Origin of the sequence: Chlorobium ferrooxidans DSM 13031, from assembly GCF_000168715.1 — a bacterium.
Classification (GTDB): Bacteria; Bacteroidota; Chlorobiia; order Chlorobiales; family Chlorobiaceae; genus Chlorobium; species Chlorobium ferrooxidans.
Map to the genome: position 1 here is coordinate 1 of NZ_AASE01000017.1, position 56,982 is coordinate 56,982.

The window sequence follows — 56,982 nt, forward strand, 5'->3', positions numbered from 1 at the left end:
GCCGGATTCCACCCCCGCCGATTGAGAAACCCTGCGGGCAGGATGTTCATCCGATAGAGCTTCCGAAAATCGGGAGCCTGACGGATATCGGCAATATCGACCTCAAAACCGCTATCGGGCGCCGCGAAAGCTGCCGCACCTACAGCGATCTCCCCCTCTCCCTTGAGGAGCTCTCCTTCCTGCTCTGGGCTACCCAGGGAATAAAGCTCAAACTCGATGCAGGCCACGCCCTGAGGACGGTACCCTCAGCAGGATGCCGCCACGCTTTTGAAACCCTGCTCTGCATTTTGAACGTAACCGGTCTTGAAAAAGGGATCTACCGCTACCTGCCCGTTGAACACCAGCTCATCCTGGAAGAGCAGGTTGAACACCTGGAAGAGCGGGTAACGAGAGCCGCGCTCGGCCAGCCATTCCCCGGAGATGCCGCCGTCACCTTCATCTGGACAGTAATCCCCTATCGCATGGAGTGGCGATATGGTCTGGCCGCCCATAAAGTGATCGCCCTTGACGCCGGTCACGTCTGCCAGAACCTCTATCTGGCCTGCGAGGCAATAAACGCAGGAACCTGCGCCATTGCAGCCTATGACCAGGAGGTGATGGACCGGCTGCTGAATATTGACGGAGAGGAGGAGTTCACCATCTACCTTGCTCCGGTTGGAAAGAAACGGTAACTCAAGGTATTGCTGCGAACACTTCAAGCTCCCTTTTCAGGGGTGAACCTTCGCAGAAGGTGCACTCCATGCGCCTCCATGCCGGAAGCACATCATGCTCGATCCACTGCCAGCGGAGGCGGGAATCGGTGACACTTTTCATGCCGGTCAGGGTTTCGAAATAACCCGAATATGTTGAAAATGAGGCTCTGACTCCTCCGGAAAAATCAAGCTCGCTGCCGAAGGAGATTAAAATCCTCCCCTGCTGGCTGATAGCATCAAAAATCGCTGCAATGTCGAGATCTGTTCATGGGGCAACAAAAGCACATTGCCCTCCCAGATGAGCGCGCGGGCACGCTCTTCCTCAACTCCACGCTTGAGCAGTTGCTCTCCCTCATCAATCAGCCTGAAGCCCTCAAAGAGAAACTCCTGCTCCCTCGGTCCGCAGCATTTTTCCACTGCACCAAACCCGCTTTCGAGAAAAAGCGCATGGGCCCATCCGATATCGGTAAAGATATTGTTGTTACCGAGCCGCAGCTGATCAAGGTCGGCAAGAAAAAACTGCTGAGCGGCAGCCGAATGCATAAAGGATGGAATAAAAAGCAGGTTGTTCAAGCTGTTCTGCAACAGTTTACCCGCATCAAATGAGGAAAGGCCTCCTTCTTGCTCATCGGTGCTCTCTCTGTGCTCCGGAGCATGAAGCAGCTCGCAAACCCCAAGCGCCACACCGACCTGCCGCGAGGCAAAGGCCGCCATGCCGCTCCACTTGAAGAGCTCTGGCTTCTCAAGATACCAGCGGGCATAGTGCGCGGTGATGGCCCGGTTGCGATCCGCAATCCTGTCGAGCGGCGGCAGCCGGCGTTCAAGCAGTTCAATCCACTCCTCTTTTGATCGGGCCATAGCATTGCAGTCTGGTTCAATGAAGTATATGTTCTCTGCATTCTAAACAGAGAACCGGGCCGAATAATTTACCTCGCGGTAAAATCCGCAAAAAAATGAGTCCCGATAATTACGTGCTGCGCTATACCTCGTCATGAACGATTTGAGTGCGAGACCGACGGAGCGCAAAAACCGGAGTGTACTCAGAGTACATGAGGATTTTGAGCACCGGACCAACGAAGCAATCAGAGTGCGCAACCGATTTATCGATGAACTATACGACCGCTCCGAATATCCTTCCGACCCCCGCCGTCAACCCCATGGCAAGCGCACCCCAAAAGGCAACACGGAGTGCTCCTTTCAGAAGCGATGCCCCGCCTGCCCAGGCTGCCATTCCACCAAGAAAGAGCAGGGAAACAAGCGCGGTTGCGGAGGTAACTTCGGCAATCCAGGGTGAAGGGGCAAGCAGAGCTGCGCCTATCGGGATAACCGCACCGGCAACAAATGAGAGCGCGGAGGAGAGTGCCGCCTGGATCGGCCGTGCCCGCAGGGTATCGGTAATGCCGAGCTCATCACGTGCATGTGCTCCGAGAGCATCCTTCTGCATCAGGCTCACCGCTACGCGCAGTGCGAGCGGCTCTTCAAGTCCGCGACTCACATAGATAGCGGTCAGCTCCTCCAGTTCATGCTCCGGATCCTCCGCCAGCTCGCGCTTTTCGCGCGCAATATCGGCCTCCTCGGTGTCGGCCTGGGACTGCACCGATACATACTCCCCCGCTGCCATTGACATGGCTCCGGCGACAAGACCCGCTACCCCTGTCAGCAAAATACTCTGTTCGGAGGAACCTGCAGCAGCTACGCCTATCAAGAGACTTGCTGTCGAGATGGTGCCGTCATTTGCCCCAAGCACTGCAGCGCGAAGCCAGCCGATTCGATCCGAGCGGTGTGACTCCCTGTGAATAAATGACATAGTCAAGATCTCCTGTTATTCCTGTTTACGGCAATAGTGCAAAAATTCGGGCAGGTGAGCCGGTGCCATCCTTTATCAGCATCGGTATAACATAGAGCATTGCCCCCTTTTCGGGCAGTCTGTCAAGAGCGGCAATATTTTCAATCGCGAGTTTATCGGCCTCAAAACAGATCCGGTGCACCTTAAACTCCTTTGAGTCGCCGGGATCAATGCTCGGGGTATCGAGCCCTATCCCCTTGATATTACGCGCTTTGACAAGAAACGTAGCGACCTCGGGCGAAAAGCCCGGAAAGTTCAGTTCCGAAAGAGCCGCCGCTCCTGTTTTCAGGGTTCCAAGCACCAGTTTCCGGTCGGGATAGTATTTCGTATCAATGCCGGTGTACATGAGCACCCATGCATGCTCCGGCAGGCGGCCATGTTTGGCCTCCCATTGCAAAACATCGTTTACCGTCAGCCGGTAAGCTCTGTTCTTCATACATGCGGCAACAACATCAATTTTAACCGCCGGTCCGATCCATTCGTCAAGCGCAATACGGTCAATGGTCCGGCCTTTTTCCGCAAAATGTATGGGGGCATCAACATGGGTGCCGCCGTGCTCGGCAGCTCCATAGTTATTGGAGGCATACCACCACCCGCCCGGAGTAACCTTCCACTCCAGTTTGGTCAGGCTAAAGGGTTCGGCGGTCGGCCAGTAGATGGTGTTTTCGTCAAACGGATAGGTCATGTCAAGCAGTTTTTCACCCGAAGGCGCAGCCGCATGAGGTGACGCGGCAGAGGGAGTTCCCCCAAGCAGCATGAGTGAAAAAAGAACCGGTAGTGTATACTTCCTGAAAGCGCTGAAATTGATTATAGTCATCATCTCCTCCCTGTTTAGCCGTTCAGCCGGAAACTGCACTGTACGTGCAAGTTACAAAAATGAGATCGGAGAATCTCATGCCGAGCACTTCTCAACAGACCTCCCCGCAATGCTCCGCTCACCGGTCATCAACCGTACACTTGCAATTTTACTTTGCATCTCTCTGCATTCATGCTATTATTCAACAAACATACGCAGCCAAAACTAACCACTGCCCATAATGAACCGACCATTGCGAACCCTTGCCCTCATGTTCGGGCTTCTTGCCACCCTGCTCCCTCTCTCCGTTTACGGTGCACCGGCACTGGATCGCGCAAACACCATCTACCTTGACCTTCCCGCCGGCCGGGTTGTCATCCGATTGCTTCCCGATCTCGCCCCCCGCCATGTAGCGCGCATCAAGGAGCTGACCCGTAAAGGGTTTTATGACGCTCTCTCCTTCCACCGCGTTATTCCCGGATTTATGGCCCAGACCGGTGACCCGCAGGGCGACGGGTCAGGCGGTTCCGGACAGCAGCTTAAAGCGGAATTTTCTCGACAGCAGCATATCCGTGGCACCGTCTCGATGGCCCGCGCTTCTGATCCGAACAGCGGCGACAGCCAGTTTTTCATCTGCTTTGCACCGGCACCCTTCCTCGACGGGCAGTACACAATCTGGGGGCAGGTTGTATCAGGAATGGAGTTTGTCGACAAGGTCAGGGCCGGTTCACAATTCAATAATGGCATGGTCTCCAATCCCACCAGAATCGTGCGGATGAGGGTCGCCCCGGATGTTAAACCGTGAGTTTGAGTAATGGGAAAGGAACTTGCGGGATGAAGCCGTGAGAGCAATCGAAAAGCTTGTGACCCGGAGGGATGGGTGTGCTCTCTTTCTTTGTGGCCTTACTCTACGGCGATATAATCAGTTGTTTTTGACGGGTCCTCAATTACCGGCAGTCCGAAAAACAGCTCCACTCCGCCAACACGCTTTGGCGCAGTCACCTTCTTGCTGAAATCGTCCCGTATCCGCTTCATCAGTTCAGGATGAACCGTTACGGATACGGGATTTTTGATGGCACGGAATCCATAAAACATTGCGGCTATAATCTTTTCACGAAAAAAATCTCCACCCACCTCATACGTTGTTTCCATTTTCCCTTCAATGTTGGTTACAAAAACTTTTCTTCATTCACGACTGAATGAGCCGGTCAGCTCACCCTTATGTAAAGTATTTCCTGAACTCCTCGTCCGGTTCACGATCTGAATAGATATAGAGGGAGATGCCGTTGGGGTCCTTGACAACAAAACCCCGATCACCCCAGGGATGGTCTTCGAGCGGAACAACCACATGCAGCCCTGCCTGTGTCAGACGCAAGTGCTCCTCATCAACGTCATCCACCATAAAGTTGTAGATAAGTCCCGCACCACTGCTCAGCTCGTGCTCCGGCTTCACGGGCGCCATGAACTGCAGGGTTGAAACCGGTGAACCGAACTCAAGGATTACATACCAGCCACAATCAAAGGTAACTCTTGCCCCGAAATATCGGAGATAAAAATCCCGCGTCTCCTCTACGCGGCTGGTGGTAAAGGCCGCTGACACTCTATTAGCTCTCATTTTTTCTCCCCGGCTGCACTCCATATCTGCCTTGCGGCATACCCCTCAAGTTTGAGCCCCATGGAGAGCATCTCTATACGGTCGGGTATCACCTCAATCATCTTGCCGAACCAGTGTTCAGCCCACGCCTGGGGACGACCAAAAAGTTTGAACGCCTCACTGAAACCGGCATCCTCCCTGCTGATCAGCCTTGCATGGCCGCTTATCTGCAGGCCGGTGATATCCTCTATCTCATCGGAGAACTCCGCTTTCGGGTCGAAGATACCAACGCTGACGTCCGGGTTTTGCATGATGTTGCCGAGCTTGAGGCCCGGTTCGCCGGCCATGTAGAGGGTGAACCCCTTCGAGCGGAAAAGAATAGGTGTTGAACGCGGCTCATTGTCACGGCTGGTCGAAAGCACGCAGAGACGCCGGGAGGCGAGAAAGTTCAGGATACGCGCTTCAAGCTCTCCCTGCGCAAGCAGTCTTTCGACTTTTTTCGTAAAGATTTCGGGAACCTGTTCACTCATCTCCGCTCCTCGGTTGTGAAGGTTGAAAATACCTCTCCTCTATCATAAAGATCAGCAAATTCCGCGATTATACGCAAGGCTTTTTAGCTCCGCTCCCGGATGAGGAGCTCTGATATTTGAACATACGCCCTGCACCCCGTACATTGGTTATACATGACTCTTTGCAATAGGGCACGCTATGAACGTTAATCAAGGAGAAGATCCATGAGTAAGAACGCTAACACGGAGTTACTTGAATCCGCCAGAAAGAAGTTTGCGAGATTCAGGGAGCTCAGCAATGAGTTCGGAGAGGAGATGGCATGGGAAACGATGCTCGAAGGGTTCCCCGAGCTGCAGAAGGAGCGCATGGGCCCGCTGCTTGCACTGCCGACCCTCATCGAAGGCTTCCGGAAATCCATCCCCATCTTCAATGCAATCGGCATGGATATGGTGGCCGTGGACATCTCAAACCGGGGTATCGATGCCGCCCTTGAAATCCAGAAGGTCTGCCCCTATCTGGAAGCAGGCAATGAGTTCGGGTTTGATATACCCTGCCATGTGATCTGCGAGCTTGATATGGAGGCGACCCGCAGGGCTTTCCCGGAAATGGAGGGAGAAATTCTGAGCCGGCAGGCATACGGCAGCCCGGTCTGCATCTTCAAGTACGAACGTCCGGCAAAAAAGAGTGCAGAAGCAGGCTGACCTTCAATCCGGCAACCAACCACCTCAAGTTCTCCTCCTGGTGGGGGGAAAATCGTCGGGAATCACTATAAATCGTCAAGAGCGATTTGAGTGAGCGGGCGAATGATGCGCAGAAACCGGAATGTACACTGAGTACTTGAGGATTTCGAGCACCGCTCAACGAAGCAATCAGATTGCGTAATAGATTTATTGGGATGCCCTTATTTCAATCATGAACAGCATGGGAGAACTCTTTTCCTTATCCGACCTCCGCACACTCTCATACGGCACCACCATTGCCTGCGGAGTGCTCTTCTGGATCATCGAAGGGCTCAAGCCCTTCTTCTCCACTGTGCAGAAGCGAGGCCTCCATGCCAGGCTCAACCTTTCAATAGCCGCCCTGAATCTCTTGATCCTGCTCCCTTCGGGTATCCTCATGGCCTTCATGCTGGAGTGGTCGAATAGCCTCTGGCCGGGAATCGGGATGCTGAACCTCCCGCCCGCTCCCGAAGCGATCCTGATCATCCTGCTTATCGACCTCTGGATGTACCTCTGGCATCGTCTTAACCATGAAACAAGAGTGCTCTGGCGCTTCCACTCCGTACACCACAGCGATGCCACCCTCGATGTTACGTCAAGCTGGCGCTTCCACTGGATGGAGATCCTCTTCTCGGAGCTGCTGCGCCTCCCCCTCTTCATGCTGATGGGGGCGGGTATCGAACACCTGCTGCTCTACTCGCTCTTCATGACACCGGTCATTGAGTTCCACCACAGCAACCTCTCCATTCCGCCCGCACTGGATCGAGTCGCCCGGTTCATCATCCCCTCCCCCATGATGCACCGCCTGCATCATTCGAAGCTCATGAGCGAACACAACACCAACTACGGCAGCATGCTCTCCTTCTGGGACCGACTCTTCGGGACCTTTCTCTTTAAAGAGAATCTCGACGATCTTCAGATCGGACTCGACGGTGAAAGCGACTCCCGGAATCAGCAGCTCTTCGCCCTGCTCCAAAGGCCGTTCCGTTCGTAGCAAGGCTACCTGCGGCGTTCAACCATCATACCCCAAATCGGATCGTAGCGGTGGATATCGTCCGTCACGCCTTCTGCATTGACGACCGGACGGCCCTCGTTATACCAGCGAAAGATGCCGCCGCTGAGGTTGCGCCAGCTGCCGGCCCCCGCCTTGGCGCAAGCACTCTCCACCCGTTCGAGCAGATCCGAACTGCGCTGGCCGACCGAACAGTAAACGATAAGGTCGCGCCCTTTTAGAAGTGAACCGTAACGTGCGGTAAAGTCATCCTGAGAGGTATCCGGATTGATAGGGAGAGCGCCCGCAATATGACTCACTTCATACTCCTCTGCGGTGCGGGTGTCAAACAGTAACGGCGGATCCGCTCCGGCAAGCATAGCCGCAAGTTCATAGCTCTTCAGGTGTTCCACCCGGTGTGTCCGCTCGATCAGGGTGATGGCTCTGTCGAGCAGCCAGTCAGGCGCGAACATCCCCGCCCTCCTCTCCTGTTTTCACAGCAGCCAGGTTGGTAAGATACCGGTGCGTATAGAGTTTATCAACCCTTGAGAGTTCACACAGCTGGTCAAAGAAAACTGTCGGCATGCCGTATTGCCGGCGAATCCGCTCGATCATGGAGAGCCACAATTGTGCGGTCATCTCGGCATCTGCCAGTGCGCGGTGAAACACGCCGGTCTGCCTGATGCCCGCGTGCGAAACGAGCGTCTGCAGTCTGTGGTTCGGAGAGTCCTGATAAATCCTTCTTGAGACAAGCAGAGAGCAGCAGCAGGAGCCTTCATAGGCACGTTTCGCCCGCTTGAGCTCGAAATCAAGAAAACGGCGGTCGAATGCGGCATTATGTGCAACGATATTCCGTCCGGCTATGAACTCTGAAAACTCGGCCATCACCTCTTCACAACAGGGCTGGCCTTTGAGCATCTCATTGGTGATACCGGTATAGCCTTCGATAAACTGGCTTATCCGGAAACCGGGATTCATCAGCTTCTGAAAACGCCCGACAATCTCCCCCTCCTCAAGCAGCACCGCACCGATCTCGATAGCCCGGTCACCATACTCCGGTGACAATCCTGTCGTCTCGAAATCGAGCACCACAACACTCTCCGCCAGTTTTCGCTGCATTGCACATTTTTTATTTTTAAGGGACGTAAGTGACGGAGGTAACAAATCAAAAGAACAACGAAATTTGGCCCAAAACCCGGCAAGTCAGCGTCGCATCATCTGGCTCACGCCTGCCCTTGAAATCCCCAGCATTCGGGCTACATCTGCATGCGACAATCCGAATTCGATAACCAGGTTCATCGAAAGCTCCCTTCGCAAAGCAGAATACGCTCTGCTTCGACTCCCTCCCTGCAGGGCATCGATCGACAGTCCCCTTTCTTTACACTGCTGTTCGATCAACTCATGAGCATCTGCCTGCCTCATCCTCATCGGCATCATCTCCTTTTGTTCATCACCTACCTCTCCGAGCACCTCTTCTACGAACGCTCCACTGCCAAGTATCCGCTCGTCGCTGAACCGACGCTCTCCCCGTTTTCTCATCGACAGCACTTCAGACCAACCGCCTGCTGAACGCACCAATCCGCCCCCCGTCAACTCTGACTGTCGACCAAGCTGGATTTGTTCCCGAACAAACTCAAGATAGAGCTTCCGCGCTCTCCCTGCTGCACTGCCAAACTGTTGTAAAACATATTCCGTATCCTGCCAGGGATATTTGGCCAATCCCATAAGCGACTTATGGCCGCTCCACGGATACCGATCAAGCTCTTCCAGAGAATGGACCAATCCGGCTCGCAAGGGGTTCAGATGAATATAACTCACCAGCTTGACGAAATAGGGCTCTTCTTCGCAGAGTATCGACTTGTAGCGATTCTGGAACAGATGGCCCGATCGATTATGCCTCTTGTTGAACGATACCGAATACCCCGTCAGCACCTTTCGCATGAAGGTCGGTAATCCCGACGATCCGCTTCTGAGCAACAGATGCGCATGATTGGTCATCAGCGACCAGGCATATATCACTGTTCCTGTTTTTTCTGCTGCTTTGCCAATCCGGTATAATAGATCCTGTCGGTCTTGTTCATCAAATACAATAGCCGTCCGCTCAATTCCGCGAACCATCACATGATGCAACGATCCCGGCGCATCCAGTCTCGCTCCTCTTGGCATGGGTAACTCTCCTTTACGGGTTCACTCAAAACGACTGCCAATGACTGCTCCTTTCCACGAAGATAGGAAATGATTTATTAATTACCTCTGTCACTTACGTCCCCTAATCCATGAACGGAGAGATGTTTTTGGCTGTTTGTTTAATGGTGCGAGATATTCGGGGTTGTTTGGTTCCGATTTAAATAACGTAGCGGGTGTTCATGTTGAAAAAACTGTTTATCAACAAGGTGTGGACGGTGTCTGCGCTTTTCGCCATCTCGGTGGCTCTTTATGGTATTGACTTCAGCATTTTCGGCAACCTGAGGGAGATATCTGCCAGCTTTCTCGGCAATCTTGCCTTCCTGCCAATTTACATCATTGTCGTCACGCTCCTCTTCGAAAAGGTGCTCAGGGAGAGGGAGCGCCAGTCAGTCATGAGAAAACTGAACATGGTTATCGGCGTCTTTTTCAGTGAATTCGGCAACTTCCTGCTCAAAGAGTTGTCGGTACACGCGGCCGGAAGCGAGGAACTGAAAAACCGCCTGCGTATGACAGGCTCATGGAAAAAACAGGATTTTGACGCGGCACTCGACTATCTGCGCCAAAACAACCAGAGGATCAGCATCGATAGTGACGCTCTCACCTCGCTGAAGCAGTTCATGTCCGGAAAACGGAGCTTCCTGCTGAGTCTGCTGGAAAACCAGAATCTGTTTGAGCATGAAAATTTTACTGACCTTCTCTGGGCAGTGTTTCATCTCACCGAAGAGCTCAAGGCCCGGGAGTCGTTCGATCGTATGCCTCCGAGCGACAAAGAGCACCTCAATGGCGATGTAAAGCGGGTTTTCGGTCATCTGATCCGGGAATGGATCCTCTATATGCAGCATCTCAAGGAGGATTACCCCTATCTATTCTCTCTGGCGGTTCGTCTCAATCCCATGATCGACTCGCCGGATCCGGTGGTATATCAGGAGTGAGCACCGCACGTCGTTGATTTCGCCGGACAGATTCATCTTCAAGAGGAAAAGAGAAGAGAATGGCGGGAAAACCAATACTTGAAATGCTTTGTGCTGAACCCGGCAAGATCATGGCCCGAATAAAAAACCGGAACAGCCTTCAATCGGTGATTTTTCCTGTTTTTCAGGAGAGGCCGTTACGGTAATCAGTACTGATTTTTGAAGGGCTTGCAACGCTTGCTGCGTTATGGGGCTGACGGAGCGGCGGCAGGCTCCTCCTTGATTACGTTCGGCAGGCCCGCTGCACCGGTATAGAATACAGCAAGCGTGACCGGTTCAGGGCCGGAGTTGGTGCCGTTGTGAAAGGTATTGACCACTTCGACAAGCGCATCTCCCTTGTTGAAGGTAAAGGTTCTGCCGTCTTTTAACGCAACCGTAAGCCTCCCTTCGAGCACATAGGCGTAAACCGGCACCGGGTGTTTGTGCCATCCGGTTGAACCTCCTGGAGGGATGCGTACCGTGAGAGCGGTAACCTCGGGGTTTTTGCTTTTAAGGTATCTGATCTTCTCGCCGCTGGTTGTCGTTTTGGTGGCGGTGAGAAGCTTTTTCACCTCCACATTCTGGTATTCCGCCGCATGCAGCGCCCCGACATGCATGAAGAAAAGCACAACCGACATCATCAGGTATCTCTGCATTCTCACTCTCCCCTGTTCAGTTCATGTTCCGCTGCACATCACCCGAATAACCCGCAGTGCAGTGGCAGATATTTGGTAAAAAATAAAATAAATATACAATCATCAGGTATGAGCAGCAATAAAATCAGTAAAACGATAATCCTGAATGCATGGAAAGATGTTGGGGAGTGAAAGAATTTCCGGATTATCTATATTGCACGATTACAATCTATTGAAGGAAGTTATGGAACGACTGGGCGCGGGCAAAAAGCCGGAGTGGCTGAAAATCAGGATGGCTTCAGGGGCATCGTTTGCCTCGACACGTCAGCTGCTGAACCGCCACAGCCTCAACACGGTCTGCCGGTCGGCACTCTGCCCGAACCTGCAGGAGTGCTGGTCGAGAGGCACCGCAACCTTTCTGCTCCTTGGCAATATCTGTACACGCGCCTGCCGCTTCTGCGCGGTCGGCACGGCCGCAGAACCGCCATCCCCCGACCCTCTTGAACCGGAGAATATCGCCATGGCGGTTGAATCCATGCGCCTCAAACACGTTGTACTCACCAGTGTTACCCGTGATGACCTCCCTGACGGAGGGGCCGGGCACTGGGTAGCAACCATAAGGGCAATACGCGCAGTCAAACCTTCGCTCACCATAGAGTGCCTTATCCCCGATTTTGAGGGGAATGAGTATTCGCTTGACCTGGTTATGGCTGAGGCTCCGGAGGTGCTGAACCACAACATTGAAACCGTCCCTTCGCTCTACTGCAAAGTGCGACCGCAGGCAAGTTACAGCCGCTCACTGGAGCTCTTGCAGCGGGCAAAAGAGGAGTTCGGCCTCACAACCAAGTCAGGGCTGATGGTCGGTATGGGTGAAAGTGCCGATGAGTTGGCAACCGCTCTCGGGGACCTTGTCAGCCACGGGTGCGATATGGTCACCATCGGCCAGTATCTTCAGCCCTCTCAGGCCCATCTGCCGGTCGAGCGCTATGTTACTCCCGTGGAGTTTGAAGCCTACAGGGTGGTCGCTGAAAAGGCAGGGTTCCGCCATGTACAGTCCGGCCCCTTTGTGCGCAGCTCCTATCATGCCGAAGCATTCAGCAATACCATCGAAGCTCTCCCCCAACCCTTAACCTCTACTGAGTAATGGAACTATCGGTACCGATAATGATCTATGCCTACTGGGCCTTTGCGCTTCTGGTCGGATTTCTGTTTTTCAAAAAGGATATCCTTGCCTTCAACCGCGAGTTCGACACCCGGAGGATAGCGCTGCTCGGGGCCGTCACTCCTGATCATAGCCATTAATGCCTGGGTCTACTCCCACTCCACTACCGACGGGGGGCGCGCGATTGATCCCCTGACTGTGCTGGTGTTCAGCATCGGTAACGGCATTGCCGAGACCTTCATGTTTTATGCTGTCTTTCAGCTCGGTGCCGTGCTTACAGGAAAGGTTACACAAAACCCGTGGGCCATATTCCTTGTCGGTTTCTTCTGCTTTATGGCCTACAGCGGCCTGATTCACGGCCTCTTCTGGATCAATATCCTCCCTGAGCATGTGGTACAGACGAGCCCCTACAAGCCCTTTTTCATGCCGGTTCAGCTCCTTATCGCCTCAAGCTGGGCACTCGCCTTTTTCTGGTACCGCGACATCAGAACCGTCATCTTCCTGCACGCTCTGGTAGATTTGACAATGGTCCTGAATGTGAGGTTTTCGCTCTTTAACTGAAATGAAAACATAGGCTTATGTTTTCATTTCATCCCGAACCAACGCAGTTGTGTGAGGGATCTCAACCTGAAACGCTGAAAATCTCTCTCTTCGTTCGACATGACACGCACAAGAGAGTAGACAGAAGTTGACGAAATGGTAAGAATTGGAGAACTTGAAATTTAAACTGCTCACGACAATTCAAAGAGGTATCTGAACAGGGGAACCATCAGGAGATGCCTCTCGTTGTTCGCCATGACACTCTTTGAAGAGATTTTGGATTCTGAATTCCGTTTTTTGGATTGAAATTGCAGGCGCGATCACAACCGAGCGGGTTTCTCCGGTTGAGGAAGGGTGAAGGGTGCCAATCCTCTTCGTCGTTGCACTCCCTGAAGTCGTCTTAGTCCTTTTCTTTTAGACAAAAAACCATACAAACTACCTGAACATGAGTGCATTCAAGGGCAGTGTACTGGTAGCCGGAGCTACCGGAAGAACCGGGGAGTGGGTAGTGAAGCGCCTTCAGGCTCACGGCATCGCGTTTCGGCTCTTTGTGCGCTCTGGCGAAAAAGCAATAAGGCTTTTCGGGCCTGAAATCATTGACCGGCTGACCATCGGCTCGGTGGAGCATCCCGCTGAAATCAGGGCTGCGGTTCGCAATGCGTCCGCAGTTATCTCCGCTATCGGAGGAAATGTAACCGATCCGGCTGCACCCCCACCCTCGGCAATCGACCGCGACGGCATCATCAACCTTGCAACCATAGCTAAAGAGGAGGATGTAAGGCACTTTATTCTTGTCAGCTCTCTCAGTGTTACCAAGCCTGATCATCCCCTGAACAAATATGGTCAGGTTCTCTCCATGAAACTCGAAGCTGAAAACGAGGTACGCAGACTCTACTCCGAACCGGGCTTTACCTATACCATTCTCAGGCCCGGAGGGCTGCTTGACGGAGCACCGCTTCAGCATAATCTACTGTTTGATACCGGCGACAACATCACCACCGGAGTTATCCAGAGAAGCGATGTTGCAGAGGTTGCCGTCCTCTCTCTCTTCACCCCTGAAGCCCATAATCTGACCTTTGAACTCATCGAGAAAGAGGAAGTTTCGCTTGCCTCACTCGCACCATTTTTCAAGCAGATTCACTCCTGAACACACGAAGCCGAACCGGATATCCTCGTACAGGGAGCTCCCCCAACGAGCAAAAGTTACCAGGTTCAAATGCTCTATAATCTGACAGTAACCGGATTCATATCAGCTCATAAAATATTATCAAACAATAACAGTTGGCGCAATAACCACACAATACATCTACATTAAAAACAAATAAATATACCTATGCACGACGTATTTATTCAGATTATTCTTTTTTTAAACACAGCTCATCTTTAACGGTTTTTATAATTAAACCACCAATAGATATCAATTTTATCAGATCACACAACTACTTACAATCATTATCAATCAAAATCACCAACACAATATCGTAACATCACATAAAAAACTATAAACCCGTTATGATCACACAAAACAAGAGCCAACACGCAATAGACAAACTTTATATAAACATGTTTATGTTGTTTCATTACAATTGTTTATATATACTTTGGACATAAATTTTATCATGCGTGAGACAGTTCATTTTTACAACTCATAACGCCGACTATATACATTGAAAATAAGAACAGTAATACACACTAGCAGTATTATAAACATTAGCGATAGCCTCTTTAGCGGCCAATCTTTTTTATGGGATTCCGTTGATTCCATGCCGGATTACTTTTACTCATTAGTCGATTCTACACCGATATTGTTAAAACAGTTAACGGTTTGCTCTTTTGAGGTTATTTCTGAATCTGAAAAAATTAACGGGCGTTCAATATCCGAATATATACGCGATTACCTGACGCTTGATATCGACATAAACCGGCTTTTTCCTTCCGGTTTTTCAGAGCACTATCCCGAGCTTTGGAAATTGCTCTCCGGATATTTTTCACTCCGGATTTTGCGACAGGATTTTTTTGAGACGCTGATCACCTTCATGTGTGCCCAGGGCATCGGCATGCATCTGATCAGAAAACAGGTCACCATGCTTTGCCATACTTTTGGAGAGAAACGAAGCATCCTTTTCAACGGAAAATCGATTACCCTCTACAGCTTCCCCACTCCCCTATCTCTTGCCGAGGCTGATATCGTTATGCTCAGCCGCTGCACCAACAACAACCGGATCAGGGCGACAAATATCTCCCGTGCCGCCCGGTCGTTTATGGACGGTGCCCTTGATCCCGAACTTCTCCGCAACCCGCACCTTCCCCTTCCGGAACTCCGCAGCATGCTTTGCAGAAACCCCGGTATCGGCTACAAGATCGCCGACTGCATTGCACTCTTCGGTCTTGGCCGTTTTGATGCCTTCCCTGTTGACACCCATGTCAAACAGTATCTTGCGTACTGGTTCCATAGCTCAAATGCACTCAAACCCCTGAGTCCGGTGCGCTATCTTGAACTTGATTGTGAAGCCCGCACCATTCTCAATCCTGATATGGCAGGATATGCCGGACATCTGCTTTTTCACTGCTGGCGGAGGGAGATAAAAAAACTGAGAACGTTTTAGTCGACTGAACACTTGTTTTTATGGGCAGAGTTATCAATGACAATCTTTAAACAGGAGCAGAAGCATCATGAGTGCTGCAAAAAGAGTACTGATCGCCGGCGCATCCGGATATCTCGGCAGATACGCTGTCAGTGAGTTCAGTAAACGGGGCTACAGGATCCGCGCACTGGTAAGAAACCCTGAGAAGATCAAAACCGCAGGCCCTCATGGCGAACCGGCAATCTATGATCTGGTTGACGAGATTGTGATTGGTGATGTGACTGATCCTGCAACTATTGAAGGTGTATGCAACGGTGTCGATATTGTCTTTTCCGCTCTCGGCCTTACGGCGCCCGATCCGAAACTCACAAGCTACGATGTTGATCACCTCGGCAACGGTCGCATTCTTGAGCAGGCTATCGGCCAGAAGGTGTCAAGGTTTATTTATGTATCGGTTTTCAACCAGGATAAAATGCCTGAGATTCCGACCATAAAGGCGCATGAGCGCTTTGTTGCCGACCTGAAGGCTTCGGGTCTATCCTGGGCGGTCATTCGTCCGAACGGCTATTTTTCCGATATGGGCAGATTCTTTTCGATGGCCCGCAGCGGGCACCTCTTCATGGTGGGTGAGGGGGAGAAAAAAATCAACCCGATCCACGGTGCTGATCTGGCGGTTGTCTGTGCCGATGCCGCTGATGGCGAGTGCCGGGAAATCCCCGTCGGAGGCCCTGATATCTATACCTTCAGAGCGGTTATGGAGATGGCGTTCCATGCATGCGGAAAATCCCCATGGATCACCTCAATGCCGATGTGGCTGGCCGAAGGCTCACTCATGGTTACAGGGCTCTTTAACCGCAATCTGGCGGATCTGCTCTCTTTTGCTGTGGAGGCACTCAAATTCGACCATGTCGCACCCGCCTACGGATCACACCATCTCAAGGATTTTTTTGCCGGGCTGGCCTCGGCAGGAAAGCATGACTGAAGAGGAACAAACGAGAAGAAAGTGGACGGGGTGGACGAAGAAATGGTGGACAGAAGTAGACTCAGTGGACAGGATTGAAAGAGATTATGAATTCTGAATTAAAAAGAAAGCTGTTTGACCACAAAACAGACGGAAAGAAATTGAAGAACGTGGACGGGGTGGACGAAGAAATGGTGGACAAAATGGACTCAGTGGACAGGATTACGTTTACAAATCCGCTGAGTCCTTGCAGGCTCAAGCCTGTGTGTTTAACTTTGGAGGAATGAACAGGTATGCTTTGTCTCTGCTTCCCTGCCGTCTCTGAACTCCTTTTGATTGTTTTTTTAATTAACAGGAACCCGGTTTCGCCAGCGCTGTGGCTGCCGTTTCAGCTCTTTTTCCTTCCCTTTTTTTTTAGTTGCAACCCGCTTTTTTCTCAATAGCTAATTCAATACCTTAAGGAACGAAAGGATATAGCGAAAAGTGCGTTGTTTCCCCTTTCTGATCAATGAAATTCAAGAGCGAACAAAACCCCGTACATGTTGAAAATTTTTGAAAAGATCTTCGGCTCAAAGCACGACAAGGATATCAAAAAAATCCAGCCCGTTATCACCCGTATCAATGAACTCTATACCTCCCTGAACCCGCTGAGTGACGATCAGCTCAAAGAGAAGGGCCGGGAGCTGAAAAAGAGGGTGCGCGCGGTTCTTGAGCCGATCGAGCTCGAGAAAAAAAATCTCTTTCTGCAGCTTGACAATAGCGACATCACCCTTGAAGAGGCTGATGCAATCAATGACAAGCTTGATGCTCTTGATGAAGCGTATGAAAAAGCAACCGCAACCGTGCTTGATGAGGTGCTGCCGGAAACCTTTGCACTGGTCAAAGAGACGTGCAAGCGACTCAAAGGCCATGTCTATTCGGTTGTCGGACGCGAGTTCACCTGGGATATGGTGCCTTACGATGTTCAGCTGATCGGCGGAATGGTGCTCCATTCCGGCAAAATCTCCGAAATGGCTACCGGTGAAGGCAAAACCCTCGTCTCCACGCTTCCGGTCTTTCTCAATGCCCTTACCGGACGTGGTGTCCATGTTGTTACGGTCAATGACTACCTTGCCCAGAGGGACAAGGAGTGGATGAGCCCGGTTTTTGAATTTCACGGCATTACGGTAGGTGTTATTCTCAACACCATGTTCCCGGAACAGCGCAGGGAGCAGTACCACTGTGACATCACCTACGGTACGAACAACGAATTCGGATTTGACTATCTGCGCGACAACATGGCCGGAACCCCGGACGAGATGGTGCAGCGGAAGTTCTACTTTGCCATTGTTGATGAGGTGGACAGCGTACTGATTGATGAGGCCAGAACTCCGCTCATCATATCCGGTCCGGTTCCCAATGCCGACAACAGCAAGTTCCAGGAGATCAAGCCATGGATTGAACTTTTGGTTCGTGCCCAGCAGCAACTGGTGGGATCATACCTCTCGGAAGCCGAAAAGGTGTTGAAAACAAAACCCGGCGACAGTGATGCTGGTCTTGCCCTTCTGCGTGTAAAGCGCGGACAGCCAAAAAACTCCCGATTCATCAAGATGCTCTCCCAGCAGGGTGTAGCCAAACTGGTGCAGGGTACCGAGAACGAATATCTCAAGGACAATGCAAGCCGGATGCAGGAGGTTGACGATGAGCTCTACTTCGCTGTTGACGAAAAGGCCGGTACGATTGATCTGACCGACAAGGGACGGGAATTTCTGAGCAAACTGAGCCATCAGGACAGCGATATCTTTATGTTGCCCGATGTCGGCACCGAGGTTGCAGCGGTTGAATCCGATGCAGCGGTCAGCACCGCAGAGAAGGTGCATAAAAAGGATGCCATCTACCGCCTCTACGCTGACCGCTCCGAACGGCTGCATAATATCAGCCAGCTTCTGAAAGCCTACTCGCTCTTTGAACGCGACGATGAATATGTGGTACAGAACGGTCAGGTGATGATTGTCGATGAGTTCACCGGTCGTATCCTGGCCGGCCGCCGGTACAGCGACGGACTGCACCAGGCAATTGAAGCCAAGGAGAATGTGAAGATTGAAGGTGAAACACAGACCATGGCGACAGTCACCATCCAGAACTTTTTCCGCCTCTACAAGAAGCTTGCCGGTATGACCGGTACGGCTGAGACCGAAGCCTCGGAGTTTTACGAAATCTACAAGCTCGATGTTGTTGTTATTCCGACCAACACCGCCATTGTCCGGAAGGATTCGGACGATCTGGTCTATAAAACCCGGCGTGAAAAGTACAACGCCGTGGTGCTGAAGGTTGAGGAGCTGCAGAAAAAGGGGCAGCCGGTACTGGTTGGCACCACCAGTGTGGATGTGTCGGAGACCATCTCACGCATGCTTCGTGCCAAAAAAATCCCCCACAATGTCCTGAACGCCAAACAGAATGACCGTGAAGCTGACATTGTCGCCGAAGCCGGGCAGAGAGGTGCGGTGACCATTGCCACCAACATGGCCGGACGTGGTACCGATATCAAGCTCGGTGCGGGCGTAAAGGAGCTTGGCGGGCTCTTCATTCTCGGTTCCGAACGCCATGAGTCACGACGCATTGACCGTCAGCTCCGTGGCCGTGCCGGTCGGCAGGGAGATCCGGGCGAATCGGTCTTTTTTGTCTCCCTTGAGGATGAACTGATGCGTCTCTTCGGTTCCGACCGGGTTATTTCGGTGATGGATCGCCTCGGCCACGAGGAGGGTGATGTAATTGAACACTCCATGATCACCAAATCGATTGAACGGGCCCAGAAGAAGGTTGAGGAGCAGAACTTTGCCATCCGCAAACGGTTGCTTGAGTATGATGATGTTCTCAACCAGCAGCGCGAGGTGATTTACTCCCGCCGCAGAAACGGCCTTGTCAAGGAGCGCCTGACCAGTGACATCCTCGACCTCCTGAAGGATTACTGCGAGACGGTCATCAAAAATCATCACCGCCATTTTGATGTTGCTGCGCTTGAGGAGGAGGTGATGCGCGAGCTCTCCATCGAGTTCAAGCCCGATCGTGACGAGTTTGAACGTGACGGTATTGAGATCACAGCCGGAAAGCTCTACGACGCAGCCCTGGCCTTCTACCGCCGAAAGGAGGAGGCGATGGCGGAGGAGATCATGCAGCAGATCGAGAAGTATGCCGTTCTCTCCGTTATCGACCAGAAGTGGCGAGAGCACCTGCGCGAGATCGACTCGCTGCGCGAGGGCATCAATCTGCGCGCCTACGGCCAGAAAGACCCGCTTCTCGAGTACAAGCAGGAGGCTTACAAGCTCTTTATCGAAATGCTTCGTGAGATCGAACTTGAAACCCTCTCGCTTGCCTTCAAGCTCTTCCCCATCAATCCGGATGAGGCGCGGGAAATTGAAGAGCGCCAGCGGCAGGCCGCCGGAAATCTTGACCGGCTTGTGGCACAGCATGATGAGGCCCAGAGCGTCTACACCGCATCATACGAAATTGAGCCGGGTACCGGCGTTGCAGGTGAAGAACCTCACGAAAGTCTTCAGCAGCCGGTTGTAGTCGATAAAAAACCGGGCAGAAATGACCTCTGCCCCTGCGGAAGCGGAAAGAAATATAAAAACTGTCACGGCCAGCAGCCCTGACCCCCAGATAACGTTTACCGGTAACCATGAAACACACTGAACTGGACGTCACCCATGCTCTTGCTGAAGAACATGGACTCAATGCTGAAGAGTACGGCAAAATATGCACCATTCTCGGAAGAACCCCTACCTTTACCGAACTGGGAATCTTCTCGGTCATGTGGTCGGAACACTGCAGCTATAAAAACTCCATAGCAGTACTTAAAACCCTTCCAAGGGAGGGCGGGGCCCTGCTTACGAGCGCCGGCGAGGAGAATGCCGGTCTGGTCGATATCGGCGACAACCTTGCCGTTGCCTTTAAAATCGAGTCACACAACCACCCCTCCGCCGTGGAGCCCTACCAGGGCGCCGCTACCGGTGTCGGGGGGATTCACCGCGATATTTTCACCATGGGAGCCCGGCCGGTCGCCTCGCTCAACTCGCTCCGGTTCGGCTCGCCCAAAGACCCGCATGTCCGCTATCTGGTAGACGGCGTGGTGCGCGGTATCGGTGATTACGGTAACTCCTTCGGTGTACCGACGGTCGGCGGAGAGATCTATTTTGAAGAGGGATACACCGGCAATCCGCTGGTCAATGCCATGTCGGTCGGTATTGTCGAGCACCACAAAACCGTCAGTGCAACCGCTCTCGGAGAGGGCAATCCTGTGCTGATCGTCGGGTCATCAACCGGACGGGATGGCATCCACGGCGCAACCTTTGCATCGGAAGATCTGAGTGAGGCATCGGAAGACAAGCGTCCGAGCGTTCAGGTCGGCGATCCTTTTGCTGAAAAGCTGCTGCTTGAAGCCACTCTTGAAGCCATTGCCACCGGCTATGTAGTCGGCCTGCAGGATATGGGTGCGGCGGGCATCACCAGCTCCACCTCCGAGATGAGCGCACGGGGCATTGAAAAGACCGGTTCCGGCGGCATCGAGATCGATCTGGACCTTGTACCGATCCGTGAGGCCGGAATGAGCGCCTACGAGATCATGCTCTCCGAGTCTCAGGAGCGGATGCTGATTGTGGCCGAAAAAGGGTTTGAAGAGAAGATTATCGAGGTCTACCGCAAATGGGATGTTCTGGCGATTGTAATCGGCCGCGTCACCAGTGACAACCTGCTTCGTGTCAGCCAGCATGGCAAAGTGGTCGCGGAAATTCCGGCTGAATCGCTCGTTCTGGGAGGCGGAGCACCGGTCTATATCCGTGAGGCCGTTGAAAAGAGGCCCGACACAGCGGCGGCAAAGCTTCAGGATGACAAAAATTTAGACTTCCGCGCGCTCACCCTTGAACTGCTTTCGCGCCCCAATATCGCAAGCAAACAGTGGGTCTACCATCAGTATGACTCCATGGTGCAGACCAATACCGTTACGCCGGTCGGCCATACCGATGCGGCAGTGATCCGCATCAAGGGCACAAAGAAGGCGCTGGCAATGAAAACAGACTGCAACGCCCGCTATGTCTACCTCAACCCCGCAAAAGGAGGCCGGATAGCTGTTGCCGAATGCGCCAGAAACATCGCCTGTTCGGGTGCCAAACCGCTGGCCATCACCAACTGCCTGAACTTCGGAAACCCCTACAAACCCGAAGTTTACTTCCAGTTCAAGACATCGGTTGAGGGGATGGGCGAAGCATGCCGGGTATTCAACACTCCGGTTACCGGAGGCAATGTGAGTTTCTATAACGAATCATCCATCGGCGGCGTACGTACAGCCATCTACCCGACTCCGACCATCGGCATGATCGGTCTGCTTGATGATATCGACAACCTTGTCGGCTCCACCTTCACCCATCAGGGCGATGCCATCCTGCTGCTTGGAGAGCCTGATCTCACGCTTGAGGGTTCAGAGTACCTGGTCATGCAGTACGGAACTCCCGGTGAGGATGCTCCCCCGGTTGATCTGCAGCATGAAAAAAAGGTGCAGGAGCTGCTTGTAGCGCTTGCTGCCGGAAAACTGGTGCACTCCGCACACGACATCTCCGACGGCGGTCTGTTTGTTGCCCTGGCTGAAAAAGCGATTATGAATGAAGAGGCGCCGCTCGGCTTCAGCGTAAATATTGAAGCGGCTGAAACAAGTCCGGTCCGGATTCAGAGGGCACTCTTCTCCGAGGCACAGGGTCGGGTACTTTTAAGTATCGCGCCCGAGAAGGCCAAAGAGGTTATCAGTGAGGCGGTAAAACATCAGGTGCCGGTGCGCGTTATCGGAAAGGTAGTGCCCGGAACTGCAACCATAGCCGTGAACGGCCAGGAGATCCTGCACTTCACCACCGCAGAACTTGCCGGAGCCTACTACCATTCGCTGGAGCATGCGCTGCACCTCGACGAACTTTAGGATTACGGACAATCAAGAGAGCTGACCTTTAAACAAGAAAAGGAGACCTGTTATGCTGCCAGTTCTGACTGCTCTTGAGATGCAAAAAGCCGACAGGAAGGCAATCGAAGAGCTCCATATCGGCGAAACCCGTCTTATGGAGCTGGCCGGTCGGGAATGTCTCCGCATGATCTCAGAAACCCTCCAGAGAGACTCCCTTGCCGGAACATCCTTTCTGGTGGTGGCCGGCAAAGGCAACAACGGCGGGGACGGTTTTGTACTTGCCCGCCATCTGCTCAACCTTGACGCTTCGGTCGATCTCATCCTGCTCTATCCGGAATCCCTGCTGAGCGGCATCAACCGGGAAGGGCTTGCAATTCTCAAAGCCTACGAAACCTTCGATACTCCCCTGCGCATCTTTCACAGCCTTGAGGAGGCCCTGCCGTTTGCCGCAGAGGGGTCCTACGACGCCCTTGTTGACGCCATCACCGGAACCGGACTGCGCCTTGAGGCCGGGTCAATGGAGCTTGCTGCTCCCCTCTCTTCAGGTATAGAGCTTCTCAACGCACTCCGCATAGAGAGCGGGGCTCCTGTTATAGCCGTTGATATTCCTTCCGGGCTTGACGCAACGACAGGCATAGCGGCAACGCCGGTTGTCGTGGCAGATGCGACCGTTACCATGGCATTTCTGAAAACCGGCTTTTTCCTGAACGAGGGGCCGGAGTGCTCGGGAGAGCTCCATGTTGCGGAGATCTCCATCCCCGGCTTTCTTGCTGAACGCGCCTGCGCACGGCTTACAGACAAGGAGTTCGCCGCCGAACAGTTCATACTCAGAGAGCCATCAAGTGCCAAACACACCAATGGCCGGGTGCTGATCATTGCCGGTTCACAGAGTACAGAGAGCTCCATGCTCGGTGCGGCAATTCTGGCCGCCAGGGGTGCGCTTAAAACCGGGGCGGGATATGTCGCGATCAGCATGCCGCTTGCGCTTGCCGGAGCCATGCACACTGCTCTGCCGGAAGTTGTGGTCATCGGAAGGGATATGGACTCAATTGCCGAAAAAGCCCGCTGGGCGGACGCAATCCTTGTGGGTTGCGGAATCGGCCGGGACCGGGATGCGATCGAGTTGCTGGGGAAACTGCTCGAAAGTGATGCGCTCACTGCAAAGAAGCTCATTCTTGATGCAGACGCCCTCTATGCTCTCTCGGTAATCGGCACTGAGTCTCTCCTGAACCTCTCCGGTGAGGTGCTGCTGACACCGCACTACGGCGAACTCAGCCGTCTCTGTGGACTTTCCGCAGAAGAGATTGCCCGCAATCCCATTGAGACCGCAAAAGCCGTTGCCACAAGTTTCGGGGTAAACCTCCTGCTTAAAGGGAGTCCCACAGTCATTGCCAATCCGGAAGGTTCGGTACTCGTGAATACAAGCGGCACAGAAGCCCTTGCAACTGCGGGCACTGGAGATCTGCTTGCGGGCATTATTGCCGCCCTTGCAGCCAAAGGCGCTGATCTCTTCAACGCTGCGGCTGCCGGAGCATGGTTCCACGGTCGTGCCGGAGACCTTGCCGGAGATATTGCCAGCCTGGTCTCGGCGGGTATGGTCGCAGATGCGATTCAGCTCGCTATAGGAGAGATTTTCGAACTGGAGCGTGAAGAGTAACGCACGGGCACCGCTATAAATCTGTTACTCGCTTCGATTTTATAGGAGGTGCCCATCTGACGTTCACATTTCAGGCGTTCGAAGAAACTTCTTGATGTTGCGGGCGGCCTGGCGGATGCGCTCTTCGTTCTCAATCATCGCCACACGTACATACTCATCACCATAGGCACCGAACCCGATGCCGGGACTGACGGCAACCTTGGCCTCCATCAACAGCTTCTTGCTGAATTCAAGGCTTCCAAGGTGACGGAAGGGCTCGGGAATGTGAGCCCAGACAAACATGCTCGCACGCGGAGAGACAACCGGCCAGCCCGCATTTTCAAAGCTTTTCACTAAAACGTCACGCCGCTTGCGATAGACTTCGCTGATCTCGTGCACACAGCTCTGGTCTCCGGTGAGGGCGATGGTTGAGGCGACCTGGATGGGGGTAAAGGTGCCATAGTCGAGCCAGCTCTTGATCTTTTCAAGCGCCCCGATCAGTTTGGCATTGCCGACCATAAAGCCGACACGCCACCCGGCCATATTGTAGGTTTTCGACAGGGTATAGCTCTCGACCGCCACATCCTTGGCTCCCGGAACCTGCAGAATAGAAGGGGTGACATAGCCGTCGTAGGTCAATTCAGCATAGGCAATATCACTGATAATGTAGAAACGCTCCTGGCGGGCAATATCGACCAGCTTTTCATAGAAAGGAAGTTCTACGGTTGCCGTTGTCGGATTGTTCGGAAAATTAACCACAAGAAATTTCGGCTTCGGAGATGATTCGCGCAGCGCTTTTTCAATGTTGCGAAAAAAGCCCGCCTCATCAAGCGTCAGATCATCGTTCAGTTCAAGTTTCAGACGGTGCACATTGCCGCCGGCAAGAATAAATGCCTGGGAGTGGATCGGATAACAGGGGTCAGGCACCATAGCCAGATCGCCGGGATTGGTGATTGCCTGGACAAGGTGGACATAACCTTCCTTGGAGCCCATCGTGGCAACAACTTCACGATCAAGATCGAGATCAACATTGTACTTCTGCCTGTACCAGGTTCCTACCGCTCCGCGGAGCTTGTAGATCCCTTTTGAGACCGAATAGCCGTGTGTCCGTGGTTTATTGATGCTCTCGACAAGCTTGTCCACAATATGCTGCGGAGTGGGGCCGTCAGGATTACCCATGGAAAAATCGATAACATCCTCACCCGCACGCCGTTCTGCCATCTTCAGCTCATTGACCGCAGCAAAAACATATTTCGGAAGTCGTTTGATCTTGTCAAACTCTATTTCGTCGAACATAGGCTTGTCAAAAAATAATTCATGATACAAAAAGGAAATATCACTGTTATCATAAGCAAAAAGAGTATCATATCAATGCGCTCTGAATATTTTTCACCCTTCACTTGTCTCTCTGCTCTCCATGCAGCAGTACGGATAAAAAAAATAGTCCCTTGACATGATTTAGGGATTTTTTTTGTCCGCTTTTTTGTACTATAGAAGATATAACGGAAACTGTTATACTACGGATTCTGTTTTTAACAATTGTTACTGGCGCTTTACCAAAACCCGTTTACCGTAGTTCTTTTACACATAGTGAAAAGTGATGGCTGCATGGAATAAAACAGGCATAAAAATTTGACATTATTGTATTTTTGTGTAACATACCATGTTTGTGCCATTTAGCTCCCCGCTCCACGAAAAGCAACATATACCACGTGTCAAAAATCAACATGACAGAAACGGACGCGCTCAAGCATCAACTTGAGGAGTCCACCGGGAACGACTACAACTGCTGCTACCAGTGCGGAAAATGTACGGCTGGATGTCCGGCGGGCGGAGTTATGGATAATCCCCCTGCAAGGATCATGCGTCTGGTGCAGGCAGGCTACGTTGAGGATGCTCTGAGAAGCGATGCGCTCTGGTACTGTCTCGGGTGCATGACCTGTACATCCCGATGTCCGCAGAATCTTGATATCGCCGCCACAATGGACTCACTCAGGGCGATGGCTCTTGAGAAGAACATTGTCTCAGAGGAGCGATCAAAAAAACTGGTTACCGCATTTCATGTCTCATTCCTGAAAAACGTGCGCAAACACGGCCGTCTTCAGGAGCTTTCACTGGTCAACAGCTACAAACTCCGCACAAGAACCTTCCTCCAGGATGCCGTACCGGGTGTCAAGATGATCACCCAGGGGAAGATCAATCCGATGCATACGCTCACCGGAAAAGGGGGAATCAAGGGAAAGGATCAGATAGAGAAAATTTTCCTCGCTTCCGAAGAGGAGTCCCATTCACCGGCACCGAAACGACGCCCGAAAAAGAAGGAGTTTGTTGAGAATGCTCCCCTCTCGGTCAAACCCGGCATGACTATCGGCTACTACCCCGGCTGTTCGCTTGACGGTACCGCACAGGAGTACGGTATTTCGGTTAAAAAAATGTGCTCACTGCTCGGTCTTAACCTCAGGGAGATCGAGGACTGGAACTGCTGCGGAGCAACATCGGCACATGCAACCAACCACAAACTCTCCCTGCTTCTGCCTGCCCGCAATCAGGTACTCGCCGAGGCCCAGGGGCTTGATATTGTCCTTGCTCCCTGTGCTGCCTGCCAGAACCGGCAGGTCACCACGCGCAAAGCCCTGATGGAATCAGAGGCGCTGCGCCGGGAGGTACACTCCATCACCGGCATTGAACCGGCCTGCACCACGCAGTTCATCGGCGTTACCCAGCTGCTTGAAGCCATGGATCCGGAAGAGATTAAAAAACGGGTCAAAAAACCGCTTACCGGCCTCAATCTTGCCTGTTATTACGGCTGCCTTCTGGTTCGTCCAATGGAGGATATGGGTTTTGACGATCCTGAAAATCCGGATAAAATGGAGGCAATTGTTTCGGCTCTTGGTGCCTCACCGGTTGACTGGGCATTCAAGATCGAGTGCTGCGGAGCCGGCCTTACGCTTGCCCAGCAGGATCTGGTTGAGGATCTCACGCATAAAATCGCCAGAAATGCAGCGGCAAACGGTGCTGAAGCATTTGTTGTTGCCTGTCCTCTCTGTCAGGCCAACCTTGATATGCGTCAGGAGAGCATGATCAAGCGATTCGGTGATGTGAAGCCGATGCCTGTTTACTATATTTCGGAGCTGGTAGCTATCGCCTGCGGTGCAGCACCTTCCGAAGTTGCCGTCGGCAAACATTTTGTGCCTGCTCTTGAGCTTGTATCGAAATTCTGAACGGATAACAGCAAGTTAGCCGCTCTCCCCCGGTCCCCTTCATGGCCGGGTAGGAGGGCCGATAGTGACGATTACGTTTTCGGGAAATGTCCGGGTACCTGCAGAAATACACTGATAGCATTACCTTTGCGAGCCTTATCCGCTCAGTGCACAGTCAATACGTATCAGACGACGGAATCACCGGAAAGACAGAGACGATCATCCCCGATCCACAAGAACTGCGATGGCTTGCGGGGAATTTTCATGCCTTGTTGAAAATGATGAAACCGGAGTGAGCTGCTGTCACCCGCTTCATTGCAGTACCGTGCCGTTATGCGGCTTCATTCTAAACGATTGAACCATGTCGAAAATAGGTGTATTCATTTGTCACTGCGGTGAAAATATCGCGGCGAAGGTTGATTGTACAAGACTTGCCTCAGCTCTGGGAGATCATCCCGGTGTAGCCTCTTCCATCGAATACAAGTATTTCTGTTCCGACCCCGGTCAGGAGAGCGTCAAAAAAGCGATACGCGACAACAATCTTACCGGTGTCGTCGTGGCGGCCTGCTCTCCGAGAATGCATGAGGCAACCTTCCGCAAGGCCTGCGCCGAGGCTGGTCTGAACCCCTACATGTGTGAAATCGCCAACATCCGCGAACAGTGTTCATGGGTACACAATGATGGTGAAAAAGCTACCGACAAGGCCATTGACATTGTGCGATCAATGGTTGAGAAGGTAAAACGCAACAATACCCTGCAGCCCATCGAGGTTCCGGTTACGCGCCGGGCGCTGGTTATCGGCGGCGGTATTGCCGGTATCCAGGCTGCGCTTGATATTGCCAATGCCGGTCAGGAGGTTGTGCTGGTTGAACGCGAGCCCTCTCTCGGCGGCCATATGGCCCAGCTTTCGGAAACATTCCCGACACTTGACTGCTCGCAGTGCATCATGACCCCGAGAATGGTTGAAGCGGCCCAGCATCCCAAGATCCGCCTGCTTACCTATGCCGAAATCGAGAGTGTTGACGGCTACATCGGCAACTTCCAGGTGAAGGTTCGCCTGAAGGCCCGCTATGTCAACAAGAGCACCTGTACCGGGTGCGGAGAGTGTATAACCAAGTGTCCATCAAAAAAAATCGCAAGCGAGTTCGACTGCGGAATCGGCAGAAGAACAGCAATCTACACCCCTTTTGCCCAGGCAGTCCCCAATATTCCGGTCATCGACAAGAACAACTGCACCTACTTTAAAAACGGCAAGTGCAAAATCTGCGTCAAGAGCTGCCCGCTCGACTGTATCGACTTCGAGATGCAGGATGAGTTTGAGGATCTGGAGATCGGAGCCATCGTGGTTGCGACCGGATTTCAGGTTCAGAATAATGCCCTGTACGGCGAGTATGGATACGGAAAATATCAGGATGTTATTAACGGCCTCCAGTTTGAGCGCCTGGCCTCCGCCAGCGGTCCGACAGCCGGAAAAATCCAGCGCCCTTCAGATGGAAAAGAGCCGGAGACGGTCGTCTTTATCCAGTGTGCCGGATCACGCGACCCCTCCAAAGGGGTAAAGTACTGCTCCAAGATCTGCTGCATGTATACCGCCAAACATGCCATGCTCTACGCTCACAAGGTTCATGGGGGCAAGAGCCGGATCTTCTATATGGATATCCGCGCCGCCGGTAAGGGGTATGACGAGTTTACCCGACGGGCTATTGAGGAGGATGAGGCCGGCTATCTGCGCGGTCGAGTCAGCAAGGTGTGGCTCGAAAACGGCAAGCTGATGGTGAGGGGAGTTGATACGCTGCTCGGCAAGCCGGTTGAAATTGCCGCTGATATGGTGGTTCTTGCTACAGCCATGATTGCCCAGCCTGATGCCAAGGAGTTTGCCAAAACCATCGGTATCGGCTATGATGAGTACGGGTTCTTCAATGAAGCACACCTCAAGCTTCGTCCGGTTGAGTCGTCAACCGCCGGAATCTACCTTGCCGGAGCATGCCAGTCTCCGAAAGATATTCCCGATTCGGTTGCCCAGGCATCGGCATCGGCAGCCAAGGTGCTTGCGCTCTTCAGCAAGGAGAAGCTTGAGCGTGAACCGGTTATTGCCGTAAACAACGAGTCGACCTGCGCCGGGTGCTGGGGTTGTGTGCTTGCCTGTCCCTACGATGCGATCGAGAAAAAGGATATCAAGGACCGCTCCGGAAAGGTTATCAAACGGGTTGCATCGGTCAATCCCGGCCTCTGCCAGGGATGCGGAACATGCGTCACCTTCTGCCGCTCGAACAGCATCGATCTGGCAGGATTTACCGAAAAACAGATCTTTGCTGAAGTAATGGGTCTCTGAAAAGAGGCACTCTTTTTCGTGAATGAACAGAAATTTGCTACAGGAGTAAGCTGATGAGTGAACCATTTGAACCGAAAATTACGGCTTTTGTCTGCACCTACTGTACCTATGCCGGAGCTGATCTGGCGGGAACCAGCAGGCTGAAGTATGCACCCAATGTGCGTATTATCCGGCTTCCCTGCACCGGAAGGATAAGTCCGATGTTTATTCTCAAGGCCCTGCAAAAAGGGGCCGACGGCATTCTCATAAGCGGCTGCCACCCCGGTGACTGTCACTTCACCCACGGCAACTATCACGCCCGGCGCCGCTGGATGGTTTTTCGCGCCCTGCTCTCCTTTACCGGTATTCCCGAGGAGAGGATCAAGTACTCATGGATCAGTGCTGCCGAGGGTCTCAAGTTTGCCGATCTCATCAACAATATCACTGAAGATATCCGTAAACTCGGTCCGTTTGATCAGTACCACAAATTGATCGAAGAGACCCAGGCCCAGGCTTCACTCTAATAATCAACATTACGCAATGAGTATCGAGCAACAATACAGAACGAGGGCAAAAGAGCTTCTTTCAGCCGGTGAGGTGAAAATGGTTATCGGTTATGGTGCGGGCACTACCGCTGAGCGCCGTCGTCCCATTTTTATCACCTCTCCTGATGAGACCGAACGGCTTGTGCTGGACAGTGCCTGCATCGCCAACCTCTCCGGTTATCTGGTTACCGAAGGGCTCCTGAGCGATGAGAAGCGTGTCGCTGTTTTTCTCCGCCCCGAAGGTATCCGCGCCCTGAATGTGCTGGCTGCCGAGGCCCAGCTTGATCCGCTGCAGGTCGTCATTATCGGATTTGACCTTCCAAAGGGGGAGCTGAAGTCGCTCCAGGGCAGTTCGGTCGATGATTTTACCGATCTTCTCGGTGCACTGAAGGAGAGCACTCCTGATGTTGACGGCAGGGAGCTGCTGGAAAAGATTGAGAAGATGAGCCCCGAGGAGCGCTTTGCCTTCTGGCAGGAGGAGTTTTCAAAGTGCATCAAGTGCTATGCCTGTCGCCAGGCATGCCCGATGTGCTACTGCCGCCGCTGTATTGTGGACAGCAATCAGCCGCAGTGGGTCAACACCTCATCCCATACACTCGGAAATTTCGAATGGAATATCGTCCGGGCATTTCACCTCTCCGGCCGGTGCGTAGAGTGCGGCAACTGTGACAGGGCCTGCCCGGTCAACATTCCGCTCCGCCTCATCAACCGGAAGATGGCCCAGGAGGTGCTGGACTCTTTCAACCATTTCGCCGGTACCAGCAAAACCCAGGAACCGGTGCTTGCAAGTTTCAAAAAGGACGATTCCGAGACATTCATTCTCTAAGTAACCAACGCGTATGACTAAAATCCTTTTTACCGATAAACTGGACAGTTGTGTCGAACGATGGCGCTCGGCAGGCATGACGGTAATCGGTCCTGTTCAGAGGGCCAACAGTTCGGTATACGACGCGGTTAAATCCGCTTCGGAGCTTGATCTCAATCTGGTTCTCACCGACCGTTCAATCAAGGAGCTCTTCTTTCCGCAGAGCGAACCGATGTTGCGTTACGCCATTACCAAAGCGGAAATCAACACTGATGAGTTCCTCCCCCCTTCCGGCCCCCGCATCATCTTCGGCGCACGGGCGTGTGATGCTTCAGGACTCGCTATCGACGATCCGCTGTTCGGATGGGATTACAAGGACGAGTACTGGTTTCAGCGGCGCAACGAGTCGGTGATTGTGACCATCGCCTGTACCAAAGCCGACGAGTTCTGCATGTGCACCTCCCTGAAGCTTTCGCCTGACAGCACCAAAGGTTCCGATATCCTGCTGCGTCCCCTTGAGAACAATAAAGGGTGGCAGGTTGAGGAGCTGACAGATCGCGGACGCGAAGCGTTCAAGAGCGTTGCCGACCTGCTTCAGGAGGGTTCCGATCCCGCAGCTGCTACCGTCACGGTACCGGAAAAGTTCAACGCCGATGCCTGTGCCGAGTGGCTGAAAAACCCTGAAAACTTCGAGAGCCGGTTCTGGAAGGAGATTTCGGCCCGGTGTATCGGCTGCGGCTCCTGTACCTACCTCTGTCCGACCTGTCACTGTTTTGACATCCAGGACGAAGGGGGCAGTTTTGAGGGTATCAGACGCAAAAACTGGGACAGCTGCTCCTTTGCACTCTTTACCATGCATACATCGGGTCATAACCCCCGCTCAACGCAGTCTGCCCGCTGGCGCCAGCGCATCATGCACAAGTTCAACTATTTTCCCGGGAAGTTCAGTGCAAACAGCTGCAGCGGATGCGGCCGATGCACCAGAGAGTGCCCGGTTGACATGGGAATAACAGAAACTTTACAAGAGATCTCAAAATTATCGCAGTGACAGAAAACAACCACAACGCGGCACAGAACATCTACAAGCCGGCCACCATGAAAATCGTCGACCGCCGCGACGAAGCGCCCGGTGTAAGAACCATGAAGCTGGAGTTTCAGGACCCGGCCGATCATGAGCTCTTCAAGGAGACCTACCGTACCGGCATGTTCGGTCTCTACGGTGTTTACGGAGAGGGCGAGAGCACCTTCTGCGTGGCAAGTCCGGAGACCCGCAAGGAGTACATCGAGTGCACATTTCGTGAGTCGGGGAGAGTAACCTCGGCGCTTGCGCGCGCCGATATCGGCGACCTTGTAACCTTCCGGGGGCCTTACGGCAACCGCTTTCCGCTTGAGGAGTTCTACGGCAAGAACCTGCTCTTCATAGCCGGAGGTATTGCCCTTCCTCCCACCAGAAGCGTTATCTGGTCATGCCTTGACCAGCGCGAGAAATTCGGCAAGGTGACCATTGTCTATGGCGCCCGCACCGTAGCTGATCTGGTTTACAAGCATGAACTTGAGGAGTGGATGCAGCGCGACGATGTGGAGCTGGTACTGGCGGTTGATCCGGGTGGAGAGTCGCCCGACTGGAAGCATCGTATCGGATTTGTGCCGACCGTGCTTGAAGAGGCTGCTCCATCGCCCGACAACTGTGTTGCCGTGCTCTGCGGGCCGCCCATCATGATCAAGTTCACCCTGATTTCGCTCAAAAAGCTCGGCTTTGATGAGTCAAATGTCTATACAACCCTTGAAAACCGAATGAAGTGCGGACTCGGCAAATGCGGCCGCTGCAATGTCGGTTCAATCTATGTCTGCAAGGAGGGACCGGTATTCACGGCTGAAGAGGTCTCCCGCATGCCGGCTGCTGATCTGTAACCGTAAAAGCAAGTCAAGAGAGCATTACCCTGAAAAACCGGTCCGGCTGATGAAAATCGGCCGGTTTTTTCGGATTGTTCCACCAGGGAAAGAGTCCGTACTCCCCCCTTCCCGTTGACAGAGCGCACTGCAGGGAGAGTCTCCCGCCAGCAAGAAAGGGTTGCAGCAGAGCGTAGGTGAACTCCAGACCGAACACCGCCTCATCATGTACCTGCTGCAAACCGCGATTCCAGGGATCCGCCGAAAGTTCGGTGTACCCCACCGCCCTTTTTCTCGGCCCCTCAAATCGTAGCGCCACCCAGTGCCCTTCCGGTGTCATTTCAAATTCAAGATATCCCTCTCCGGCACCCCCTTCACCGATAAAGAGTTCGGAGACCCCATACTGCCACAAACCGTCAACAAAAGTGCCCCCATGGCCGGTTTTGGGCGGTTTACAGGCAAAGAGTTCCGGGTCGGTGTGCATGGTTGTCCAGCGAAGAAAGGGAGCTTCGGGATCGGAGGCTCCATCAGCAAGTGAACGGAGCTGAGTCACCTTAACAAAAGCCGTGGCAGGCAGCTCACGATCAAGAGCGGAGTAGCCGACAATCGGGCCGTTGAGGAGAGTCCGGGGAAAGTGCGGCGGCAAAGGATCATCATCATCCGGGCAGGAGAGAAGTCCGGCCCACCCTTTAGCGGGATCACTCCGGTCCGGCTTACAGTCGACACCACAGGAGTCAAGCAGTGTTTGCTCAAAACGTCCGATGCACTGCACTTCAAGATCGAGAGTGATACCGGCTTGCTCCAGGGCGACGGATTTCATGCGCGAGGCTAACCGGAGCACATCAACAGCCGTTGCTCCTCCCGTGTTGTAGATAAAGTTGGCATGATGCCGACTGACCATGGCACCGCCTTCAACGGCGCCCTTGAAGCCGAGCTCCTCAAAAATCCTGCCGCTTGAACGGCCGGCCTCATAGTTGTTCTTGAAGGTGGATCCGCAGCTCGGATAATCGAAATGATGCTTTTGAGCCCGCTCCAGCTCATGCGCCTGCATCTGACGCCGGATCTCCTCCTGCCGGTTCTGTGCGGGAAAACGGAGCAAAACCGCAATCACAATTTCCGGGTTCTCCATCAGGGAGGTATGCTTGTAGCCGTGAAAGACCTCTTCGGGCGGCTTCCAGGAGAGCCGGCCGTCCAGCGAGAGCGTCAGAATCCCTGCGGTGATCACTGAAACTTCGCCGCCGAAACAGCGGGCATTCATTCTGACGGTTGATCCTATCTGACCGGGAAGACGGTAGAGCCACTCCCCGCCGCTCCTTGCGCTTTTCAGCAGCTCTTCGGCAATAAGGGTGTTGTCAGCTCCCGCTTCACAGAGGAGCTCCTCTTCAGAGAGCCAGCTGATCCTCTGCATCCCTTCAAGAGAGAGTACAATCCCGGGAAAATCCTCATCGGAAAAGATGATGTTGCTCCCTTTTCCCATAATGGCAAGAGGAAGCCGGTGCTCGCGGTTCCAGAAGAGAAGCGCTGCAAGATCAGCGATGCTTTCGGGCCGGGCAAGATAACGGGCTGTGCCGCCAATGGCATAATAGCCCCGCTCCCTGAGTGGGACATTGGATTCGAAAAAAGAGGGCAGGATTAACTCACGCATGGCAACTGCGATAGGGAGAAATCATTACAAGGGCACGCCGGACTTTGGACAGTAACATAACCATACGGAAAGAATTCAGCAATCCAACAGTTATAATCCTCAGCAGGAAAACAAATAAAGAGCACTTTCAGATATATTCCATATTTTCTTCCCGCTCAGCAAAAAGAGCGAACTGTTCCTTACCAGCATCAGCACACCTTAAAGAAACACCATGCCTGAAAACAACAGCCGACAGGTTAATTTTGCGCTTGTCCAGATTACAACCGAGCAGCTTGATCTCTCTATGGATCTCTATAGTGAGGAAAAACCGGTAACCATGAGTGCCGGTCTCGATTTTGGCATACAGAGCAGCCAGAACCTGCTTAAAGTGCTCTTTAAAACCACCTTTCACCAGGAGAATATCCCCTTCATCACCATTGAAGCCGGATGTGTCTTTGCCATTGACCCTGAATCCTGGAACCTTTTCTGCAGCGAAGAGCAGGGCTTTTTAACGCTTCCAAAAAACTTTGCCGGCCATCTCGCAACACTCACTTCAGGTGCGGCTCGGGGAATATTGCACAGCAGGACTGAAAATACGCCGATGAACCGCTTTTTCATTCCTGTCAGCAACATCGACGAGATGATACCGGGCAATCTCTCCCTGCCTCTTAACTCCGAGGCCTGAACAGGTAAACAAACAGACGGGTAACCCTTTACGCTATCCGGGTAACCGTGCCGGGTTTTCTTGGTGCGGCATCCGGCCAGGGCAGGGCACTGTAACCGAAAACAGCTGAAGCATAGGGTTGATGACCCTCCGGGAACCGCACGCCGATTTCAGCAAAAGTCTGGGGACCACCGGCACTCTGGTAGAGGATGATGGGTGAATGGACCCAGCAGGAAGCGATACCGAGGGAGGCGGCAGCAAGCAGCATATTTTCCATGGCGAGCACACAATCCTCCCTGGGAGCAACGGCATAGCTGTCGGCGGAGATGATGAGAAGCATCGGCGCATGGTAAAAGACATGATAACCATCCTTGGCTGCCGTTTCGCGGAGTGCTGCATTGTCAGAGTAGAGAAAAACATTTTTACACGCACTCTGCAAGGTTTCAAGCTTGTCGTGATGCTCGATTACCGTAAAATGCCATGGCTGCTGACCCATGGCACTCGGAGCATACTGTCCTGCCTGGAGAATGGTGTTCAGCGCATCTTCTTCAACCTGCCGCGGCTCGTAAGCGCGGATACTCCGTCGCCTGAGGATTGTTTCTATGGTATTGTTCATATCTCTGGTCATTTTGGTTACTCCCCCTCTCCCACCGGCTCGGTTGATGTCGAAAGAAAACCTCTCCCCTGGGCAAAATAGATATAGACCGGTTTTTCGTTTCGCAGCACGTCAAGCACACTCTGAAACATGGATGATGGCAGATGCATCAAGATAGTGCTTCCCGACTGGCTGTCATTTTCAAAAAGCATCCCCGGATCATTGAACCTGATGTAACCGGCGACAGCTCCACCTGGCCCGTAAAGTGCAATCTGGGCACGGTTGGTCTGATAGCCATCAGGAGAGCCATAGAGAAGAATGTGATAGTTTTTAACTTCAGTGGTCATCGTTTTCTCCGGTTAATGGTTGACAGTTTTCTGTAAACGAATGCGGAGATTTAATAGTTTTACCTCCCTGAAAAGAGCTATAAAAAGCGTTCAGCACTCCGGAGTGGTATTCTGCAGGCTGGGCCATTTATCAGCTCTTGTACTTTGCTTTACAAATAACGATATTGCGGAATACTCCGGATATGCTGCCGGACGTGCAATGACCAAAACCGTTCGGAACCTCATGAAGACAGCTCTCCCGCTTGCAATCCTCCTGCTGTTGCCGGCAACGAAGCCGCTTACAGCAGAAAATGTAGTTCCGGCAAGCTCAGCGATATATCAGACCGGCTCAATCACCGTTCACATCAAGGGGCTTAAAAATCCCGACGGCATGCTTGGCTTTGCACTCTATACGACAAAGAGAGGTTTTCCCGACAAACCCGATTGCGCCTTTGCGACAAGAGTATGTAAAAACGGAAGTTCCTCAATTGACGCCACATTTGAAAACATCCCCTATGGATCCTATGCCGTAAGTGTACTGCATGATGAAAACAGCAATGGTAAAATGGACAAGAACTTTATCGGCATTCCAAATGAGGGGTTCGGTGTTTCAAACAACCCTAAAATCAGGCGTGGTCCGCCATCATTCAGTGATGCACTTTTTTCGCTTGACACCTCAAAGCTTGAGTTAAGTATTTCAATGAACTATTTCTAACCGCAGAGTTACCCTTAACAAAAGGAACCGTAATGAAGAAATCAACCATCAGTCTGTTAACCCTCTTCTCTTTTACTTCCGCTGCACTCATGAGTGCGTGCAGCCCGACGGTAAAAGTTGAAGCTCCCGATAAACCCATCGTGATCAACATGAACATAAAAATCGATCACGAAATCAGAATCAGAGTTGACCGTGAACTGGACAACCTGCTTGACACCAAAAAAGGATTATTCTAACCCGGAGGAACACAACCATGAGAACAATACAGCGAATTGCGTCCAAAACAGCCCTCTTGATCATGCTTGCGCTCAGCATTACCCTCCCGGCATATGCGCTTGACCTTGATACTGCCCGATCCAGCGGTCTTGCCGGAGAAGTGGATAACGGGCTGCTTGCCCTTCCTCCCGGAGCCTCAACTGCAGCACAGGAGCTGATTACCACCATCAACAACTCCCGCCGCGCAGAGTATGCAAAAGTTGCCGCACAGAACAACCTGACACTTGATGTTGTCGGTGCCATGATGTACGAAAAAATCTACTCACGGCTTCCGGCCGGTACGTGGGTCCAGGTCAGGGGCAACTGGGTAAAAAAGTAAACAACCCCGGGTATCGCTGTTCATTGTCCTGATTACGACGTATCGGAACCGATAACGGAATCGTACTGCGGAATCAATTAAGAGTGACGCCCCCATAAAATTTTCTTTCCGTGAAAAAATGGCTGCCTGGCACGCTTGTTTTTCTCCTTCTGCTGCTGGTACTCCTGCCGGTGGCAGCATGGTTCTCTTTTCCCTTTGTGGCGCCATTGCTTCTCAGCCGGGCTCTGGAAGGAAAACCGTTCCGGATTGAACTTTCCGGTCTTACATCTCCCGGCCTCTCTGGCTTGGGGTTCCGCCAGTTGAAAGCCTCGTTTACCCCCCCTCCGGACGGGTGCAGCGATGAGCCGATAACCTTTACCCTCTCACTCATTAACGGCCGGCTCTCTTTTCATCCCGTGCTCTCATACGGCCCTGCATCATGGGGGATCATGCCGGACAATGTTGATACCGAGATCACCCTGCTGGCTGACTCTCTCTCTCTGGGCACCAATCCCGAGCTTTTTGTATTCAGCGACAGAACTCCCCAGCTAACCGCCAGGATAACAGCCTCCCGAAGCCGGGGGCTCTCCATCAAACCGCTCTCTCTCTCCTATCCGGTGATTGATGGGAAGGCAGGTCGTGAAAAGCTTCGACTGGAAGGAGTAAACTACAGGGTACAACTCAGTGAAGCGGGAAAGTGGCAGCAAGCCGTGGATACGCTCCGTGTTGCAGCTCTCTACAGTGACGGCGCAGCTTCGCCAGTCAGTAATTTCAAGGCTCTTTTCGGCTCAAAGCGGGATCCGCTCAACCCCTGCACGCTGACACTCAGCAACTGCTCCGTTGACCTCTTTGAGTGGCAGGCTTCATCACAGAAAATCGACTACAACCTTAAGGATAAAAAGACCAGATTTACGCTCTCTCTTGCAGAAATTCCGCTCTCCCAACTGCCGGGTTTTGATCGGGGCGGAAGCAAAACCCCTGCCGCCAGCGGCATGGTAAGCGGATCACTGCCTATCGAGTTTCAGGACTCGACAATAACCGTCAGAAATGCTGCGCTTGCGGCCACAAAAGGCTCCCGGATCATCTTCTACAGCAAAGAGAAGAGAGCCCTCTTCTCTTTTGATATCGGCGACGCCAAAGGGGGCGACAAGCTCCTGCATGAGCTCAACGCAACCATAAAACTTAACAGCAGCAACAAAAAACTTTCAGGACTCGCAATTCGAAGCATGTCGGCAATGCTGCTCGGAGGAAAGATCTCCTCAACCCCCTTCAGTTTCGATCCATCAACCAGAATCAGCCGATTCACCATCAAACTGAACAATATCAAAGCGCTTGAACGGGTAAAGCTGCACGGCGATTTCAAGGGTTCGCTTTCCGGCTCCATCAGCGGAGTCGTGCCGATTACTATCGACAAATCACGGTTTGCCGTGAACAACGCCCGGCTGCACTCATCGGGCGGAGGAAAAGTGACCATTGCAACTCCGCGCAAAAAGCAAACCACACAGGAGCGCATATTCAGCAGTGCAAACTCTGATGCAACCTACACCTTTACCGAACCTGACATACTCCTCACCCGGACACTGGATGGAAGCCTCGCCATTCGCTTTAAACTCAGCCGCCTCGGCCGCAAAACATCATCAGGAGAGCTGCTGCTGATCGCTCCACTTGGAACGATTACCCTCTGGAAGAACAGGCTTCATCCTGATATTGTATCACTGACTGACTTCAGTTCGGGATTGCTTGACGGTTCGCTCTCTATCGCACGCGTCGACTACGATATGGCAAAAAAAAGCGCGGAAACCACCCTTCATGTGAACAACATACCCCTGCAGAAACTGCTGGATCTCCAGGGAACGAAAAAGATTTTTGCAACCGGTACGATCAAGGGCGACATCCCCATTGCCTTAAAGAATGAGCTGTTTGAAATCCGAAATGGAGGAATGAATGCCGAACAGAACGGTCAGATCATCTATGCCTCGACTGCGGAGGAGCGGGCTGCCGCCAACCAGGGGCTGCGCACAACCTATGAGGCCCTTTCAAACTTTCTCTATGTGCATTTGAACTCTTCATTAAGCATGACCCCTGACGGCAAGTCTGTCATTGCAGTCCAGCTCAAGGGGAGCAATCCCGATTTTCAGAATGGACGGGCGGTGGAGTTGAATCTCAATGTCGAGCAGAATCTGCTTGAACTCATGCGAAGTCTCTCCATCTCTTCAAATGTCGAAGAGATCATATCGGAAAAAGCACTGCAAATGCAGAAGAAATAGCCCTGCATTTGCAGCATCTCTGGCCCTCATCCCGGTTCCTCCCGCTTTATACACCCCTTGCCTCCCTTCCTGAACAGTCAAAAAAGCGTTTAATCTCCCCGATTTTCACAATACATCATTGCAAAACAAAACGAAAAAGCGCTGATAACTGTTGTTGTAATGAGAAAACCTGAAGTGTATCCGGTATAATCAATCAGATAACAACACTATGGAACGCAAACTCTTTATCAACAAGTTCGACCGCAAACTCAGGTCGTGGGATCGCGATATAGCAAAGCTTGAAAAGAGAGCAGAGAAGATCACGCAAAACCTGAAGAAGCATATCGAAGAGGTAAAACTGCATCGTGAAGCCACAGCGACAAAAGCTGCTGATCTTCTGCACAGCAGCGAGGATGCCTGGATGGAGATGAGAAAGGGTGCTGAAGTTGCCCTTAACGACCTGAAAAAGGCATTCAGAAAAGCAAAGTCAAAGTTCTGAACCTATCGAGAGTGGCTCTTGATCCTTTACCATGCACAAATCGAACAGGCACCTGAAAGCCGGAAGTGCACTGCTCTATCATAGAGAAGCTGCTTCAGGAAGTGATAATCCGGATAATTTATATCTATTTTCCTACCAGAAGGTAACGTCTGTTTAGTTTTCTACCTTTTTGTAGCATATACTCCCGGCGAAATCGCAAAGAAAGATTCGGCATCTTCTTTCAAGATATACAGTTAACGATACTCTTTCTTTTCGGCACGGTTATTGCTTAATTAAAGGCAGGCAGGAGAGGTAACCCTGACAACCCTTTAAACAAGCGATAAACATGAGCAGCGTAAACACTCTTTACGGGGATCTTTCGGGAGTGGAGTTCCGCACTCTCTTTTCAAACGGCAAGATGGATGGCTGTCTTGTCACAGAGCCCAATACCCTGACAACGCCCTACGGCTCCCTTGTTCCCCAGTATGAAGCGGAGGATATGGGACGGCGAGCGGTAAAACCGCTCTACTTCTACAAGGACGGCTCGCTCAAATCGATAGCACTGCAGTCACAAACCATGCTTGAAACGCCGGTTGGAGCTATCCCTGCTGAACTGGTCACCTTTCACAAAAACGGCAGCATCAAGCGGATATTTCCCCTTGACGGAAAGCTGAGTGGATTCTGGTCCTGGAAAAACGAGTTTGCCCTTGCAGAGGCACTTACCTTCCGTTCTCCGGCCGGTGAACTCACCGCGAAAATTATAGCGCTCCAGTTTTATGAGAGTGGCGCACTGAAAAGCATAACCCTCTGGCCCGGTCAAACGCTCAAGGTGACAACCCCGGTTGGAGAGATCACCATCCGGACGGGACTGGCTTTCTATGAATCGGGTGAAATACGCTCGTTTGAGCCGCTTAAAAAAATTGATATCCCGACGCCAATCGGCATACTGACTGCCTACGATAACGAGCCGAACGGCATTCATGGTGATATCAACTCCGTCCAGCTCTCGGTGGATGGATCGGTTGAAGCCCTCAGTACGGTTGATCATGCCGTAGAGGTTTCAATACCGGGTTCCGGAAGTGAACTCTTTAGGCCCGGAGTAAAAAACAACGTGTGCGGTGATGAACGCAAGGTCAGCGTGCCTATGAAAGTACGATTCGAAAAGAGAGCTGTTGTTTTTCACGACAATCCGGAGTTCTCCTTCGATCTGGAAAAAAGCCGTTTTGCCATCATGCAGATGGACAGCGTAACCAAAGAACCCCTCTACTCCTGCGGGTAAAGAGGAAAAAAGTGGACACTGTGGACGAAGAAATGGTGGACAGAAGTGGACGAAAGTGGACAAGATTGAAAAGAAGATAGTTGTCCACGAATTTCACAAATTACTGTAGGGGCAATCCCTTGTGGTTGCCCTAATTGCTGTCCCTGAAGTCCTTTAAGTCCTATTTTAAATCTCAGAATTTCAAACTCTTCACCGCATTCCGGCCGGCCATCCAGCCGGTTGAAAATGCTGCCTGGAGGTTGTAGCCTCCGATCTCTCCGGCATAGTCGAGCAGTTCACCGCATAAAAGCAGCTTCGGCACAATCCGAGACTCCATGCTCTTCGGGTTCACCTCTGCAAGTGAAACACCGCCGGCCGATACCTCCCCCTGATCAAGCACTGTTTCACGAACGCTTCCAAGCGGAAAGCGCTTCAGCACAGCGAGCAAGGCGAGCCGTTTCTCTTTGGGAAGTATACTCCAGGTCACCTCGCTCTCAATTGCGGCATGACGCATGATCGAGGGCACAAGAGCGGTAGGTATAGTGCCGTGGGGTGCCGTGCCGAATGCTCCCTCGGGCGGCGCTATCGGGCAGATCTGCAGGAATTTGCGCACCATCTGTGCGCCATTTTTTTTGGTCTGGCGAAGCAGAAACTGTTCGACTTCGGCGGTTGTATGATCAGGAAAGAGATCGGCAAAAAGCTGGCAGCTGCCGGACTCCCGCATAAGCTCCGCAATATCGCGTGAAAGCGAGAGTGCCGCAGGCCCGCTGAAACCGCGGTGGGTGAAGAGCAGATCTCCTCGCCGTTCGACACTCCGCCCTCCCCCGGATGCGACAAGTCCGGCCGAACGCAGGGCAACTCCTGCAAGAGAGGCCGGAGGCGGCTTGATGGTATAAACCGGAGTGAGTGCGGCCGAGGGAGCCATGACCGTATGACCGAATGTCTTTGCAATCGAAAGGCCGTCTCCGGTTGTTCCGGTTCCGGAGTATGAAACGCCGCCGGTAGCCAGAATAAGGGCATCCGAGGTGAATAGTGTACCTGTACTTCTGACCTGAAACAGGCCATCCCGCTGCTCAACACTTTTGACCCTGCAGGAGGTGCGCACAACTACCGACGAGATCCGCTGCAGCTCCTCAAAAGCAATCGCTACCGATGAGGCCTCGCCGCTATCGGGAAACACCTTTCCATCGGCTCTCACCCCGGTTGTAACACCTCGTGCAAGCAGCAGCTGAAGAAGGTCACTGCTGGTAAAACTGTACAATGCATGGCGCAGAAAACGCTGTTCATTGCGGCGGATAAAACCTTTTTCAAGCAGCTCTTGCGGGCTGCCCTCGTGGGTGACATTACATTTGCCTCCGCCGGAGAGTCTGAGTTTTGTTCCGGTACGGGGGTTGCGCTCAAGCAGGGTGATGGTACATGCTTCAGTGCCGATTCCGGCATCTTCGGCTGCCCGCCTCGCCGAGACGGCGGCCAGCAACCCTGAGGCCCCCCCTCCGATAATGATAATAGAGCTGTGAGAGGCGATTGGGGTTCGCTCTCTCTCCTTTACTGGTGCAGTTTTTTTCATGGGGGTAAAGTTACACCGGCAGGGGAAATGTGCAAGTGTTCTTTTTGAGATGAAAGTTCATTGCAAACGAGGGGTACAACACTCCACCGGGAGCTACTCCTGGATCTTTACCCTCATGCCGTCACGAAGTTCATTGGTGGGATGCACAACGACCTTCTCCCCCTCCCTGAGCCCGGAGAGCAGCTCGGCCTGCCAGGTCCCACGCATGCCGATCCTGACGGCCTTCTCGACAGCTTTGCCTCCATCAATGACGAAGAGGTGCCACTCATCCTTTCCCCTGAACAGGGCGCTTACCGGTACCTGGAGCACATTATTTGCTTCACTGAGAACAATCTCTGCCTGAACACGGAAATTATCGCCGAGAAGCGGTTCATACGCGTTCAGGAGTGCCACAATATTGACCCGTTTCTCCTCGATGCCGAGTGCGGAGACTTTGGTGTATGCTGCAGGCTCGATGCTTTTCACCACTCCCCGCAGATCCTTCCGGCCACCCCATGCGGTGATCACAACAGGGTTTCCGGGACGCACCTTTGTGGCCTCACTTGAGAGTACGTCAATGACAATCTCGATTGCCGAAGGGTCGCCGATATCGACAATCGGAGATCCGGCAGTGATGAGCCTCTCGCTCTTTTCATGGATTCGCAGTACCCGTCCATCGGCAGGTGAGATCACCGCCAAAGGCTTTCCTGATATCTGACTGTTGGTAAAGGTCTGAATCGCATCCAGGCTGTAACGGGCTGCTGTTGCTGCCGCACCGGCGGCTTCGGCCTCTTTGCGGGCAATTGCCGCCTCACTCGCAGCAAGTTCAGCGGCTTCAAGTGATACGGCACCCTCCTGCTTGAGGTTCCGGTAACGCACAGCGTGGCGGTCTGCCTGTTCTCGAGTGAGCAGAGCACGGCGGTGACGCGCATTGGCTTCAGCAAATAGAGCACGGGCGGCTTCGGCTTTTGCTGCGGCTTCCTGCCCGGCTCTTGAGTCAAGTTCCGGCGGAAGAAGTGAGGCAAGCACACTGCCTTTGCGGACACTGTCACCCTCCTCGATGGTCATTCTCAAAAGCTTTCCGGTTACCGGAGCGGCAAGAACATACCGGTCGTTTACCCGCGTAACGCCTTCGCCGTCAAGCGTTACCTGAAGCGGGCCGCGGCGGACGACACCGGTATCAACGGGAAGCGGAGCGGGTCTGAATACAAAAAAGAGGATGAGAGCAACTGCTGCAAGCGAGAGCCCTGCTATTCTCTGTGTTTTCGATAAGGTCATAATCTATTCTCTGGTTTTCAATACCTCGACAAGGTCGAGCGATGTCAGTCGTTTTTTGACCGCAAGAGCGGAGACAAACGAAACAATGACTATAACGATAAAAGCAAACAGAAAGTTATAGGCGCTGAACACAAAAGGAAGCCGGTAGAGCTCGGAACTGAGCGCACGGGCAAGAAGTGCCGAGAGCGCTATACCGATGAGAAAGCCGACCGGTATGGCTGCCAGAGTTAGAAGTGCCTGTTCGCCGAGCAGGATAAAGGATATCTCGCCTTTGGTCATTCCGAGCACCCGCAGGCTTGAAAGCTCGCGTGCCCGTTCGGAAAGTGAAATGCGCGCGCCGTTGTAGACGACGGCAAAGGCGAGCACGCAGGCAAACGTGGTAAGAATGATTGTGGAGGTGGTCATGCTTCGGGCTATCAGCTCATCGAAACTCTCCTTGAGAGCTTTCAGCATCATGATTCCGGCAACTCCGGGCATTTTTTTAAAGGTTGTGTTGAGCTGCGCTCCCTTTAACCGGTCTATGCGCAGATAGGCGGCGTTCAGCGCTCCTCCGTCGCCTGCCAGCCGGTTCAGCTCTGCGATGTTCATGTAGGCAGAAAGACCGAGTATTTCATCGATTGTGCCGCCGACAAGAAGCTCGCGATGAAGCTGTTTTCCCTGAAGAAAATCAATCTGAAGCCTGTCGCCCGGCCTTACGCCGAGTATGTCGGCAAGAGTGGTGGTCAGGAGTATGCCGTTTTGTGGAAGATTGACCTGCCGGTTTGATTTGTCAACCAGCCGCTGCAGCCCCACAGCTGACTCCAGACCCTTGATGGACTGCCGGCGGGATCGATGCAGAAAACTCATTCTGACCGGTTCTTCACGGTAGAACTCCCGTTCAAGAACTCCGTCCATTGATGCGAAATTATAGGCTATGGAAGGCGGCATGGGATCATTGAAAATAACCGTAACATCCTCGCGGTGTTTCCGGCTGAACTCAACCTGAACCATGCGGTCGACCGCATCGTAGGTGTAACGGCCGGCAATAAGAATGGCTACGGCCAGAGAGATCATGAGCACCGAGAGAGCTGATTTCCATTGATGCCGTTCAAGGTTCCGGACAATAATCCTGACCGGTACCGGCATTATATGGCGAAGTGGTTCACGGTCAAAGAGACCAGGCTTGTAGATAACCGGAGAGTCAGGACGCATCGCTTCGGCAGGAGGCAGCATGACGGCACTGCGCACAGCGCCGAGTGCGCCGAAAAGAGCCGCAATGAAGCTCAGAATAACCGAGAGGGCCACATCCTCAATTCGGAAGTAATAGACCAGTTCGGCAAAATTATAAAAGTCCGCATAGATGTTCATCAGTCCTCGGCCGAGCCAGGCTCCGAGCGCCGTTCCGACAATGGCACCGACAGCCGTAGGAATCATGGCATATCCGAGGTAGTGCAGACCGACATCTTCATTGGAGTACCCCATCGCTTTGAGCACGGCTATCTGGTCGCGCTGGGTGGCGACGATGCGGCGAAGCACAATGTTGAGCAGAAAGACTGCGACAGCAAGAAAGACCAGAGGAAGAAAGGTTATCTGGATGCCGACCTGCTTGATTTCGTCGACAATGAAGCGGTCGGAGAGCTGCTCGCTCCTCCCGTATGCCCCGAGGGAGCCATATCGCCGGAAGAGGTTGTCGAGCTGCATGATGACATCTTTTTCCGATGCACCGTAAGCCAGCGTAAGCGAGAGGTCATTGAACCCTCCGGTCATGTCAAGCGCGGATTCGAGCGCCTTGCGGCTCATCCAGAAAACGCCGAACCGCCGTTTGTCAGGGAAAAAGGCGCCCGGCTGAACCTCATAGATATATTCGGGCGAGAGGCCCATGCCGACAATGAGCAGCTCTTTTTTGTGCCCGTTGATCACCGCGCTGATATGATCGCCCGGCACAAGATTGTTGGCTTCAAGAAAGGGTTTGCTCGCAATCACCTCTTCAGGCTTTCCCGGTTCAATGTAGCGCCCTTTTTTCAGAAACAGATCGTTCAGTACCGGTGCTCCCCGATACTCGGGAATCGAGACCAGCCTGCCTGTTGCCGGCTCGTCAAGACCCGGAACATCAAGCGTAACATCGGTGGTGATACGGGTAGTGACTGATGCAACCCCATGGATTCGGCTCACGGTCTCCCGATAAAACTCCGGAGCGCTCTTGACCTGCAGAAATACATCGGCAAACCGGTAGCGGCTGTAATATCGTTCACGGGAGGCCTCAAGCGAGTATTTAACACTGCTCATGGAGACAAAAACCGATATTCCGCAGGCAACCACAGCCGCCACAGCGAGCATCTGACCTTTGAGATGCAGCAGGTCGCGCAGCAGTTTTCTCTGGAGTTGCTTCATTCCGGCATCTACCAGACAAGTTCCGAAGGGGAAACCCGGGTCAGGTTCCTGCGGTCTTCGGAAACCTCCCCGCTACGAAGGCGAACCACCCGGTCAGCCATACCGGCGATGGATGCGTTATGGGTAATGACAAGGGTTGTTGTGCCGAGTTCACGGTTGACATTTTCAATGACATCAAGAACCAGCTTCCCGGTCTGAAAATCAAGCGCACCGGTTGGTTCATCGCATAAAAGCAGTTCCGGCCGCTTGGCTACAGCCCTTGCAATAGCTACCCGCTGCTGCTCCCCTCCGGAAAGCTGCGCGGGAAAATGGTTCAGCCGGTCACCCAGCCCAACCAGACGAAGCGCCTCATCGGCCTTCATCGGGTTTTCAGCAATCTCGGTAACCAGCTGTACGTTTTCAAGTGCGGAGAGGCTCGAAATCAGATTGTAGAACTGGAAAACAAAGCCGATTGAGCGTCGCCGGTAGGCCGTCAGCTCCGCTTCCGTAGCGGCGGTAATCTCCCGGCCATGAAAAAAAAGCTTGCCTGAGGTGGGTGTATCGAGTCCGCCGATAATATTGAGCAGGGTCGATTTGCCGCTGCCGGAAGCACCAAGCAACACGGCCAGCTCACCGGCATAAAAATCAAGGGATACCTGTTTCAGCGCATCGACCTGCACCTCTCCCATGATGTAGGATTTTGACAGATCGCTGATCCGGAGCACCGCCTGTGATTCACCAATGCCGGATCTGTCAGCCTGCATAGCCATTATTTTGAAGATCCGGACCAGTAACCGCTGTAAACCAGTCGCCCGGTTTTTGAACGAACCAGTTTTAAAAGCCGCTTGTATACACGGTCAAAATGTTCTTCTGACTCTTCCGCCCATTTCGCGTAATTCAGAACCGTGCCGGTTTTCATCACAACGCAGATGGTCGGGCGAGACTCATCAGGCATACCCTCCCTCGGAGTCTCCTTGTAACGCACAAGCAGTGGCAGATCGAGAGCGGCAACTGTTTCCGAAAAATTCAGACGACCGGAATATCTCTTTTCATAAAGTCTGTTTTTGAAAGGCTTGACTATACTTGTTATAACTTCACCGTTCTCCCTGAGCGTCAGTTCCTGTCCGCCAAACATGCCCTGGATATCCCTCAGCTCGATTTTTGCATAGTTTGCTGCATAAGCTCTTCCGCAAAAAAGCAGAAGAAGAAAGGTGATCACTACTCGTTTCATGACATCCCCTTGAACAGTGCCCTGGATTATTGAAAGCCGCACCTGTGCATGCGTTCTGAACGAAGACTACCGTTTCCGATAAAATACAAAACCCGCTCCGGTTCATGAGCAGTGAAATCCGAAATTTTTACTGCTTTGCACACTTGATTTGTAAAATGAAGCGGGTTTCATGAGCGCTGAAACTGTATAATTATGCCGGGATTTTTGTAACATCCACTTCTACAAGGACAATTCTATACACCTATGGATCTCAATTCCCCCCTTCTCACAGCCCTCCTCTTCAGTGCGGGTATGTTCTCCGGTTTTTTGATCAGCCGGTATTTCAATAAAAGAGGGAAGCAATCAATGAAGCACAATGTTACCATTGCAGCCTCAAGCGTCAGCGGACGGGGTGCTTTTGCTTCTAATAAGATCATGAATGGTGCGGTGATTGAGCGCTGCCCGGCGCTTGAGGTAACGGACAAAGATATCGGCGGAGAGCTTCTGAACTACGTGTTCTACGGGAGCAGGGAAAACTCACGCCTGGTGGTCATGGGTAACGGCATGCTCTTCAACCACTCGTTCACACCCAATGTTGCCTACTATCTTGAGCAGACGGATATCGGACATGAACTGATACTCTATGCTCTGCGCGATATTGAAAAGGGTGAGGAGCTCTTCTACAACTACGGTGACGAGTGGTGGGCAACCCGTCAGGGGTAAACCTTAAAACAACAGCCAATGATTACGAAAGCAGTTCAAACAGCGATGATTTGGCTGCTTTTTTATCGAAAGTCAATACCTGCACACAACCGGACACGGCTGCGTCAAAGGCGATCAACAGGTCCGACAGATCAACCTTGTTTTTTTGTGCATCAGATATAAACGACCGTATTGCGAAGTGACTGTCAAAAACAAGAATGGGTAGCAGTAACAGCTCAGCAAAAGCATCAAGGATATCTGCACGCTTTATTTCATACACGGATTCCAGCACCCAGATCAGTTCAAGCAGCACAGGAACAGAGACAAAAAACTCTGTTTTTTCCTCTTCTGCCGTTTTAAATAAGCGGTAGACAGTTGCGGCCTGCGCCTTGTCGTCACGAACCAGAAAACGAACAAGAATGTTGGTATCAAGCGCTTTCATCTCTCCTGCTCTCTGAATTTTCGCCGAACGGCATCATCGATTTCCGCAATTGAAATTGATTTTCTTTCAGGGTCAAAAAACCTGCCAAAAAGATCATCAACACTTTTATTGATTGGTGTAACAACGATACGTCCTCCCTTATCGCATGAGAAATCAAGCTTGTCGCCGGAATGCAATCCAAGAGTATCCCGAACTGCTTTCGGAATGGTAACCTGTCCTTTGTTCGTTATTGTTGCGATAGCCATAAAATCCCTCCTTACCATTCAGATTATTTCTTACTTCATGGTAAGGAATTTTAACCGAAAAGAAAACAAATCTCAAACAAAGTCATATCCGCTATCACGAGAAATTACTGTCCGAATCTCCCTGGATCAACGTTCAGGCATCACAATAAATTGTGGTGAGCGGTTTGAGTGCAAGGCGGTCGGAGCGCAGAAACCGGAATGTACACGCAGTACTTGAGGATTTCGAGCACCGAGCACCGACTAACGAAACAATCGAATCGCGGAATAGATTTATAGTGGCGCCTGCATTACAAGCGCTTTGAGAGAATCCGCTTCATCGCCGCCTCATCAAGCTGAACCGCGTTGCTCTTGCATCGGGTGATAGAAACAATGTGGTCAATATCGCGGGGCGCCAGTCCGTAACGGCTCAGGCGCGGAAAGCGGAGCTGCTCCTGCCAGACTTCAAGCCTCTCAAGCAGTTTTTCACATCCGGAATGAACATCCCCGTATGCAGAGCCGGAGAGCAGGGCTCCCGCTCTGGCATATTTATGCAGAACCGGATGGTTCCGGTCAAGCTGATGCAGGGTGGCAATATTCTCTCGGGTCGCCTCAAGAAGAAGTGTTGCACAGAGTGTGCCGTGCGGTATGTTGACAAGTCCGCCTACCGATGAAGCAAATCCATGTACGACACCAAGCCCGGCATTGGCAAGCACGATACCGGAGAGGAGGGCGGCCCAGGCGATATCTCCCCTTGCACTGCTGTCAAGAGCGCGATCGGTGCAGACTCCCGGAAACGACCGGCTGAACCGTTCGAGACCGTTGCAGGCAAGAGCATCCGTGTAGGGTGAGGCAAAAGGCGATGTATATGCTTCAATCAGCTGGGTGCAGGCATCCATTCCTGAAGCGGCGGTCATCGCTTCCGGGAGTGTGAGCATGAGTTCCGGATCGATCAGGGCAATATCGGGAACAAACGCCGGATGGCGGAGAGAGCGCTTGAAACCGCCGGCTCCTACCCTGCTGATGACGGCGTTACTGGTAACTTCGCTACCGGTGCCGGAGGTTGTCGGAACAGCTATAAAGGGGACCTTCCGTCCGTCATGCGCCGTAAACCCCTCCTGCCCCTCTATGAACCGCTCAACCGGAAGAGTCTGGAGCAGCATTGCCGAAATTGCCTTTCCTGCATCCAGAACACTCCCTCCCCCGATGGCAAGAACCGCGTCCACGGAACATGCCCTGAAGCTGGAAACCGCACTGTTGACCAGTTCAGGAGAGGGCTCGCACTCAACAGCAAGATGGTGTATACTCAACCCGCTCTGCTCCAGGCTCTCGATAAGCCCGGTGAAATGACCCGAGTGCCGGAGTGCATGAGCGCCGGTAACAACCAGAATTGTTCTGCCTAATGGAGCGATATGCTGAGCAAGCGAAGAAAACCGGCCCGCTCCAAAGTGAATGGCCGGAAGCGGAAGAAGGGAAAAATCCTGTTCACTCATCTCGGCACTACCTTGACGTATTGAAAAAAGGGTATCATCCGTTTCCACTCAACAAAAGGTAGAGTGCCCCCGAAATCCAGACAAAAACCTCGGTCAACTCACTGGCGGCTCCAAGGACATCACCTGTAACCCCTTCGATTTTTTTATAGCTCAACAGGCCGGTCATCCCTCCTGCAGCGATTGAGGCGGCAAGCAAGGCAAGCAGCGCATGGAGATCCTGATGGAGAAGCGGAAAAAGAAAAAGCAGGGTAAAGAGCGAAGCAACCGAAATATGCATCCATCCGGCACCGGTTACAAAAGCCTGAGCTGTACCACCCTCTCGGCGGGCATAAGGGAGCGCTGAAGCCAGAACCACCTGCGTCAGACGGGCAAGCAGCACTCCGGCAGCAATAAAGGTGAATGCGCCGAGCTCAACCAGTTTAAGCACGGCAATCCATTTGAGCAGGAGATGCATTGAGAGCGCAATGGCGCCAAAGGAACCGACATTCGGATCCTTCATAATCCTCAGTATCGACTCCTTTGTGCGTCCACCCCAGAAGCCGTCGCAAAGATCGGCAAGACCGTCAAGATGCATACCCCGTGTGAGCACAACTCCTCCGAGAACGACCAGTGCCGCCGCCAGTTCATTCCATCCCGAGAGATGAGCGCCATAGCCAAAGAGTGCCTGCAACAAGCCGAGAAAAAGCCCGACAACAGGAAACCAGAAAAGGGTGTTGCTGAAGCTCTCTGTATCTCGCCCCGGAACAGAAAACAGCGTCAGTGTTCTGATGGCTGTAATAAGAGATTTCAACATCAGAGAGCGCTTTTTTCACTGATTTTTGCAGAACTGAAAGTTGCCATCTCTTTGTAGATTTTAACGGAAGCCTCAATCATCTGCATGGCCAGAGCAGCACCGGTTCCTTCGCCCAGACGGAGATCGAGATCAAGAATCGGTCTGGCTCCAAGCTTCTGCATGATAACCCTGTGCCCCTGCTCATTGGAGGTGTGGCTGAAAAAGAGGTAGTCTTCCACTGCCGGAGAGAGCTTCAGGGCAACAACGGCTCCGGCTGACGAAATAAAGCCGTCAACTACAACGGGCAGTTTCCGTGATGCCGCCCCCAGAATAAAACCGGTGATGGCGGCAATCTCATAGCCGCCGAGTGCGGCAAGCGTTTCGAATGGCGCTGTGCAACGGGCGGCATTGATCGCAAGTGCCCTCTGGATAACCTCAATTTTATGCTGGAGGCGTTCATCATCAATGCCGGTTCCCCTGCCGGTTATGCTCTCAACCGGAACACCGAGAAGAACAGCGTAGAGTGCCGTTGCCGGAGTGGTGTTGGCAATACCCATCTCGCCGGTTCCAAGAATATGGTAACCTGCATCATAAGCATCGTATGCTATTGATACTCCGCGAAGCAGCGCCTTCAAGGTATCCTCCTCACTCATGGCCGGACCTGATGCCATGTTGGCACTACCCGGTTTAACCTTGTATTTCAGAAGCCCCGGTGTGTCCGGAAAGTCATGATTGACACCCATATCAACAACCGCCAGATCAGCTCCGGCATGACGTGAAAGCACATTGATCGCTGCTCCGCCGCTGAGCATATTGTAGACCATCTGGGGCGTAACCTCAGCCGGAAAGGCTGAGACTCCTTCCACCGCAACGCCGTGATCAGCGGCAAAACAGCAGATTTTCTTTTTTGAAAGCTCCGGATCAAGCTTGCCTGTCGCCAGCACATATTTCAGGGCAATCTCCTCAAGTCGGCCAAGACTCCCCTGCGGTTTGGTAAGGTCATCAAGATGTGCCTGCGCCGGGGCTCTGAGCGCCGGATCAGCAGGGTGGATAGCGCTCAAAAGTTGCAGCAACTCGTTATGCATAGGATATATCACTCAATTTAGGTTGTTCTGTGTACTGTTCTTTACAGCTTCAAACAGAGTGTACTGTGTTCATGTCCTGAAGTGCCGGACAAGATACAAAAAAAAAGGAGGTGGTGTAAGCCCCCCCCTTTTTGGGCTGCCTTGCCCTTGAGTTTGTTTCAGCCCTTTTTCACGACACTCTCCCTTGCCGTTATTTCAGCCGAACCGAGAGGCCGCTGCAGAGCAACCAGGCCTCGGTGGCTATGGCGGCTACCTTCTGGTTTATCATACCGGCTGCATCCCGGAATTGACGGGAGATGGCACTATCCGGCAAATCACCCATACCGATCTCTTTTGATACAAGAATAACATCACAGGGCGGCTTTTGAAGAACATCAAGAAAATGAGTGATCTGCTCATCAATCGCCCGATGATCTTCCAAATGATGCGTAAGATTTCGTGTCCACATCGTCAGACAGTCGAACAGGACAACATCAGTACCGAGAGGCAGATTCCGGAAAGCACGCTGCGGAAAAAGAGGCTCCTCCAGTGTCATAAACCGGTTGCTCCGCTCCTCCTGATGCCTGCCGATACGATGCTGCATCTCATCATCAAACGGCTCAGCCGTCGCAACAAACACCCTGTTCCGGTAGTCAGCAGCCAGTTGCAGGGCAAATGTGCTTTTGCCGCTCCTCGCCCCTCCCGTGACATACATTACCTTACTCATTATCTATATATGTAATTAAAATTTAATCGAATAACGCTCAAGATCACATCCAAAAATCTCAACGCCCCTTATAACTCCCTGTACGCTTTGCCGCTGATCAGCCGATCAGGAGCTGGAAAGATTCACTTCCCAACTCCTGTTTTTATCCTGCACACGAACCTTGATATTGAAAGACTTCTCAGGCTGACTTATGATTTTGAAAGAACGGCTTGCGGAATCATACTGAAGCCATGACGGGAGCGGAGCCCCATTATCCAGGGTAACCTTCTCGTTTCCGGTCCCTTTTGAAAGGCCTGTCGTAACATTATCAGGCAGAGGTATAACAGCGTTTTGTGACTGGCGAACGAGCTTTCCTCCGACAGAAACATTGATCACTCCCGTAAACGGTGCCGGAGTTTCGCCGGCTGATGCCGTGCTGCCAAGAGGAAGACTCGCCTGATTGATATCCGCCGCCTGATTCGTAGTGCCGCTCGTCACAGCCGCTGTACTTCCGGTATCAGCAACCGTCAGGGTGTTGCCGCTGCTGTTTTGCGTCCCGGTGTTCGTGGGGGCAGTTGCGTTATTCTCCGGCACAACGCCACCGGATGTCCCCGCTGATGCTACAGTTGTAACGGAGGGTAAAGAGAGTGACGTAGTCGTTGAATTTGAAAGCGCCCTGCCAATCGACATCGTGCCGGACGGCAGCTGCGTTGTTATGCCTGCCGGAACAACACTTGGAACATTGATTGTAACCGTAATAGTGGGGATAACGGTCTGCGGAATATCCTCAACCCGCAACTGGCCGTCCACATAACTGACTGTATAGTTACTCAGAGAGAAGGTTCCGCCCTCAGCATTACCTGGTGTAATCGGGTATGGACTGCCTGCAACCGAAGCTGTTGCAGCAGAACCGGCGCTTGTCAGCGTTACACTGCCGACTGTTTCGTTGCCTATCAGTCCGCTGATCGAGAAAAGGGTTAAGGACGGAACCGTACCATACTTCTTGCTCACATCACCAGCCGTGACCGTCAGATTTGCCTTCGTAATATCAGCTGAAAGACCGCTCTGCTGCAGCAGGGTGTAGTTTCCGGCATCAGTGCCGCTGATGGTATTGCCGCTCACCGTTACCGCTTTGGAGGTCCCGACATTCTTGTCCGCAAACGTACCCGTCGCACTGCCGCCTACACTCACAACATCGCTTTCAAGCGGTGTAACCTTTGCCGAACCGGTCAGTGTCGCTGCCGTTGTCGCATCATAAACCTTGTTGGAGGCCAAAAGACCGCTAACCGTCAGATTGGCCTTTGTAATATCCGCAACAAGTCCACTCTGCTGCAGCAGGGTGTAGTTTCCGGCATCAGTGCCGCTTATGGTATTACCGCTTACCGTTACCGCTTTGGAGGTACCGACATTCTTGTCCGCAAAGGTACCCGTTGCACTGCCGCCTGCATTCACAACATCACTTCCAAGCGGTGTAACCTTTGCCGTACCGGTCAGTGTCGCTACCGTTGTCGCATCATAAACCTTGTTGGAGGCCAAAAGACCGCTAATGGTAAGATTGGCCTTCGTAATATCAGCTGAAAGACCGCTCTGCTGCAGCAGGGTGTAGTTTCCTGCATCAGTGCCGCTTATGGTATTGCCGCTCACCGTTACCGCTTTGGATGTCCCGACATTCTTGTCCGCAAACGTACCCGTCGCACTGCCGCCAACACTCACAACATCGCTTCCAAGTGGTGTAACCTTTGCCGAACCGGTCAGCGTCGCTGCTGTCGTAGCATCATAAACCTTGTTGGAGACCAAAAGACCGCTAATGGTAAGATTGGCCCTGGTGATTTCGCCAATATCACCTGTCACTGTTGTTGGCAAGGTGTAATTGCTGAGATTTGTGGAACCTGTCGCGAGATAGTCACCGGAAAGTAGGCTAACCGTTATCGTCTTGTTTGTGCCAACGTTTTTATTGTCATATGTTCCCGTTGTTTTGGTAACTGTTGCGCCTTCACTTCCCACAAAACCATTCAACAGATAGTTCTCAGAGGTAAGCGTAGCGACAGATGTACCATCATATACTCTCTTGCTGCTTCCGGTGAGGCTTCCCGTTACTGTCAGTGCTGCCGCATTGATCGTCACGCTGTTCACTCCCGCGCTGTACCCCGTCAGGCTCGGCAACGCATAGTTACTCGCAAGACCCGTTCCGTCAAGCAGCGTTATCGCATTGATGTAATTCGTGCCGTTATCCGATACATTCGGACTAATTGATGTCGCTCCGCTGTAGCCTAACGCCTCTCCCGATATGCCCGTCGTTATCGTCACCGTCCCGGAACCTAACGTCGTATTCCCATCATACGTCTTCATCGCACTCAGCGTTACCGACTTCGCCGTTATCACCGCCGACACATCCTTGCTCGTCGCGTCCAGCACGTAGTCACTCGCCGCTGAACTGTTCGTGCCCGTTATGCTCCCTATCGACAGGCCGCTTACCGTTACCTTGTTGGCTCCGACGACATTCGCACTGTTATAGGCGCTTCCACTGTTGCTCAACGTCGCTGACGTGTCACCGCTCACCAGACCGCTGTAGCTGTACGTCGCCGTAAACCCGCCTGGCGCATCCGTCGTCGTGTCGTACGTCTTCGTCACGCCCGCGTTCGTCACCGTCGGCGTCAGCGTTGCCGCATTGATCGTCACGCTGTTCACTCCCGCGCTGTACCCCGTCAGGCTCGGCAACGCATAGTTACTCGCCAGACCCGTTCCGTCAAGCAGCGTTATCGCACTGATATACTTGTTCGTCGTCGATACATGCGCGTCACTTGCTGTCGAGCCGCTATAGCCCAGCGTCTGGCCGCTCAACAGGCCGCCTATCGTTACCGACCCACTCAGACCCGTCGTCCCGCTATACGTCTTCACCCCACTCAGCGTTACCGACTTCGCCGTTATCGTCGCCGACACATCCTTGCTCGTCGCGTCCAGCACGTAGTCACTCGCCGCTGAACTGTTCGTGCCCGTTATGCTCCCTATCGACAGACCGCTTACCGTTACCTTGTTGGCTCCGACGACATTCGCACTGTTATAGGCGCTTCCACTGTTGCTCAACGTCGCTGACGTGTCACCGCTCACCAGACCGCTGTAGCTGTACGTCGCCGTAAACCCGCCTGGCGCATCCGTCGTCGTGTCGTACGTCTTCGTCACGCCCGCGTTCGTCACCGTCGGCGTCAGCGTCGCCGCATTGATCGTCACGCTGTTCACTCCCGCGCTGTACCCCGTCAGGCTCGGCAACGCATAATTACTCGCAAGACCCGTTCCGTCAAGCAGCGTTATCGCACTGATATACTTGTTCGTCGTCGATACATGCGCGTCACTGGCTGTCGAGCCGCTATAGCCCAGCGTCTGGCCGCTCAACAGGCCGCCTATCGTTACCGACCCACTCAGACCCGTCGTGCCGCTATACGTCTTCACCCCACTCAGCGTTACCGACTTCGCCGTTATTGTCGCCGACACATCCTTGCTCGTCGCGTCCAGCACGTAGTCACTCGCCGCTGAACTGTTCGTGCCCGTTATGCTCCCTATCGACAGGCCGCTTACCGTTACCTTGTTGGCTCCGACGACATTCGCACTGTTATAGGCGCTTCCACTGTTGCTCAACGTCGCTGACGTGTCACCGCTCACCAGACCGCTGTAGCTGTACGTCGCCGTAAACCCGCCTGGCGCATCCGTCGTCGTGTCGTACGTCTTCGTCACGCCCGCGTTCGTCACCGTCGGCGTCAGCGTCGCCGCATTGATCGTCACGCTGTTCACTCCCGCGCTGTACCCCGTCAGGCTCGGCAACGCATAGTTACTCGCCAGACCCGTTCCGTCAAGCAGCGTTATCGCACTGATATACTTGTTCGTCGTCGATACATGCGCGTCACTGGCTGTCGAGCCGCTATAGCCCAGCGTCTGGCCGCTCAACAGGCCGCCTATCGTTACCGACCCACTCAGACCCGTCGTGCCGCTATACGTCTTCACCCCACTCAGCGTTACCGACTTCGCCGTTATCGTCGCCGACACATCCTTGCTCGTCGCGTCCAGCACGTAGTCACTCGCCGCTGAACTGTTCGTGCCCGTTATGCTCCCTATCGACAGGCCGCTTACCGTTACCTTGTTGGCTCCGACGACATTCGCACTGTTATAGGCGCTTCCACTGTTGCTCAACGTCGCTGACGTGTCACCGCTCACCAGACCGCTGTAGCTGTACGTCGCCGTAAACCCGC

Annotated in this window: 51 protein-coding genes and 2 pseudogenes (1 of these 53 only partly in view); 27 read left to right on the forward strand and 26 right to left on the reverse strand. The window is 52.8% G+C overall.

What is annotated here, in order from left to right; all coding sequences use genetic code 11:
• Positions 1-671: SagB/ThcOx family dehydrogenase (locus CFERDRAFT_RS08395; RefSeq protein ID WP_006366789.1), on the forward strand; the 671-nt coding region annotated here is incomplete at its 5' end.
• A gap of 1 nt (position 672) precedes the next feature.
• Here the strand turns inward: CFERDRAFT_RS08395 and CFERDRAFT_RS08400 are convergent.
• From CFERDRAFT_RS08400 to CFERDRAFT_RS08410, 3 genes and pseudogenes are all read right to left on the reverse strand, one after another.
• Positions 673-1,550 (reverse strand): annotated as a pseudogene (locus tag CFERDRAFT_RS08400) (DUF2515 family protein).
• A 253-nt stretch (positions 1,551-1,803) separates the two neighbouring features.
• Positions 1,804-2,499 (reverse strand): VIT1/CCC1 transporter family protein, encoded by a 696-nt coding sequence (locus CFERDRAFT_RS08405; protein WP_006366791.1) that lies wholly within the window; start codon positions 2,497-2,499, stop codon positions 1,804-1,806.
• A 25-nt stretch (positions 2,500-2,524) separates the two neighbouring features.
• Positions 2,525-3,358, reverse strand: coding sequence for a cyclase family protein (locus CFERDRAFT_RS08410; RefSeq protein ID WP_198002410.1), 834 nt, complete (start codon positions 3,356-3,358; stop codon positions 2,525-2,527).
• A gap of 217 nt (positions 3,359-3,575) precedes the next feature.
• Between CFERDRAFT_RS08410 and CFERDRAFT_RS08420 the strand changes: the two genes are divergently transcribed.
• Positions 3,576-4,139: a peptidylprolyl isomerase gene (locus tag CFERDRAFT_RS08420; protein ID WP_006366793.1), complete on the forward strand. Its 564-nt coding sequence runs from the start codon at positions 3,576-3,578 to the stop codon at positions 4,137-4,139.
• A gap of 98 nt (positions 4,140-4,237) precedes the next feature.
• On the opposite strand, the gene CFERDRAFT_RS08425 is transcribed toward CFERDRAFT_RS08420, so the two are convergent.
• From CFERDRAFT_RS08425 to CFERDRAFT_RS08435, 3 genes are all read right to left on the reverse strand, one after another.
• A complete protein-coding gene (locus tag CFERDRAFT_RS08425) occupies positions 4,238-4,486 on the reverse strand; it encodes a hypothetical protein (RefSeq protein WP_006366794.1) in 249 nt (82 codons plus the stop codon).
• 67 nt (positions 4,487-4,553) lie between these two features.
• Positions 4,554-4,949: a VOC family protein gene (locus CFERDRAFT_RS08430; protein ID WP_006366795.1), complete on the reverse strand. Its 396-nt coding sequence runs from the start codon at positions 4,947-4,949 to the stop codon at positions 4,554-4,556.
• The gene (locus tag CFERDRAFT_RS08435) at positions 4,946-5,458 is read right to left on the reverse strand and encodes a pyridoxamine 5'-phosphate oxidase family protein (protein WP_006366796.1); all 513 of its coding nucleotides are present in this window, start codon (positions 5,456-5,458) and stop codon (positions 4,946-4,948) included. The genes CFERDRAFT_RS08430 and CFERDRAFT_RS08435 overlap by 4 nt, the downstream gene beginning before the upstream one ends.
• Before the next feature lie 204 nt (positions 5,459-5,662).
• Here CFERDRAFT_RS08435 and CFERDRAFT_RS08440 point away from each other — a divergent pair, with 204 nt between their 5' ends.
• Positions 5,663-6,139 carry a hypothetical protein gene (locus CFERDRAFT_RS08440; RefSeq protein WP_006366797.1) on the forward strand — a complete coding sequence of 159 codons (477 nt, stop codon included), beginning with the start codon at positions 5,663-5,665 and terminating at the stop codon, positions 6,137-6,139.
• Positions 6,140-6,359: 220 nt separating this feature from the next.
• On the forward strand, positions 6,360-7,151 hold the full coding sequence (locus CFERDRAFT_RS08445) for a sterol desaturase family protein (protein WP_040433551.1): 792 nt from the start codon (positions 6,360-6,362) through the stop codon (positions 7,149-7,151).
• Between the two features lie 5 nt (positions 7,152-7,156).
• On the opposite strand, the gene CFERDRAFT_RS08450 is transcribed toward CFERDRAFT_RS08445, so the two are convergent.
• The 3 genes from CFERDRAFT_RS08450 to CFERDRAFT_RS08460 form a co-directional block, all read right to left on the reverse strand.
• A complete protein-coding gene (locus CFERDRAFT_RS08450; RefSeq protein ID WP_006366799.1) occupies positions 7,157-7,621 on the reverse strand; it encodes a rhodanese-like domain-containing protein in 465 nt (154 codons plus the stop codon).
• Positions 7,608-8,267: a 3'-5' exonuclease gene (locus tag CFERDRAFT_RS08455; RefSeq protein ID WP_006366800.1), complete on the reverse strand. Its 660-nt coding sequence runs from the start codon at positions 8,265-8,267 to the stop codon at positions 7,608-7,610. The genes CFERDRAFT_RS08450 and CFERDRAFT_RS08455 overlap by 14 nt, the downstream gene beginning before the upstream one ends.
• An 84-nt stretch (positions 8,268-8,351) precedes the next feature.
• Positions 8,352-9,314, reverse strand: a complete 963-nt coding sequence (locus CFERDRAFT_RS08460; RefSeq protein WP_006366801.1) for a transposase — start codon at positions 9,312-9,314, stop codon at positions 8,352-8,354.
• A 200-nt stretch (positions 9,315-9,514) separates the two neighbouring features.
• On the opposite strand from CFERDRAFT_RS08460, the gene CFERDRAFT_RS08465 reads away from it, so the two are divergent.
• Positions 9,515-10,267 carry a hypothetical protein gene (locus tag CFERDRAFT_RS08465; protein WP_006366802.1) on the forward strand — a complete coding sequence of 251 codons (753 nt, stop codon included), beginning with the start codon at positions 9,515-9,517 and terminating at the stop codon, positions 10,265-10,267.
• Between the two features lie 224 nt (positions 10,268-10,491).
• Here the strand turns inward: CFERDRAFT_RS08465 and CFERDRAFT_RS08470 are convergent, their stop codons facing one another.
• Positions 10,492-10,941 carry a cupin domain-containing protein gene (locus tag CFERDRAFT_RS08470; RefSeq protein WP_006366803.1) on the reverse strand — a complete coding sequence of 150 codons (450 nt, stop codon included), beginning with the start codon at positions 10,939-10,941 and terminating at the stop codon, positions 10,492-10,494.
• Between the two features lie 223 nt (positions 10,942-11,164).
• Here CFERDRAFT_RS08470 and lipA point away from each other — a divergent pair, with 223 nt between their 5' ends.
• From lipA to CFERDRAFT_RS08515, 8 genes and pseudogenes are all read left to right on the forward strand, one after another.
• A complete protein-coding gene (lipA, locus tag CFERDRAFT_RS08475) occupies positions 11,165-12,064 on the forward strand; it encodes a lipoyl synthase (RefSeq protein ID WP_006366804.1) in 900 nt (299 codons plus the stop codon).
• Positions 12,064-12,643, forward strand: a pseudogene (locus CFERDRAFT_RS08480) (hypothetical protein). The gene lipA and the pseudogene CFERDRAFT_RS08480 overlap by 1 nt, the downstream one beginning before the upstream one ends.
• 424 nt (positions 12,644-13,067) lie before the next feature.
• Complete coding sequence (locus CFERDRAFT_RS08485) at positions 13,068-13,769, forward strand: SDR family oxidoreductase (protein ID WP_006366806.1); 702 nt, start codon at positions 13,068-13,070, stop codon at positions 13,767-13,769.
• Between the two features lie 520 nt (positions 13,770-14,289).
• Positions 14,290-15,228: a DNA glycosylase gene (locus CFERDRAFT_RS08490; RefSeq protein ID WP_156778044.1), complete on the forward strand. Its 939-nt coding sequence runs from the start codon at positions 14,290-14,292 to the stop codon at positions 15,226-15,228.
• A gap of 67 nt (positions 15,229-15,295) precedes the next feature.
• Complete coding sequence (locus CFERDRAFT_RS08495) at positions 15,296-16,189, forward strand: SDR family oxidoreductase (RefSeq protein ID WP_006366808.1); 894 nt, start codon at positions 15,296-15,298, stop codon at positions 16,187-16,189.
• A gap of 518 nt (positions 16,190-16,707) precedes the next feature.
• Positions 16,708-19,800: a preprotein translocase subunit SecA gene (gene secA / locus CFERDRAFT_RS08505; RefSeq protein WP_006366809.1), complete on the forward strand. Its 3,093-nt coding sequence runs from the start codon at positions 16,708-16,710 to the stop codon at positions 19,798-19,800.
• Between the two features lie 26 nt (positions 19,801-19,826).
• Positions 19,827-22,109: a phosphoribosylformylglycinamidine synthase subunit PurL gene (purL, locus tag CFERDRAFT_RS08510; protein WP_006366810.1), complete on the forward strand. Its 2,283-nt coding sequence runs from the start codon at positions 19,827-19,829 to the stop codon at positions 22,107-22,109.
• A gap of 52 nt (positions 22,110-22,161) precedes the next feature.
• Positions 22,162-23,748, forward strand: coding sequence for a bifunctional ADP-dependent NAD(P)H-hydrate dehydratase/NAD(P)H-hydrate epimerase (locus CFERDRAFT_RS08515; RefSeq protein WP_006366811.1), 1,587 nt, complete (start codon positions 22,162-22,164; stop codon positions 23,746-23,748).
• A 63-nt stretch (positions 23,749-23,811) separates the two neighbouring features.
• Here CFERDRAFT_RS08515 and CFERDRAFT_RS08520 read toward each other — a convergent pair whose 3' ends face one another.
• Positions 23,812-25,023, reverse strand: coding sequence for an LL-diaminopimelate aminotransferase (locus CFERDRAFT_RS08520; protein ID WP_006366812.1), 1,212 nt, complete (start codon positions 25,021-25,023; stop codon positions 23,812-23,814).
• Positions 25,024-25,454: 431 nt separating this feature from the next.
• On the opposite strand from CFERDRAFT_RS08520, the gene CFERDRAFT_RS08525 reads away from it, so the two are divergent.
• The 6 genes from CFERDRAFT_RS08525 (at position 25,455) to CFERDRAFT_RS08555 (ending at position 32,499) form a co-directional block, all read left to right on the forward strand.
• The gene (locus tag CFERDRAFT_RS08525) at positions 25,455-26,948 is read left to right on the forward strand and encodes a heterodisulfide reductase-related iron-sulfur binding cluster (protein ID WP_006366813.1); all 1,494 of its coding nucleotides are present in this window, start codon (positions 25,455-25,457) and stop codon (positions 26,946-26,948) included.
• Between the two features lie 340 nt (positions 26,949-27,288).
• Entirely contained in the window at positions 27,289-29,259 is a 1,971-nt protein-coding gene (locus CFERDRAFT_RS08535) for a CoB--CoM heterodisulfide reductase iron-sulfur subunit A family protein (RefSeq protein WP_006366814.1), read from the forward strand.
• Between the two features lie 53 nt (positions 29,260-29,312).
• Positions 29,313-29,762 (forward strand): hydrogenase iron-sulfur subunit, encoded by a 450-nt coding sequence (locus tag CFERDRAFT_RS08540; RefSeq protein WP_006366815.1) that lies wholly within the window; start codon positions 29,313-29,315, stop codon positions 29,760-29,762.
• Positions 29,763-29,778: 16 nt separating this feature from the next.
• Complete coding sequence (locus tag CFERDRAFT_RS08545; RefSeq protein ID WP_006366816.1) at positions 29,779-30,609, forward strand: 4Fe-4S dicluster domain-containing protein; 831 nt, start codon at positions 29,779-29,781, stop codon at positions 30,607-30,609.
• A 13-nt stretch (positions 30,610-30,622) separates the two neighbouring features.
• Entirely contained in the window at positions 30,623-31,636 is a 1,014-nt protein-coding gene (locus CFERDRAFT_RS08550) for a 4Fe-4S dicluster domain-containing protein (RefSeq protein ID WP_006366817.1), read from the forward strand.
• Positions 31,637-31,683: 47 nt separating this feature from the next.
• Positions 31,684-32,499, forward strand: a complete 816-nt coding sequence (locus CFERDRAFT_RS08555; protein ID WP_040433557.1) for an FAD/NAD(P)-binding protein — start codon at positions 31,684-31,686, stop codon at positions 32,497-32,499.
• A 13-nt stretch (positions 32,500-32,512) separates the two neighbouring features.
• On the opposite strand, the gene murB is transcribed toward CFERDRAFT_RS08555, so the two are convergent.
• Positions 32,513-34,123, reverse strand: a complete 1,611-nt coding sequence (murB, locus tag CFERDRAFT_RS08560; RefSeq protein WP_006366819.1) for a UDP-N-acetylmuramate dehydrogenase — start codon at positions 34,121-34,123, stop codon at positions 32,513-32,515.
• Positions 34,124-34,334: 211 nt separating this feature from the next.
• Here murB and CFERDRAFT_RS08565 point away from each other — a divergent pair, with 211 nt between their 5' ends.
• Positions 34,335-34,787 carry a hypothetical protein gene (locus CFERDRAFT_RS08565; RefSeq protein WP_006366820.1) on the forward strand — a complete coding sequence of 151 codons (453 nt, stop codon included), beginning with the start codon at positions 34,335-34,337 and terminating at the stop codon, positions 34,785-34,787.
• A 28-nt stretch (positions 34,788-34,815) separates the two neighbouring features.
• On the opposite strand, the gene CFERDRAFT_RS08570 is transcribed toward CFERDRAFT_RS08565, so the two are convergent.
• The gene (locus CFERDRAFT_RS08570; RefSeq protein ID WP_050770667.1) at positions 34,816-35,382 is read right to left on the reverse strand and encodes a nitroreductase family protein; all 567 of its coding nucleotides are present in this window, start codon (positions 35,380-35,382) and stop codon (positions 34,816-34,818) included.
• 17 nt (positions 35,383-35,399) lie between these two features.
• The gene (locus CFERDRAFT_RS08575) at positions 35,400-35,708 is read right to left on the reverse strand and encodes a hypothetical protein (RefSeq protein ID WP_006366822.1); all 309 of its coding nucleotides are present in this window, start codon (positions 35,706-35,708) and stop codon (positions 35,400-35,402) included.
• Positions 35,709-35,907: 199 nt separating this feature from the next.
• Here CFERDRAFT_RS08575 and CFERDRAFT_RS08580 point away from each other — a divergent pair, with 199 nt between their 5' ends.
• From CFERDRAFT_RS08580 to CFERDRAFT_RS08605, 6 genes are all read left to right on the forward strand, one after another.
• Entirely contained in the window at positions 35,908-36,402 is a 495-nt protein-coding gene (locus CFERDRAFT_RS08580) for a DUF2141 domain-containing protein (protein WP_050770668.1), read from the forward strand.
• A gap of 32 nt (positions 36,403-36,434) precedes the next feature.
• Entirely contained in the window at positions 36,435-36,638 is a 204-nt protein-coding gene (locus tag CFERDRAFT_RS08585) for a YnbE family lipoprotein (protein WP_006366824.1), read from the forward strand.
• A gap of 17 nt (positions 36,639-36,655) precedes the next feature.
• Positions 36,656-36,997 (forward strand): YdbL family protein, encoded by a 342-nt coding sequence (locus CFERDRAFT_RS08590; protein ID WP_006366825.1) that lies wholly within the window; start codon positions 36,656-36,658, stop codon positions 36,995-36,997.
• Between the two features lie 110 nt (positions 36,998-37,107).
• A complete protein-coding gene (locus CFERDRAFT_RS08595; protein WP_006366826.1) occupies positions 37,108-39,243 on the forward strand; it encodes an intermembrane phospholipid transport protein YdbH family protein in 2,136 nt (711 codons plus the stop codon).
• A gap of 208 nt (positions 39,244-39,451) precedes the next feature.
• Positions 39,452-39,721 carry a sll1863 family stress response protein gene (locus CFERDRAFT_RS08600; RefSeq protein ID WP_006366827.1) on the forward strand — a complete coding sequence of 90 codons (270 nt, stop codon included), beginning with the start codon at positions 39,452-39,454 and terminating at the stop codon, positions 39,719-39,721.
• Between the two features lie 325 nt (positions 39,722-40,046).
• Positions 40,047-40,979 (forward strand): hypothetical protein, encoded by a 933-nt coding sequence (locus tag CFERDRAFT_RS08605; protein ID WP_006366828.1) that lies wholly within the window; start codon positions 40,047-40,049, stop codon positions 40,977-40,979.
• Positions 40,980-41,151: 172 nt separating this feature from the next.
• Here CFERDRAFT_RS08605 and CFERDRAFT_RS08610 read toward each other — a convergent pair whose 3' ends face one another.
• The 5 genes from CFERDRAFT_RS08610 to CFERDRAFT_RS08630 form a co-directional block, all read right to left on the reverse strand.
• Positions 41,152-42,525 carry a BaiN/RdsA family NAD(P)/FAD-dependent oxidoreductase gene (locus CFERDRAFT_RS08610; RefSeq protein ID WP_006366829.1) on the reverse strand — a complete coding sequence of 458 codons (1,374 nt, stop codon included), beginning with the start codon at positions 42,523-42,525 and terminating at the stop codon, positions 41,152-41,154.
• Between the two features lie 93 nt (positions 42,526-42,618).
• Positions 42,619-43,782 carry an efflux RND transporter periplasmic adaptor subunit gene (locus CFERDRAFT_RS08615; RefSeq protein WP_006366830.1) on the reverse strand — a complete coding sequence of 388 codons (1,164 nt, stop codon included), beginning with the start codon at positions 43,780-43,782 and terminating at the stop codon, positions 42,619-42,621.
• A 3-nt stretch (positions 43,783-43,785) separates the two neighbouring features.
• Complete coding sequence (locus CFERDRAFT_RS08620; RefSeq protein ID WP_006366831.1) at positions 43,786-46,152, reverse strand: ABC transporter permease; 2,367 nt, start codon at positions 46,150-46,152, stop codon at positions 43,786-43,788.
• Positions 46,153-46,160: 8 nt separating this feature from the next.
• On the reverse strand, positions 46,161-46,895 hold the full coding sequence (locus CFERDRAFT_RS08625) for an ABC transporter ATP-binding protein (RefSeq protein ID WP_040433561.1): 735 nt from the start codon (positions 46,893-46,895) through the stop codon (positions 46,161-46,163).
• 5 nt (positions 46,896-46,900) lie between these two features.
• Positions 46,901-47,362, reverse strand: coding sequence for a hypothetical protein (locus CFERDRAFT_RS08630; protein ID WP_006366834.1), 462 nt, complete (start codon positions 47,360-47,362; stop codon positions 46,901-46,903).
• A gap of 345 nt (positions 47,363-47,707) precedes the next feature.
• Here CFERDRAFT_RS08630 and CFERDRAFT_RS08635 point away from each other — a divergent pair, with 345 nt between their 5' ends.
• Positions 47,708-48,064: an SET domain-containing protein-lysine N-methyltransferase gene (locus CFERDRAFT_RS08635; protein ID WP_006366836.1), complete on the forward strand. Its 357-nt coding sequence runs from the start codon at positions 47,708-47,710 to the stop codon at positions 48,062-48,064.
• A 22-nt stretch (positions 48,065-48,086) separates the two neighbouring features.
• Here the strand turns inward: CFERDRAFT_RS08635 and CFERDRAFT_RS08640 are convergent, their stop codons facing one another.
• From CFERDRAFT_RS08640 to CFERDRAFT_RS12480, 7 genes are all read right to left on the reverse strand, one after another.
• On the reverse strand, positions 48,087-48,485 hold the full coding sequence (locus tag CFERDRAFT_RS08640) for a PIN domain-containing protein (RefSeq protein ID WP_006366837.1): 399 nt from the start codon (positions 48,483-48,485) through the stop codon (positions 48,087-48,089).
• Positions 48,482-48,730, reverse strand: a complete 249-nt coding sequence (locus CFERDRAFT_RS08645; protein WP_040433562.1) for an AbrB/MazE/SpoVT family DNA-binding domain-containing protein — start codon at positions 48,728-48,730, stop codon at positions 48,482-48,484. Before CFERDRAFT_RS08645 ends, CFERDRAFT_RS08640 begins: the two co-directional genes overlap by 4 nt.
• 287 nt (positions 48,731-49,017) lie before the next feature.
• Positions 49,018-50,199 (reverse strand): iron-containing alcohol dehydrogenase, encoded by a 1,182-nt coding sequence (locus CFERDRAFT_RS08650; RefSeq protein WP_006366838.1) that lies wholly within the window; start codon positions 50,197-50,199, stop codon positions 49,018-49,020.
• 34 nt (positions 50,200-50,233) lie between these two features.
• Positions 50,234-50,992 carry an adenosylcobinamide-GDP ribazoletransferase gene (cobS, locus tag CFERDRAFT_RS08655; RefSeq protein ID WP_006366839.1) on the reverse strand — a complete coding sequence of 253 codons (759 nt, stop codon included), beginning with the start codon at positions 50,990-50,992 and terminating at the stop codon, positions 50,234-50,236.
• Complete coding sequence (gene cobT, locus CFERDRAFT_RS08660) at positions 50,992-52,056, reverse strand: nicotinate-nucleotide--dimethylbenzimidazole phosphoribosyltransferase (RefSeq protein WP_006366840.1); 1,065 nt, start codon at positions 52,054-52,056, stop codon at positions 50,992-50,994. The genes cobS and cobT overlap by 1 nt, the downstream gene beginning before the upstream one ends.
• 190 nt (positions 52,057-52,246) lie before the next feature.
• The gene (locus CFERDRAFT_RS08665; RefSeq protein ID WP_006366841.1) at positions 52,247-52,762 is read right to left on the reverse strand and encodes a bifunctional adenosylcobinamide kinase/adenosylcobinamide-phosphate guanylyltransferase; all 516 of its coding nucleotides are present in this window, start codon (positions 52,760-52,762) and stop codon (positions 52,247-52,249) included.
• A gap of 105 nt (positions 52,763-52,867) precedes the next feature.
• On the reverse strand, positions 52,868-56,982 hold part of the coding region annotated (locus CFERDRAFT_RS12480; RefSeq protein WP_006366842.1) for a YDG domain-containing protein (this coding region is incomplete at its 5' end). Its footprint extends 2,199 nt past the window's final position; 4,115 of 6,314 annotated nt are visible.

Excerpts from the sequence above, each read along its gene's own strand:
- CFERDRAFT_RS08405 (WP_006366791.1), bottom strand. The coding sequence starts at position 2,499 with ATGTCATTTATTCACAGGGAGTCACACCGCTCGGATCGAATCGGCTGG.
- CFERDRAFT_RS08410 (WP_198002410.1), bottom strand. The coding sequence starts at position 3,358 with ATGATGACTATAATCAATTTCAGCGCTTTCAGGAAGTATACACTACCG.
- CFERDRAFT_RS08420 (WP_006366793.1), top strand. The coding sequence starts at position 3,576 with ATGAACCGACCATTGCGAACCCTTGCCCTCATGTTCGGGCTTCTTGCC.
- CFERDRAFT_RS08425 (WP_006366794.1), bottom strand. The coding sequence starts at position 4,486 with ATGGAAACAACGTATGAGGTGGGTGGAGATTTTTTTCGTGAAAAGATT.
- CFERDRAFT_RS08430 (WP_006366795.1), bottom strand. The coding sequence starts at position 4,949 with ATGAGAGCTAATAGAGTGTCAGCGGCCTTTACCACCAGCCGCGTAGAG.
- CFERDRAFT_RS08435 (WP_006366796.1), bottom strand. The coding sequence starts at position 5,458 with ATGAGTGAACAGGTTCCCGAAATCTTTACGAAAAAAGTCGAAAGACTG.
- CFERDRAFT_RS08440 (WP_006366797.1), top strand. The coding sequence starts at position 5,663 with ATGAGTAAGAACGCTAACACGGAGTTACTTGAATCCGCCAGAAAGAAG.
- CFERDRAFT_RS08445 (WP_040433551.1), top strand. The coding sequence starts at position 6,360 with ATGGGAGAACTCTTTTCCTTATCCGACCTCCGCACACTCTCATACGGC.
- CFERDRAFT_RS08450 (WP_006366799.1), bottom strand. The coding sequence starts at position 7,621 with ATGTTCGCGCCTGACTGGCTGCTCGACAGAGCCATCACCCTGATCGAG.
- CFERDRAFT_RS08455 (WP_006366800.1), bottom strand. The coding sequence starts at position 8,267 with ATGCAGCGAAAACTGGCGGAGAGTGTTGTGGTGCTCGATTTCGAGACG.
- CFERDRAFT_RS08460 (WP_006366801.1), bottom strand. The coding sequence starts at position 9,314 with ATGCCAAGAGGAGCGAGACTGGATGCGCCGGGATCGTTGCATCATGTG.
- CFERDRAFT_RS08465 (WP_006366802.1), top strand. The coding sequence starts at position 9,515 with ATGTTGAAAAAACTGTTTATCAACAAGGTGTGGACGGTGTCTGCGCTT.
- CFERDRAFT_RS08470 (WP_006366803.1), bottom strand. The coding sequence starts at position 10,941 with ATGCAGAGATACCTGATGATGTCGGTTGTGCTTTTCTTCATGCATGTC.
- lipA (WP_006366804.1), top strand. The coding sequence starts at position 11,165 with ATGGAACGACTGGGCGCGGGCAAAAAGCCGGAGTGGCTGAAAATCAGG.
- CFERDRAFT_RS08485 (WP_006366806.1), top strand. The coding sequence starts at position 13,068 with ATGAGTGCATTCAAGGGCAGTGTACTGGTAGCCGGAGCTACCGGAAGA.
- CFERDRAFT_RS08495 (WP_006366808.1), top strand. The coding sequence starts at position 15,296 with ATGAGTGCTGCAAAAAGAGTACTGATCGCCGGCGCATCCGGATATCTC.
- secA (WP_006366809.1), top strand. The coding sequence starts at position 16,708 with ATGTTGAAAATTTTTGAAAAGATCTTCGGCTCAAAGCACGACAAGGAT.
- purL (WP_006366810.1), top strand. The coding sequence starts at position 19,827 with ATGAAACACACTGAACTGGACGTCACCCATGCTCTTGCTGAAGAACAT.
- CFERDRAFT_RS08515 (WP_006366811.1), top strand. The coding sequence starts at position 22,162 with ATGCTGCCAGTTCTGACTGCTCTTGAGATGCAAAAAGCCGACAGGAAG.
- CFERDRAFT_RS08520 (WP_006366812.1), bottom strand. The coding sequence starts at position 25,023 with ATGTTCGACGAAATAGAGTTTGACAAGATCAAACGACTTCCGAAATAT.
- CFERDRAFT_RS08525 (WP_006366813.1), top strand. The coding sequence starts at position 25,455 with ATGACAGAAACGGACGCGCTCAAGCATCAACTTGAGGAGTCCACCGGG.
- CFERDRAFT_RS08535 (WP_006366814.1), top strand. The coding sequence starts at position 27,289 with ATGTCGAAAATAGGTGTATTCATTTGTCACTGCGGTGAAAATATCGCG.
- CFERDRAFT_RS08540 (WP_006366815.1), top strand. The coding sequence starts at position 29,313 with ATGAGTGAACCATTTGAACCGAAAATTACGGCTTTTGTCTGCACCTAC.
- CFERDRAFT_RS08545 (WP_006366816.1), top strand. The coding sequence starts at position 29,779 with ATGAGTATCGAGCAACAATACAGAACGAGGGCAAAAGAGCTTCTTTCA.
- CFERDRAFT_RS08550 (WP_006366817.1), top strand. The coding sequence starts at position 30,623 with ATGACTAAAATCCTTTTTACCGATAAACTGGACAGTTGTGTCGAACGA.
- CFERDRAFT_RS08555 (WP_040433557.1), top strand. The coding sequence starts at position 31,684 with ATGAAAATCGTCGACCGCCGCGACGAAGCGCCCGGTGTAAGAACCATG.
- murB (WP_006366819.1), bottom strand. The coding sequence starts at position 34,123 with ATGCGTGAGTTAATCCTGCCCTCTTTTTTCGAATCCAATGTCCCACTC.
- CFERDRAFT_RS08565 (WP_006366820.1), top strand. The coding sequence starts at position 34,335 with ATGCCTGAAAACAACAGCCGACAGGTTAATTTTGCGCTTGTCCAGATT.
- CFERDRAFT_RS08570 (WP_050770667.1), bottom strand. The coding sequence starts at position 35,382 with ATGAACAATACCATAGAAACAATCCTCAGGCGACGGAGTATCCGCGCT.
- CFERDRAFT_RS08575 (WP_006366822.1), bottom strand. The coding sequence starts at position 35,708 with ATGACCACTGAAGTTAAAAACTATCACATTCTTCTCTATGGCTCTCCT.
- CFERDRAFT_RS08580 (WP_050770668.1), top strand. The coding sequence starts at position 35,908 with ATGACCAAAACCGTTCGGAACCTCATGAAGACAGCTCTCCCGCTTGCA.
- CFERDRAFT_RS08585 (WP_006366824.1), top strand. The coding sequence starts at position 36,435 with ATGAAGAAATCAACCATCAGTCTGTTAACCCTCTTCTCTTTTACTTCC.
- CFERDRAFT_RS08590 (WP_006366825.1), top strand. The coding sequence starts at position 36,656 with ATGAGAACAATACAGCGAATTGCGTCCAAAACAGCCCTCTTGATCATG.
- CFERDRAFT_RS08600 (WP_006366827.1), top strand. The coding sequence starts at position 39,452 with ATGGAACGCAAACTCTTTATCAACAAGTTCGACCGCAAACTCAGGTCG.
- CFERDRAFT_RS08605 (WP_006366828.1), top strand. The coding sequence starts at position 40,047 with ATGAGCAGCGTAAACACTCTTTACGGGGATCTTTCGGGAGTGGAGTTC.
- CFERDRAFT_RS08610 (WP_006366829.1), bottom strand. The coding sequence starts at position 42,525 with ATGAAAAAAACTGCACCAGTAAAGGAGAGAGAGCGAACCCCAATCGCC.
- CFERDRAFT_RS08615 (WP_006366830.1), bottom strand. The coding sequence starts at position 43,782 with ATGACCTTATCGAAAACACAGAGAATAGCAGGGCTCTCGCTTGCAGCA.
- CFERDRAFT_RS08620 (WP_006366831.1), bottom strand. The coding sequence starts at position 46,152 with ATGAAGCAACTCCAGAGAAAACTGCTGCGCGACCTGCTGCATCTCAAA.
- CFERDRAFT_RS08625 (WP_040433561.1), bottom strand. The coding sequence starts at position 46,895 with ATGCAGGCTGACAGATCCGGCATTGGTGAATCACAGGCGGTGCTCCGG.
- CFERDRAFT_RS08630 (WP_006366834.1), bottom strand. The coding sequence starts at position 47,362 with ATGAAACGAGTAGTGATCACCTTTCTTCTTCTGCTTTTTTGCGGAAGA.
- CFERDRAFT_RS08635 (WP_006366836.1), top strand. The coding sequence starts at position 47,708 with ATGAAGCACAATGTTACCATTGCAGCCTCAAGCGTCAGCGGACGGGGT.
- CFERDRAFT_RS08640 (WP_006366837.1), bottom strand. The coding sequence starts at position 48,485 with ATGAAAGCGCTTGATACCAACATTCTTGTTCGTTTTCTGGTTCGTGAC.
- CFERDRAFT_RS08645 (WP_040433562.1), bottom strand. The coding sequence starts at position 48,730 with ATGGCTATCGCAACAATAACGAACAAAGGACAGGTTACCATTCCGAAA.
- CFERDRAFT_RS08650 (WP_006366838.1), bottom strand. The coding sequence starts at position 50,199 with ATGAGTGAACAGGATTTTTCCCTTCTTCCGCTTCCGGCCATTCACTTT.
- cobS (WP_006366839.1), bottom strand. The coding sequence starts at position 50,992 with ATGTTGAAATCTCTTATTACAGCCATCAGAACACTGACGCTGTTTTCT.
- cobT (WP_006366840.1), bottom strand. The coding sequence starts at position 52,056 with ATGCATAACGAGTTGCTGCAACTTTTGAGCGCTATCCACCCTGCTGAT.
- CFERDRAFT_RS08665 (WP_006366841.1), bottom strand. The coding sequence starts at position 52,762 with ATGAGTAAGGTAATGTATGTCACGGGAGGGGCGAGGAGCGGCAAAAGC.